Origin of the sequence: Streptomyces sp. NRRL WC-3605 (genome assembly GCF_001509795.1) — a bacterium.
In the GTDB taxonomy this organism is placed as follows: Bacteria; Actinomycetota; Actinomycetes; order Streptomycetales; family Streptomycetaceae; genus Streptomyces; species Streptomyces viridochromogenes.
The window spans coordinates 1-57,671 of sequence record NZ_LLZN01000045.1; the positions used below are offsets into that span (position 1 = coordinate 1).

Sequence of the window (57,671 nt, forward strand, 5' to 3'; positions counted from 1 at the left end):
CAGCATCCCCATGATGTGGCCGATGTCGTACTTCTCGAAGTAGTAGCTCGCGAGATTGATGTCCACCCCGGCCTCGCCCCGGTCGATCACGTCGGCCGGGGTCTCCGTCGTGCGCAGATGCAGGGTGATACGGCAGGGGCGCCCGCCGACGTACTCCCGGATCGTGTCGTGCCTGCGCAGCAGGTCGATGATGCGCACGGCCTTGTCGCGGTACGTCTCGTCGGTGTGCTTCAGGTTGGTGAACTCGTAGGTGCCCGAACGGAAGGGGGTGATGGCCGCGTCCTGCGGCATGCGCGCCGGGACCTCCGCCGATCCGGTCCGGGGCAGGGAGACGGGGTCGACCCAGACCGACCGCCGTGTGACGGGCGTGGCGGCCGTACGGGCCGCGTCCCATGTCCCGCTGTCCCGTTGCGGCTCGGGCGTCACCTCGCCGATCAGGGCGCTCAGCAGCGCCAGGTGCCGGTCGCGCAGGCCGGCGGCGGTGAGCGAGGCGTCCTCGGGCGGTTCGTCCAGGGCCCCGAGGAGGCTGCCCGGGACGTGGGGGCGGTGGGGGGAGTCGGCGTCCCGGTACTCGTCGCGCAGGCCGAGCTGATGGGTGAGCTCGTGGACGAGGTGGGCCGGCGACGCGTCCGCCCACCAGGTCGTCTGGTCCATCGCCCGGTCCCGGCCCGCGAGATCCACGGTGAGGTGGGGCGAGTCGGCGGGGTCCACGTGCTCGACGGTCACATGCAGCCGGTCGCCGCCGGCCAGCCGGTGGGCCGGGTCGTTGAGCAACTGCCGTACGCCTTCGTCCAGTCGGCGGCGCACGTGCTCGGCCTGGTCCCCGGGGCCCCGGATCGCCAGGCGCACCGTGAGGTCGGTGACCGGCTCGCCGCCGTACGAGAAGCGGCGTGCGTCGAAGCCGGAACGCACCACGAAGCGAGGGCGGTGATCGCGCGGACCGCGTGGAACCGGCGGGGTGGCGGTCGGCTCCGCCGGATGCGACGACCCGGTCCGCGGCAACCGCGGGGAGGTGCCCTGCGCCGCCGGGGAGCCGGGCAGGTCGTCGGTGTCCATGGCCTCGTCACCGGACTCGTACTCGGACGAGGATCCGGCGGGGTACTGCTCGTGCGTCCCCTCGGTCCGCTCGCCCTGGAGAACGCCGCCCTGGTCGAGGTAGGCGCCGATGTCCTCGGCGTTGCCCCTGATGTGCTGCACCAGGCGCGGCCGTTCCCGCATCCACTGGGGCATGCGCCAGCCGGGGAAGAACATGCCGTGGGTCCCGGACGCCCGGACGCGGTGGCCGAGCGGGCGCCCGATGTGCTCGTTGACCGCCTGGTAGGCCAGGTCGCAGGAGGCGCAGGCCATCTTGAACCCGCCCAGCGGCAGCGTCCGAGGCGCGTCCGGGTCGCCGGGGTTGCTCTCCCAGTGGGCGACCCAGTGTCCGAGGAGGGTCAGTTCACCGTGCTCCGAGCCGTGTTCCCCGGGTGCGGGGGTGCCGTCCCGGCCCGCCACGTTGAGGATGCGTGGGTTCGCCAACGCCCGCTTGACGAGGTCCAGTTCGGGAGATCCGGGGTGGTAGAGGCGGTACCAGCCGGTGGCCAGCGCCCGGAGCTTCGTGCGGTCCCGGGCGTCTCGCGCGACGGCGGGCCGCCTGCGGGCCAGCCACCGCTCGTCGCGCCTCCACTGCTGCCGCTCCCCCGTCAGACGCAGCCCCTCCTGCTCGGCGGCCGTCTCGTCCGCGAGGAGCGTGTTCCACTGCTGCTCCAGGGTGTCGTCCCACTCCCCCGCGTCGTACTGCTCCTCCAGCCGCGTCCGCAGGTGCGCCTGTCCGGCGGTCCGGTCGGCGAGGTCGCGCTCCTCCTGGTCGAGCCGGGCCGCCCACCGCCGGTGGGACTCCTCGTCCCTCGACCATTGTTCGAGCTCGCGCACCCGCTGGGTGCCGCCCGGCTCCTGACCGGTGACGAACCAGCGCAGTTCCTGCTCGACCAGGGCGGCCTCGTCGGCGGTGAGCGCCTTCGCTCCGGTGTTGCCGGCGATGCCGAGCGAACCGTCCGGCAGGACGGTCACGGCGATGTGCGGGGTGACCTGGGCGTCGGCCTGGCGGTCCGGCTTGCGCAGCACGTCCTTCACCAGACGGGCGATCCGGTCCAGCATCCGCAGCGTCACCTCGCGGTCCCGCTCGGACGTGCCGGGCGGCCGCGTCTGGGTGAAGGGGACCCCGGTGCCGAGGCCGAGCGCCTCCCGCAGCTCCTCGTACTCCTCGGACGACAGCCTGCCGGCCTGCTCCACCTGGTCCAGGGCTTCGGGCACCCCGATCCCCGTGTGCTCGGTGAACGCGCTGTCGAACGCCACGTCCGGGAGGCCGCCGAGTCGTGCGTTGCGCCGCCGGACCACGTCCAGCAGCGCGTCGGCCCTGAGCTCGGGCTCCTCCAGCAGGGTGGCGAACTCGACCGCGAACGGGTGCTCCGGGCTCGTCTCGACGGCCTCCCGCTCGCTCTCGGAGCCGGAGTCGAGGTCCATCTCGACGTCCGAGTCCGCGTCCGTCGTCCCGCCCGCCCCGGACAGCGTGTGGAGGTCGTACGCCTCCTCCTCGCCGGGCCGGTCCGCGTCCGGAGCCGGCACCGCCGGGCTCGGCGCGGGGGCCGGGGAGAGTGGGAGCAGCGGGACGAAGTCGCCGCCGCGGCGCCGGAGCCGAAGGTGCGGGCCTGCCTCGCCGGACGGGCCGGGGTAGGTGTGGGCGAGGCCGTTCTCCTCGACGAGCGTGACGGTGGTGCCCGTCGCGGCGGCGGCCCATGCGGCCACGGCACGGTCGGCGCCGGGGCCCCACGGGGCCTCGGCGAGATGGCGGCGCAGGTGGCCGTCGCGGGCGTCCTGGCTCGGCGCGGGCGCGCCGGGGCGGACGACGAGGGGCGGCGGCGTGAAGAGCGTGTCGCGCTCGGCGCGGGCGCCGGGCAGGCCGTTCAGGCGCATCAGCCGGGCGGGCGGCATGTCGGCGCGCCGGCGCAGTCGCCCGGCTTCGTGGCGGTCCAGGCCGGGCTGCCGCGACGCGTGGTGCAGTGCGGTGGACAGCGCGGCGAAGAAGCCGTTGCCGCGGCCGGTGGGCGGGCCCTGGGTGTAGGTGGCGCCGTCGGGTGCGGTGAGGACGCCGTCGCGGTCGAGACGGTAGCGCGGGCCGGTGCTGTCGGCGGGCGGGTGCCAGGGCGGGGTGGCGTGGCTGCGGTGTGCCGGGGCGGGGCCCGCGATCCCGTCGTCCGGGGCGGGGCCCGCGGTGGTCGCCGTCGCCGGGAGCGGGGTGGCGACCGGGGCCGGGCGGCCGGGCGGGAGGGCGGCGTGGAAGTAGCCGTCGGCGGCGAGGAGGACGGGGTCGGTGGCCGGGTCGACGGCGGCCGGGTCGGTGCCGTGCGGGAGGAAGCGCTGTTCGCGGCCTTCGCCGGTCACGACGGTCACCGGGGTGCCGAGGAGCCGGGCGGCGAGGGCGGGCAGCAGGTCGGCGCCGCCGTGGTCGCCGGCGCGGCGTTCCGCCGGGGCGGGGTGTGCGGTGTCCGCCGTCGCGGTGCCCGTCCGCGGCGGCTCGCTGGTGAAGGGCCGGAGCAGGGCGGCGGTGGCCAGGGCCACCCGTTGCGCCGGGGTCGGCCAGAGGGTCAGCGGGAGGCGGCCGAACGCGTCGAACTCGGCCTGCTGGGCGGGGGTCAGCCGCACGCCCGCGAAGTCGAGCTCCTCCTGGGTGAAGGTGTCCGCGACGTCGAGGGCGAGGGTGTCGAGCAGGTCCGCGTTGCGGGTCTCGCCCAGTTCCCAGGCGAGTCGGTTGCGGGCGGCCCGGACGGCCCGTTCGGTGATCGCCGGATCGCCGGGAGCGGCGGTGAACCGGGCCGCGAGGCCGGTGCCCAGGAGGTGGGGCAGTCGGCCGCGGTCCTGGGCGACGGCGATCAGCGCGTGGAAGAACGACGCGCCGTCGTGCGGCATGTCGTGCACCTCGCGCACCAGCGTGCCGTCCGGCGAGGTGAGGGTTCGCGGGGCGGAGTCGGTGGCGCCGGTGATGCGGTACGGCGCGGGCGCTTCGGAGCGCCACGCCGGCTCGGTGTGCTCCTGCGCCCGGTCCGGCACCGGGACGGACACGCGGCCCTGGTGGTGGGCGGTGAGGCGGGAGGCCGCGAGGTGCAGGCGGTGGTGGTCAGCGGCGGCGGAGTCGGTGTGCGCCTGCCAGCGGCGGACCTCGTCGCGGGCGGCCTGCCAGGCGGCGACGGCCGGCGACTGGGCCATGGCCTGCGGCAGGGCGGTCGGCCGGTCGGGGTCGTCGTCGCCGAGCGCGGCCTGCTCCTGCGGGGTCAGGCCGAGCCAGGTCTCACGGGCCCGGGCCCGGGCGTCGTAGTAGCCCTTCTCCGCCGCCGCGAGGTCGCCGGCCGCCTTGGCCATGGCGTCCCAGGCCGCAGCGACCTCGTCCGGGAACGTGGTGTCGTCCAGCAGGCCGTAGTCGCGGGCGATGTCCTCGCGGAGCCAGACCAGGGCGGTGGTCTCGGCCTCGGCGGCGCGTGGGCCCCGCTTGGCCTTGCCGAGCGCCTGCAGCGGGCGGCTGTCGGTGAAGTGGTGGTCCACCTCGGCCACGGTCAGCCAGCTCACCGGGATCGCGAAGAGCATGCTGCGGTCGGTGACGACCTTCAGATGGGTGCCGAGGGTGGTGTCGACGGTGCCCTTGAGGGCGGTGCCGTCGTCGGCGCCGCCGATCGGGACCGAGGCGCCCGGGTTGGTGACGCCCGCGTTGCTGTTGCCCGCGAGCGGCGAGGTGCCGGCCATGCCCTCGACGTTGTCGGTGATGCCGGCCTCCAGCGCGTCGGAGGTCTTCGACCGCTGCATGGCCTCCATGCGCGGCTTGTTCTCGACGGCGAGGAGCCGGGCGCCGCCGCGGTGCATCCTCGCGTAGATACGGGAGTCCGCGGTGTGGGACTGGCCGAAGAGGCGGGCGGACGCCTGGGCGGGGAGCTGTGAGCCGTTCACTCCGAGGGCCTCCCGGAAGCCGGCGGTGAGGCCGACCTGGGTGGTGGCCTCGTGCTGGGCCTGCGCGGGGGCGGTGCCGGGACCGGTGAGCGGGGTGAGGCGCGCCATGCGGACGCGTTCGGTGAGGACGTGGCCGGTGTGGCGGCGCCCGAGGTCGCCGTCGCCGAGGCCGTCGGCGCGGGCGGTGGCGAGGGTCAGGGCGTCCTGCACGTTGGCGGCGCCCCGGACGTCCACGGCGAGGATGCCGGAGCCGATGCGGTCGTCGACGGGCAGCACGTCCGGGTCGGTCCGGCCGGTGCCGTCGTCGCCGGTGCGCCAGGCGGCGATGCCCTGCGGGCGGGCCTGTTCGGCGGTCAGCATCCGTACGGCGCGCTCGGGTTCGGGCACGTCCTCCTCGGTGAGCATGCCGTCGGTGCCGTCGTCGGTGGGGGTGAGCAGGCCGGCCGGGACGATCTCGTTGAGGGTGCCGACCGACGCCACGGCGCGCGGGGACAGCAGATCGCCGGCCGCGTCGGTCATGGTGACGGTCAGGACGTAGCTGGTGACGATCTCGGCGTGGGCCTGGGTGGTGGCGATGTTCGGCATCGAGGTGTTGCCGGTGGTCTCCGTCCGGGTGGCGGCACGCCGCTTGGCGGCGGTGCCCTGGACGGAGGGGTTGGCGAGGAGGATGCCGCTCTCGGCTGCGCGCTGGCCCGCGGAGAGGGTGACGTCGGCGCCCTGGTCCTGTGAGGTGCTGGCCGAGTCGTCGCGGGCGGTGGTGCGGTAGTCCTCCAGCTCGAAGCCGGTGCGCAGCCGTTCGACGGTGGTGGTGACCGGGGTCAGTCTGAACCGGACCAGTGCGGGGCTCCCGCCGACCGGCAGGCGGCTGGGGTGGCGCCAGGTGCGGTGGCGCACCGGCAGGGTCATACCGTCGGTCGTCAGCTCGTGCAGATGGGCGCGCAGGAAGTCCGGGGAGAGCCGCTGGAGGACCTGTTCCCGGTCGTGCGAGGGGACGCCGATTTTCGTCATCCGTCCCATGAGCTGCTGGGCGGCGTGACTGGCGTCGAGCTGGCCGCTGGGGTGGCCGGGGAAGCGGCGGCCGCGCAGGAAGGGGGGCACGCGATAGCCGCGGCCGAGGTTGCGCGGGGTGGTGGTGCCCAGGCCGTCCGGGGCGAGCCCGGCCTCGATGACGTCCTGCATCGGCAGGTGGAACATCACCGCGTCGCGCACCCGCTGCAGTGCGGCGGCTGCGCCGCGCGGGGCGAGTGCGCGTCCGAGGCGCCCGGACAGGCGTCCGGCGGCGGAGCTGACGGCGGTCCCGGCGCGGGTGCCCACGGTGCCCATCGCCGCCGTCCAGCGGTCGCGTACGGCGATGGTCTCGGTGGCGTCGGCGACGACCAGGTACATCCGGCCCGCGTAGGTGAGGGTCGTGTTCCGCCCCCGGGTGAGGGTCTGCGCGACACTGCGGCCCTTGCCCCAGGCGTACTGGAGGGCGGTCGAGTAGGAGCCGACGACGGCCGGTCCGCCGGGTGCCTGCTGGAGCGGCATGTCGGCGCCTTGGACGCCGAGGGTGGTACGCGACACGGTGCTCGCGCTGCCGGCCACGCGGTGCTCGTTGCCGATGGTCGCTTCGAGGCTGGCCGCCTTGGGGTCGCTCTTGACCCGCACGTTGTCCAGTTCGCCGCGGACGGCGGCCTTCAGGTAGTGCGTCTGGAGCGGCCCGGCGCCGTTGAGCCCGGTGATCCGTGACCCGAACGGGCCCAGGTACTGGCCGAGTTGACCGGCCACGTGGAGGCCGGCCATGGCGCGCCGCAGTGCGCTGCGCACCGGCGCGCCGGGCGCGCTGACGTGCCAGGAGGTGCCGGAGGCGCGGTCGGCGGTGTCCTGCATCAGCCGCTGGCGCCGTGCGCCGCCCTCGGTGCTGAGCACCACGTGCGGGGCACGCAGCAGCCTGCGGACGAGCTGTTGCGCCGCCGAGTCCGTTCTCGGCAACGGGCGCGTGCCGTCAAGGAGTTGGTCGGCCTCGACGGCGGAGAGCCGTACGGGTGCCGGCACCGGCGCCGGTCCGGTGGGCGGCGGGTCGGCGGGTGCGTGGCGGTCGGAACCGTGCGCGGCGGGCACGGCGAGCTCCACGCGCCCCACGGTCTCGCTGCCCCGGTGGAACAGCGGCCGCTCCTCGACCTTGCTGACGAAGACGCCGGCGCCGAGGAGGCCGAGCGAGACGAGTCGGGCCCAGCCGCGCGGGCGCCGGTGGCCTTCGAAGGAGGCGCCCAGTTCCACCTGGTAGCTGTAGAGGTCGGCGCCGTTCTGGAACGTCAGGTGGTCGTGGGTGACCGCGGCCGTGCTGCGGGTGCCCTTCTGCTCGGTCCTGGCGTACCGGGCCCCCACGGACACGTTGCCGGTCTGGCGTGGCAGCCCCGCCTCGGGCACCTTGTCGTGGTCGCGCGGGGACACGCCCACCTCGAGGCCGGCGGACAGCGTGGTGGACGCCTGCTGGCCCTGACCGGACACCTCGGTGCCGATCACCGCGTTGCGCAGCGAGCGTTCGCTCATGGTGGTCTCGAAGCGGCGGTCGGTGAGTCTCGCCCGCAGGATCAGCGTGTGGTGGCCGCGGCGCACCTTGCCGTCCTCGGTGAGGGTGACGGGCACGCCGGTGGTGGTCAGCTCGTCCAGGCTCTGCGCCAGGGTGGGCCGGTTGAGGGCTTCGCGGACCTGCCGGTCGTTGTGCATCGCGGTCCGCATCCTGCCGTCGCCGTACCAGAAGCGGGCCAGCCGCGGGTGCCGCAGCATCGACGGCGGGACGAAGAGGGACGGGTAGGACCGGTGCAGCGTGTCGAGGACGGTGTCCGCGAAGACGCGCAGCGGGTCCTGCGCGACGGGAGGCCCGGCGTGGTTCTGGGCCTGGTTCGGCGGCTGGGGCTGTCCGACGGTGGCCACGGCGTTCCCGGGGCGGTCGGGGCGGAAGCCCTCGGCGCGGACCTGACCGCCGAGGTGCACCGGGTCTTGGCGGGTGAGGTACCAGGGCACGGGTGGCTCGGCGTCCGGGTGGGGGCCGGTCCGTCCGGGCGTCCGGCTGTCCCAGCCGGCGAGCCGGCGTGCGTCCTGGGTGGAGATCCAGTCCAGGCTGACCACGCGCACCGGCCGGGTCGCGGACGCCGGCTCGCCCGCCTTGCGCACCATGAGGGTGCGCTCCACCCGGTAGAGCGCGACCGGGTGGTTGCGCAGCCGTCCGGTGGTCTTGCGGGCCGCGTCGGTGCCGAGCTGGTGGCCGCGCCCGGAGCTGAGGTCCGCTCGGACCAGGGGCCCGCCCTGGAGACGTACGTCCGTCTCCGGGCCTACCAGGGTGTAGTTGGGGCCTGCGGTGACCTGGATGCCGAAGCGGGTGTCGCGGACGTGGCCGCGCTCGTTCTGGTACGTGGTCTGTGTGAGGTCGCGCAGTTCCGCCTTGACCGACTCGGCGACCAGGGTGGCGCGGTGCGGGATCGACCGCTCGACGACGAGGTGCCCCAGCGGACGCAGCGCGCTCCCCCGAGTCAGCTCGGGTCCGCTGACCGGCCCGGCGAACCGGCCGAACAGGGCGAGCAGGCGTCCCGGACGGACGTACGAGACGAGGGTGCGGTGCGCCGAACTGCCGGGCCGGGCACCGGACAGGGCGAGCGCGACGTCCTCCGGAGGGTCCACCGGGTGCAGTCCGGTGATGTCCGTCATCCGCGGCTCGTTCCCGTCCGGGAAGGTGAGCGTCCGCGGGGCCCGGCGCGGCCCGCTGAACGGCACGGTGAGGTCGTCGGGCAGGCGCCAACTGAGGCCGTCCCGCATGGCGAAGTGCGCGGTGTGCACCTGGCTGCGCCGCCAGTTCGGCCCGGTCGCGGGCGCGGTGGCCGGGCCCGCCGTCTTCGGGGCCTCGGTGACGCGCTCCACCCGGACCCGGTAGTGGACGTCGTCCAGATGCAGGTGCGAACCCTCGTGGGCGCGGTGCTCGGTCTGGTCGTACGCCTGGGTGCCCAGGGAGTAGTCGGTGCGGCGGGTCCAGCCCAGCGAGACGCCGATCTTCAGCAGCCAGTTGAGCGGCGGGCCCATGCTCAGTGCGGCGGCGATCCGGCGTCCGTGGCCGACGCTGCGCCCGCCACCGGTGGTGGCCTGGCCGCGCCGCATGGTGTCCAGACGGGTGGTGCCGCCGTGCACGTCGGAGAAGCGTTCCCAGCGGTGGTACGGGATGGCCTCGACGATCATCTCGTGGCCGACGGCGGACTTCTCCCGGCCCACGAGGCGTGCGCCGCGCGGGGCGGTGAAGGCGCCGGGCTGGTCGGTCAGCAGGCGCAGCAGCTCGGCCTCGTCGAACTGGTCGCGCAGCTTCTTCGGCAACTGCCCGAGGATCTCCTCGGCGACCTGCTCGGGCGAGCGCAGGGTGAGCACGCCGGGACCCGGGAAGAGGCCGGTGGGCCGGTTTCGGCGGGTGGCGTCCTCGCGGGGCGCGGCGGCGCCGTCGTCCGGGGCGGGGTCGGCGCCCGGGTCGATGAGGACGGTCGGAAGCCGGCTGCCGTCCTCGAAGGTGACGGTGCGGGGTGGCGGGCCCGGCGGGCGGGCGTCCGGTCCCGTGAGCAGGCGGGCCGGGCGGTGCCGTTCGAGCTGTGTCTCCAGCGGCACGGGGTCGCCCCGGTCGGGGGCTTCGGTGGCGGGGCCGTCGAGGTCGGAGACCCCGGCCATGCCGCGCAGCCACTCGGCGAAGGGTTCGTCGCGCTCCGGCTCGTCGGAAGCCGGGTCCGCGGGCGTGGTGACGGTGTCGGGCGCGGGAGCGAGCGGGGCGCCGGCCGGGATCAGGGCGTCGTAGTGGTCGGTGCCGTTGTAGGCCAGGTGCAGGGTGCCGCCGCGGCCGCCCGGATGGAGGGGCGTGACGAGGGGGGTGGCCGGTGCGTGCGGGTCGGCCTGGACGAGGCGCAGGTCGAGGTCGAGGGTGTGGGCCAGCGCCTGCGGGAGCACGTCGGCGAAGGGAGAGGCCCACAGCCCGGCGTGTTCGGCCGCGGCGGCGACGAGTCCGTCGGTCCCGAGCCGTCGTGCCTCGTCCGGGGTGGGCGCGATCTCGGCGAGTTGCGGGTAGTCGCTGTTCCTGAGGATGCGCCGCCATCGCCGGGCGTCGCCGCCCTCGACGACGGCCTCAGCGATGCCGTTCCAGCGCTGGGTGATCCTGCGCTGCGCGTCGGCGTCGCGCACCCCGGCGAGCGCGGTCATGCGCAGGTCGTCCACCACGGCGAGCACCGGGTCCGGGGTGGCCTCGGCGGCCGCGGCGGCCAGTTCGGAGCCGGCGATCCGGTCGCGCAGCAGGCCGCGCAGTCCGGCGACGTCGCGCGCGGCCCAATGGGGCGGGACCTCCTGGGCGCGGGCGCTGTCGAGCAGTGCCCGGAACAGGCAGTTCCCGCCGCCCGGCGTGTCCAGCCGCCGGAAGGTCCGGCCGTCCACCCGTACGCCGTCGCCGCTCGTGGTGTCCTTGCTGAGCAGCGTCAGGTCTTCGGCGAGGCTCTCCGGCCGGCTCGGCGCCGGGGCGAGGTCGGGTCTGCGCCGGGCGAGTTCGGCGGTGTCCTCGGCGCTCAGGGCCAGTTCGGACAGCGGCAGCGGAGTACTGGAGAGCGACCAGGTGATCTGCGCGGACGGCGCATACGTCAGTCCGCGCACGTCGTCCGGGGAGACCAAGGTGTCCGGTGGGAGCGCGGGAGGCGGCGGGGGAAGCAGGGCGTCCAGGGTCGTGTCGGGCCCGGCGGTGTCCCGCAGCCGGGCCGCGGCCCGCAGGAAGTCGGTGTACTGCTCCGTCGTGGGTCCCGTCGCCGGGTCGACCGCGACCCCGGGCCGGTCGCCGACCATGCGGCGCAGCAGGTCCGGTGTCATCCGGCCGTCGCCGTAGCGGGCCGCCGTGTCGGGGCTCAGCCAACGCAGACCGTCCACGTACGCCAGCGCGGCGAGCAACTCCCGGCTCTCCGGCCGCTGTTCGGCGTCCGGACCGAGGGCGTCGCGCAGGGTGCGGATCTGCTGGAGGGTACGGGCCCGGGCGAAGGCGTCGGCGGGGCCGGGGCCCGCGTGCAGACCGGCATCGCGGGCGAGGGCGTCCAGGTCGGCACCGCCGGGCTCCGGGGTGAACAGCCGCCAGCGGCCCGGCCCTTCCGTGCCCTCGGTGAGCACCGCACGGACGTCGCCGTTCCCGTCCCGGGCCGTGCCGACCTCGGTGGTCGGCGCGTACACGGGCCGTCCGGTGCGGTTCGCCACGTGCTGGGCCACCGGCAGTCCCGCCACGTGCGGCTGGCGCCCGGTCTCGCAGGAGAACAGCACGAGGGGCCGCGACCTGTCGCCGTCCCGCGCCCAGGACCTGAGCACCTCCCCGAGCTGCACGCCGCTGACCTTGACGGAGGGGCGCGCGGCGTCGTCGGTGCCGAGGGTGACGGTGCGCGGGGTTCCGTGCCCCACGAAGTAGTCGGCGCCCTCGTCGGTGTCCGCGCCGGGCAGCGCGGTCGGCGGGCCGGTGAACACCGTGCGGACCGGGCCGGACGGGGCCGGCCCCGATGTGGTCCGCACCCCACGGAAGGTGTCCTGGTCGAGCAGTGCCCTGCGGCCCGTGTCGCGTGCCGTTCCGTCGTCGGCGGGGTCCTGCGAGACGGTCAGCGTCCGCACGGCCCGTCCCGGCCGCGGTTTCACGGCCGACTCGGGCACCCAGCGGCGCAGCTGGGTGAGCGGGACCGTGTGGCCGTCCAGGGTGGTGACCACGGCTCCCCGGTCCGGGGTGCCGCCGCCGTCGTTGGTTCCCTCCTGCTCGGGGCCCTCCATGGGCCGCACGATGACGCGTCCTCGCGGCGGCCGGGCCGCCGATGTGTCCGGCGGCGCGGGTGGAGGCGGGGTGCCGCCGGCGCCGGGGCCGGGTCCGCCGGCGGTCCCCGGTGCGTTGCCGCCGGTCGTGCCGGTCTGCCCCGACTCCAGGTGCAGGTCGGTGGCCGTGTCCGTCCAAGGGCGGGACAGGGTGGCGAGCTTGGCCGCGGCGGGGAGGCCGGAGACATCGGGGGCGAGGGCGCCTCCCTTGTCGCGCTGTGGCGTCGCGGACTGCGTGGCCACCTTCTCGGGTGGCGGGGCGGTGGTGGTGCCCACCGGCCCGCCGTCGTCGGTCGCGGCCGTCGTGCCGGTGCTCTCGGTCGCGGGGCGGGGTGCGGGGCCGAGCGCGTCGGCGAGCGGCACGAGGATGTCCGCGCCGGGGAAGGCCGTGTCCGCGGTGGCCGTGTTCGCGGTGGGGCCGTCCGGCGTCGGCAGGGAGCCCCCGAGCGGACGGACACGGACCGGGGCGCCGGGCCCCTCCCGCGTCAGCTCGACGGCGGGGCGGGTCGGCCGCCCCGCACCGTCGGGCGTGACCGGCGGCCCGAGCACCACGGCGCGGTCGGCCCCGGCGCGGTTCAGCAGGCGGGCCGCTTCCGGCGAACCCGCCCCGGGCGGCGGCACTTCCGAGACGACGATCGCCAGCGGCGGGGCCTGGGACACGTCGCCGGTGCCGGCGTAGGACCCGGTGGTGCCGACCTTCGGCGGAGCGCCACCGAAGTCGGCTTCCGGCAAGGGCGACGTGGTCTCCGCGGAGGTGGGGGTTTCCGAGGAAGTCACGTAGGGGTGTGCGGAGCCGTCCTGAGCGACCTGCGGCCCGTCCGCTGCCGCCGAGCCCTCCTGAGCGACCTGCGGCCCATCCGCTGCCGCCGAGCCGTCCTGAGCGGCACGTTGATCGTCGGACACCGTCGTGGTGTCCGAGGTGCGCGCGCCCTGGTGCTGCGAGCCGGAGGGGGTGTGGGCGCCGGAAGCACTCTGCGAGCCTGACGCATTCTGGCTGCCCCCCGGCGCGGGCGCGCCACCGGGCCGGGCGCCGCCGCTACCTGAGGCGGGAGTCTGCTGGGGGCCGTTGGACGCGAGAGGGCTGCCGTCGGTCTGGCCCGGGGCCTCCTGCCCAGCCCAGCCATCCGTTTCGTTCTGGACGATCCCGGCCGAACCGTCGGTCTCGCTCTGGACGATCCCATTCGAGCCGCGGTCGAGACCGCTGCCCGGTGCCCCCGCCCCACCGGCCGCGTCCTCCACTGTCGTCGCCGTGCCGAAGCCGTCCAGGGCACGCCGGACCTCGTCGGCGGCGACCTGGACCGCGGGCCCCTCCCCGAGGGGCACCACCCGGACCTCGGGCATCCGCGAGAGGGCGCCGTGGAGGGTGTCGCGGACGTCGATCTCCGCGCTGCCGGGCGGCTGGGCGCCGCGCAGGGCGGCGATGTCGTGCAGGGCCTGCTCGCGGATGTCGGCGGGGCCGTTGTGGACCTGCTGCCACAGGGCGTTCTCGGCGGCCGTCGCGGGCAGCGGGCCCGGGGAGTACGCCGGAGGGTCCTGGGAGGTGTAGGGCGGAGGGTCCACGCTGGTGTACGGCGGCGGGCTGTCCGCGGTACGGACCGGCGGGGGCGTACGCGTGGAGCCGGTGTCGCCGGGGTCCGTGTCCGGGGTACCTCCGGTGCCGCCCGGCCCGTGGCCGTCCCGGGTGCCCGAGGAGTCGGCGGTGTCGCGGGTGTCGGTGTCCCGGGTGCCGCCGGTGGAGACGGTGGGCGGCTGGTGGCGCAACTTGTCGATGACGTGGCGCAGTTCGGCACCGCTGTTCAGGGCGCTGTCGGTGAGCGTGGCCTCGACCTGGCTGCTGATGCCCGCGCCGACGAAGGTGGACCAACTGGTGGACCAGTCGCCGTCGAAGGCGCCCTTGATCAGGATCTCCGCGAGCGCCTCACCGGCGCCGGCCGCCAGGAAGTCCGACGTGCCCTTGATGCCGTAGTGCCCGGCCAGTGCCCCGGGACGGTCGGCGTTGTTGCGCAGGATCTGGCTGTTGCGCCACAGGTTCGGGTTGTTCCGGAAGGAGAGCGGGTTGTCGTTCCGGAAGGTCCGCGGCGGGGTGTGCGGGGCGCCGCCCGGGCCGTTCGCGTTCGGGCCGGGGTCCGGCCGGTCCTTCGGGGCGGGCCCGGGGCCGGGGTCCGGCTTGGGGCCGGGGCCGTGGTTGCCGAACCCGGGGTCCGGGGTGTTCTTGAGGTTGGGGTTGGGCTTGAAGTCGAGGTCGGACCCGTGCTTGAGGAAGTTGGTGTCATAGCTCTTGACGATCTTCTTCGCGATGTCGTCGAAGATGCTGGTGAGGAAGCCCGCGGCGGCGCCGAACGCGGCGGACTTCAGGATGTCGCCCCAGTCGAAGCCGTCGGGGCGACGGCCGTTCGGCGCGAAGTTCATCATCGCCAGCCGCACCGCGAACGTGGTGAACGCCTCGGCGAACGCCTCCGTCAGCGAGGGCGCCAGATGCAGGCGCTGGAGCAGATGGCTGAGCGTGGTGAGGATGAGGAAGCGGCTGCGCAGCTTGGCCATCATGATCTGGCTGGCCGAGGCACCGCCGGTGAAGAAGGACATCGCCAGGTAGATGGCGATCTCGATGAGCAGCCGGATGACCTCGGCGATGACCTGCCACTTGGACTCCATGATGTCCATGGAGGTCTTGCGCCGACCCTCGGCGATCTTGTCGAGTTGTTCGGCGAACTCGCGCAGGTAGTTCTTGCCGCCGTCGTCGATGAGCATCCCCATCGCCTTGGCGTACGACTTCGACAGGTCGTCCGGCATCACCTCGGCGATGTCGTGGATGGACTTGTCGATCAGCGAGGACAGCCGGTCCACCTTGCGGCCCAGGCCGGAGTAGGGCCGCCGGCTCTCGTAGGCGAGGTCCTCGTCGGCGTCGATGAGCTTCTCCCCGGTGAGGATGAAGATCATCGCGTTGACCTCGGGCGATGCCTTGATGCTCACCGGCTGCCGTCCCTGGGGCAGGACGGAACGGCCGCTCCCGGCGTGGTGCGGGAGCGGCCGGCGGTGCGCGGATCAGCGACGGCCATGCCCACCCGGGCCGTCACCGTTCAGGCCGTCGGTCTCGATGCGCTTGTCGACGCGCTCGATGTCCTCGATGTGGCGGTCGCGGGTGTCCTTCATCATCCGGACCTGGCTGACCGTGGCGTCGGTGATGCCCACGACCGCGTCGCGGATGGACATCATCGTCTCCTTGGTGGTCTGGCGCTCCTTCTGCTCCTGCGGCTTGGCCTTCTCCGCGAACTCGCCCTCCGTGCCGGGCCAGGTGACCGTGGGCGCGAGGTCGTCGAGGAACTCCTCGGTGATGTTCTTGGCCAGGGTTCCGATCTCCTCAAGCTGCCTGGCCAGGGCCTCGATGCGGTTCGGGTCTGCGTAGTACCGCTGTCCCATCAGTCCTCCCCGTCCTCGCCGAGCGCGTCCCGCCAGGCGGGGGTGGTCCCGCTGTCGCGGCTCGTGTCCTCGTCGTCGTCGCGGAGCACCTCGGGTCCGAAGATCCGCTCCCAGTCCAGCTCGAAGCCCTTCAGCTCCGGGATGCCGCTGCTGGGCTCGGTGAAGGGAGCCATCGCCTTCATCACATGGCGGTTCATCTTCAGGCGCGCCGCGTTCGCCGCCTCCAGAACGCTGGCCGCCAGCTCCTGGGGCGACATGTCGCGGTACTTGTTCTCCAGGAACTCGATTCCGGACAGCTCGCCCTGCGGGCCCACCGTGGCGCGGACCGCGCGGTCGGAGGAGAGCACCGCGAACGACGCCTGCCGCAGCTCGCGTTCGGTGCGTGCCACCGCCTCCTGGGCGGCCTGGAGCTCGGCCATCGCCTTCTCGAGGCGCTTCTCCAGCGGTTCCGTCACGCCCGCTCCTTCCTTCCCCGTCGGTCGCCGTGTTTGAGCCCGGTCGTGCTCCGCGTCCGTCGACTGCCCTGCGGCCCGTCAACCGCCCTGCTGATCTTGCCCCGTGAGTCCCCCGCCGCGGAAGCGGGGGCAGGGTGTGATGCGTCTCGGTGTGGTGCCTCGCCCGCATCTCGTACGGGGCTCACCGTCCGATGACGGCGGGGGTGCCGCCCTCTTCGGTGCCCCACACGTCGGCGTCCTCCTCCAGGTAGTCGGAGCTGGTGACCCTGCCGCGGCCAGACTGCGTCTCCTCCTCGGGGGAGTCGCCGCCGGTGGTCGCCACTCGGGAGGCGGGGGCGAGGAAGGTGTCGTCGTCCTCCTGACGGTTCCACGGGCTGCGCCGGCGGCGGTTGCGGCGTTCGCTCTCCTCGGCGGCGTCGACCAGTACGGCGCGCACCCGCTCGCCGTTGCCCTTGTCGCCGCCCGCTCCCATGCCCCCGGCGCCCATGCCGCCCATCGGCATACCGGGGCTGCCGGGCATGCCGGGTGCTCCCGGGGCTCCCGCGGCCGGGGCGAGCGGTGTGCCCGCGCTGTCGGCGGCGCCGTCCGAGAGGGGTTCCGCTCCGGAGCCGCCGAAGCCGTCCGCGGTGACGTGACTCTCCCCGATACCGCCGCCGGACGCCCCGTCGCCCGCTCCGCCGCCGACACCCAGATCGGAGAGCGACAGATCCTGGACGGAGGTACCGCCCCCGGTGTCGCCGAGGCCGCCGCTCTCCAGATCGCCGAGACCGCCGAGGCCGTCGAGGCCGTCGAGGCCGTCGAGGAGGTCCGAGGTGTCCCGCCCTCCGGACGTGTTGAGGTCGTGCAGGTCGATCCGCTCGGTGTTGCCCTGCGGGTCGGTGACCGTCGCGATACCGGTGTCCGGGTCGACGACCTGCTTGCTGCCGTCGGGGAACTCCGTGGTCAGCATGCCGTTGTCGAGACTGGTCCGCGAGCCGTCCGGGTTGTTCACCGTCGCACCGTGGGTGAGATCGGTGGTGGTCGTGGTGCCGTCCGCGTCCGTGCTGGTGAGCAGACCGCTGTCCGGGTCGAAGCTGATCCTGCTGCCGTCGCGGAAGTCCGTGGTGATGTCGTCGCCGCTGAGCTGGGTGCTGCCGCCGGTCGGGGTCTCCAGGCCGCTGCGGTCCGCGTTGAGGTTCCCCAGGTCGCCCAGGTCGGTCTCCGACTGGGTGGGCAGGTCGGAGTCGATGTCCCCCAGGTCCGCGTTGGCGTCGGCGTTGAGATCACCCAGGTCGCCGAGGTTCTGCGTGGTCGTGGTGCCGTCGGGGTCGGTGGTGCTGACCTGGCCCGTCGAGGGGTCGACGGTCTGGACGCTGCCGTCGGGGAAGGTGGTGGTCAGCCTGCCGTCGTCGCCGAGGGAGGTGACGGAGCCGTCCGGGTTGGTCACCCTTCTGCCGTCGCCGAGGTCCTGCGTGGTGACGCTGCCGTCCGGGTGGGTGGTGGTGAGCACCCCGTCGTCCGGGTCGAAAGTGGTGCTGCTGCCGTCGGGGAAGTCGGTGGTGAGCTTGCCGTCGTCGAGCTGGGTCGTGCCGCCGCCGGGCGTCTTGACCGGACCGCCGGCCGCGTTCAGGCCGCCGAGGTTCCCCAGGTTCTCGGTGACCACGTCGTCGAGCGAACTGTTCGCGTTGTTGCCGCTGTTCGAGCCGCTCTGCCCCCCGTTCACCGCGCCGAGGTTGCCCAGGCTGGTGATGCCCGGGGGCGGGGTGGACGTGAAGGCGTCCTGGTCGCCGCCCTGGCCGTTCACGTCACCCAGGTCGCCGAGGCTCTCGGTGACCGGGTTGTTCTGGTTCAGCAGGTCGTCGAGGCCGTCGAGGTTCTGCTGAGTGACGCCGTTGGGGTCGTTGATGCCGCCGAGGCTCTCCTCCATCGCCTTGGCCTGCTCCTCGGCCAGGCGCTTGGCCTCCTCCTGCTCGCGCCGCTGCTCCTCGCGCAGTTCGTCCTGGTACTTCTTGTCCTCTTCGCGCTGACGGTTCTGTTCCTCGCGCAGCTCGTCCTGGAGCCGCTTGTCCTCTTCGCGCTGGCGGTTCTGCTCCTCGCGGAGCTCGTCCTGGTACTTCTTGTCCTCCTCCCGCTGGCGGTTCTGCTCCGCACGGAGCTCGTCCTGGTACTTGCGGTCCTCCTCGCGCTGCCGCTCCTGCTCGGCGCGCAGCTCGTCCTGGTACCGGCGGTTCTCCTCGTTCTGCCGGTTGATCTCCTCCTGCTCCTCCTTGGCCTTCTTCTCCTCGTACTCCTCCGAGGCGGTGCTCGTGGACTTCGGCTTGGGGACGTTGCCGGAGAAGTCGGCGCCCAGGTCGAGGAAGTGGTTGTTCAGGTTCGACTGCACCTCGGCGGCCGGCTTGCCCAGGTACTCGTTGACGCCCTGGCTCCAGATCTTGACGGCGGCGTCACCGACCTTCGCCCAGTTCGCGATGTCGGTGAGGTCGCCGTACTCGGGGTGCACCTGGGTGAAGCCGGCCTGCGGGCTGTGGCTGACGGTCGTGGTGTAGCGGGAGGTGTAGGACTTGATGTCCGTCTTGGCCACGTTGTTCGCGTCCACCCACTGGGCGAGGTCGTCCAGGACGTAGCGCAGGACCTGGTGGGGGTCGTAGTACGGCGACTTGGCCCAGGCGAGCCATGCGTCCAGCAGCTTGTTCGCGGCGTCCTCGAGGTACTTGCGGCCCAGTGACAGGGCGCGGGAGTACACCGTGCCGCCGGTGCCGGTGCCGTCGCCGGCCGCGGGGCTCTCGTCGAAGGTCTCGACGTAACTGTCGTAGTTCTCGCGGATCTTCTTCAGCAGGCTGCGGAAGACCTCCGCGGCCTCGCCCTTCCAGCTGGCGTCGTCCCGGCCGAAGCGGTCCTCCCAGTCCTTCAGCACGACGGCGTGGTCCCGGAAGAACTTGGCGGCGAAGTCGAAGGACTCCCCGGTGGTGTTGAAGGAGTTCAGGTCCACGACGTCGGCCCCGGGCACGCCCAGGTTGCTGAACCGGGCGTCCGCGGTGTTGCCGCCCAGGAGGGCGAGGAGCGCCGCCCGCGGCCCGTTCATGTACCGGGCGAGCGGGATCGTGCTCATCTTGTCCTTGTTGTAGTCCGTGAACTCGTTGCCCTCACGGACCTGCGCGTCGTGGACGTTGTCCGATCCGGGACCGGCGAAGATGATCTCCTCGCCCGCCTTCACCCGGCCCTCGAAGACGATCCGGGCCTGCATGATGGAGCGCTTCTTGCCGCTGTCGAAGAACCAGATGTCGTAGTCCTCGCCCTTGTTCGTCAGGAACCCGGAGTCCTTGACGAGCAGGCTGAGGCTGCGCTCCTTGATGTCCATCCGGAACAGCTTGCCGCCGTGCTCGGAGCGGAGGGAGTCGAAGATCGTGTTGCGGTCGGGCACCGGATAGCCGGTGATGTGGGTGACCAGAGTGGCCCAGGTGTCGGTCGACGGGTCGCCGGCGTTGTCGAACTTGTCGAGATTCGCGACGGAGTTGGGATCGTACCGATCTGCCACCGGTGGTGCCCTTTCTGGTCGGTGGGGTCAGGACTCTTCGTCCGAAGCGCCGGTGCCGCCGGCGGTGAGGGTGTCGACCTCGTCGAAGGTCTGGAGCAGCGTCTGGGCGTCGATCGCGTCGAGGTTCTTGTCCTTGGTCTTGTTGGCCTCTTCGATCGTCTCGGTGAGGGCCTCCTTCAACTCCTTGAAGAGGTCCATCTGGTCGCCGAGCAGTTTGTCGATGGCCTCGGCCGCGGTGCGGATGTCCTCGATCAGCTTCGGCCCCGAGACCAGTGGTTCGGTCACCATCCTGCCGATACGCAGGAGTTGCTTGTCCTGGGCGAGGTTGTCCGGTGTGGTGTGGCCGTCGATCAGGTGCCCGAGCGGACGGATGTGGGACCCGTCGCCCTGCTCCTTGTGCTTCTTCGCGGCAGTGTGGACCGGCTGTACCTCGTTGTCCCGGAAGTTCTCCATCTGCTTGAGGTCGAAATGCTTGACGTCGGCCTTCTCACCGGCCATGGGACGCACTCCTGACGCTTGGTGCCGGACGGGGACACGGGGGCCCGGCAGGGGCCCCCTTCACGGACGACGGCCGGGCCGCGCCACCGAACCCTCGACGGGGAGGAAGCGGCGATGCCCTAACGGGCCCGCACGTTGCCCCAGTTGTCGGCGCTCCTGCGCTCGTCACGGGAGTGGTTGTCGTGGATGGTCTGGATCAGCTCGCCGTTGTCGCCGAGGAGCTGGGCCATGTTCTTGGTGGCCTGGTCCCACTCCGCCTGGACCTGCCGGTAGGTCTCCTGGTCGGAGCCCTCCCAGGAGGTGACGAGCGGCTTGAGCTCGTCCTCCAGGTTGTTGAGGGTGGTGATGATCTGCTGGGTCTGCGCCATCAATTCCTCGATGGCGTTGCGGACCACGGGGTACTGCACGTCGATGATGCCGTCGGCCATGACGTCTCCTCTCGTACGGCCGGGCGCCGGCCCGGGAAGCTCAAGGGGGTCCGGCCTCGCCAGGGCGGGGCCGGTGCTGCGGTCGGGTCAGCGCAGCGCTTCGAAGACGCCCTGGCTGGTCTTGCTGTTGAGGACCTCGGTCAGGTCCTGGTTCTCCTGCGCCAGACGGTTGGCGGAGGTCACGTTCTCCTGGAGCGCGTCGACCATCTTGCTGATCTGGATGACGACCTTCTGCGCCTCGGCGTTCCAGCTGCGGAAGAGCTTCAGCAGGGCCTGGCCCTCGTCGCCGCCGACGCCCGAACGCGCCGCGATCTCGGCGACGTTGTTCTGGATCTTCTCGACCTGGTTCCGGGCCGACTCCAGCGAGGAGACACCCCCCAAGCCCTTGGCATAGTCCGCTTTCCTCGCGGCGCTGTCCGCCATGTCGCGCTCCCTTCGTACAGCCCTGTCTCGTCACGCGGTTGCCCGCTGAGGCTAAAGAGAAGCCGGTGTTCCGCGCAACGCGCACAGGGAAGATTTGAGCTTCGGTCGGTCTGTCTCGGAATTCTTGCGTGGCAAGGGAGTTGAGGTCAGGTTTCAGCGATATGAACAAGCCTCTCGGGCCGATCGGACACCCGACGCGCGACCCCTGTGCGGAAGACGCGAGCCGGGCGAGAAGCGGGCACCGGAGGGAGCCGAACGGGCATCGCGAAGAGCCGTATCCGGCATTGCAGGCGCTTCCCCGGGATTCCGGCGGGCACGACCGGCCGTGAATATCTGAGCTTTCTTTGAGGTTTCCACCGTGGGCCGTTCCCCGACGGCTCGGACGTACTTCACACCGTCCGGCGACGACTTTGGCTCAATACTTCTGTCGCCCCCACCCTTTTCCTTTCATCGGCGCCGAATGCACTTCTTGCCGCGATCAGCGCGAGGTGTCCGCCTTGTCCCCGGCGGCGCTCGCCCCGCCCGGTTTCCGCTCCGGGGACGGAGAGCACCGCGGAGCCGTCACCGTGGGCTCGACGACGCCCGACGCGGCGGCCGCGTCGAGGTCCGCGCCGGTCGGGAGAGCCGCGAGCAGCGGCGCCGGGACGGAGGCGATGTCCGCGGCCTCGTAACCGAGCGCGGCCAGCGCCTTCTTCGACGGGACGCGGTATTTGACGCCGTTCTCCGCCACCAGGTAGCTCGTCCCGGCGTGGGCGGCGCCGCTGGCGTTCAGGGCGCGGACCAGGGCGCCCCGGCCGGGCCGGACCACCGTGGCGTCGGTCGGGACGCAGGCCGGCTTCAGCGGCTGGGCGGTGCCCTCCGACACCGCGACCGGGGCCAGACGGGTCAGCTGCACGAGTACCGACCTGATCCGGACGCCGCCGTCGTCGCCGTCGACCTGTGCGCACAGCGCGGTGCCGCGCGGCGCGGACTGCGGGACGGGCGGTGCGTCGGGCAGGTCCGGGGAGGCGGCGGCCTCCGCTGTGGCCCGGTGCTCACGCAGCGCGTCGGCGCCCACCGTGCGCACCTCGGGCGAGCGCCCCTCGTAGGCGTCCTTCTGGGTGGCCGGGTCGCCCAGGACCAGGGCGGCGCCGAGCCGGGTCAGCGGCACCAGGCCGTCCTTGCGCAGCAGGTGGTAGGTGCTGTCGCCGCCGGGGACGCTGACTTTGAACAGCTGGCCGATCCGGGTGGCCTCCCCGCCGAGTTCGGGGCCGGCCGCACCGCGCCCCTCGACGGCGGGCGGCTTCAGGACGGGACCTGGGGCCAGCGCGTCGAGGAAGGCTGCCGAGACCGGCATCGGCCGCACGGATCCGTAGCCGAGGGCGTTGCGGGCGTCCGACGCGCGGTCCAACGGCAGCCGGCTGCCCCTCCAGACCAGGTACTCGGTGTCGTCGGGCCCCTTGACCAGCACTCCGCGACCGCCGCCGACACCCGTGGAATCCAGCGGCGCCCCGGCCACCAGGGTGGTCGCGCCCGGCTTCTCCACGCCGGTGCTCGCGACGGCGCCGGAGGTGTCCGGCAGCGCGCCGCCCGGGCCCGTGACGCACATGTGCCAGGCACCGTCGTCGAGCCGGCCGGGATCGGGCACGGTGTCGGGGGCGCCGGGGATGCCTGCCGGGGCGCCCACCGGGACGTCGCCCAGGGACGCCGAGGAGACGTCCACGGACTCCAGGTCGGAGCCGCCGATGAGGCGAGCGGAGGCGTAGTTGCGGACCGGGTGCAGCACGCCGTCGGTGGTGGTCCACAGGTAGCGCGCGCCGGTGTCGCGGTTGACCACGAGGTGCGCCTCGTCGCGCCAGGCGTCGTTGCCGCCGGGGCGCAGCAGGCCGTAGACGGTGGCGCCGGCGCCGATCAGGACGGTGACGAGCACGCCGAAGACCACGCCGCGTGTGGTGCGTCCCAGCGGGCTCTCCGGAGCGTCCGGGTCGGCCATCAGCAGGCCCGAACTGAGCCTGCCCATCATGAAGGTGTGGGCGTGTACCTGGTCCCGTTTGGACTGCACGGCCTCTCCTAGTCGTTCTCGTGCCGGAGTGCGGTGGGGCTCAGCCGAACAGGCCGCGCAGCCAGCCGAAGAGGCCCGCCACCCACAGGCTGAGCGGCAGCAGCGCCACCGCGATCCCGGTGTGCGCCACCTCCGCGGCCCGGCCCCAGTACGGCAGCATCCGGCGGCCGGGCACCGTCCAGGCGGCGATCACCAGCGCGGCGGCCACGCCGAGCAGGACCGCGAAGACCACCAGGCGCCCGTCGCCCTCGCTGTCCACCGCCCAGCTGCGGGCGAGCAGCAGCAGCCCCCAGATTCCCGGCACCGCGAGGGTCAGCCGCTGACCGATGTGCACCAGACCCCGGGAGTGCAGGAGCAGCAGCAGGCTCAGTGCGAGCGCCGTCAGCACCTCCGGCAGGTTCGGGTGCTCGGCGAGGACGACCAGGGCTCCCGCCACGATGACGCCGGTGACGGCGAAGAGCGCGGTGACCCAGCGTCCGGCCAGTTCGGTGCGTTCGGCGACGTCGCCGCCCGCGTAGGGCTCGATGCCTTCCTGGAGCTGGCTGGCGGAGGAGGGCAGGGCGGGCATCCGCATCCCGGCCAGCTTGAAGGCGAACGGTGCCACCGCCCCGGCCGCGAGCACGAACACCGTGGCGACCAGGGCCGCCGCGGCCGGCACGTGCAGGTCCGTGTAGCCGATGAGGGCACCGGCGATCGCGAGGGCCACCGACACGACCGCGGTGCCCAGCAGGGCCGGGGCGCCGACCGCGGTGGCGGCCAGCGCGAGGACGGCGCCGCCCGCTCCGGCCGCGCCCGCCGCGAGCAGCCGCGCGCCCGCGACCTGCGCCGCGTCCGGGCCGGTCAGGTCGCCGCCGGGCAGCACCCAGCCGGCCAGCGCCAGGCAGGGCGCGACCAGCAGGCCGAGCGCGGTCGCGGACAGCCGGTCGCCGACCGCGCGGCTGGCGGTGCCCGCGCCGGCGAGCAGCAGGAGCCCCACCACGGCGGCGCAGGCGGCCCTGATCGAACCGGAGCCGGCCACTCCCGGCCAGAACACCAGCACCAGCGCCGCCGTGACCGTCGCCACCGTGGCGCCCACGAGCAGTCCGCGGGCCGCCTCCGGATGCCAGGTGTGCAGCCTGCGGCCCGCGGTGTCGGCTATGCCGTCCACCAGGTCGTCGAGCCGGGCCTCGGGCAGGGTCTCGGTGTGGGGGCGCAGGTAGAGCACGTCCCCGTCGGCGAGGCCGGCCCGCGCGAGGGTCGTCTCCTCGTCGAGGGGCGCGTCGCCCAGCCTCTGGAGCGCCCAGCCCGCGTGGTCGAGTCCGGCCTCCTCGGCCTCCTCGCCGACATAACGCAGCAGCGTGGGCAGCAGATCGGCGACGGGCACGTCGGCGGGCACGGCCAGATCGACGGAGACGCTCGGCGCACGTACGGTGAGGCGGCACAGTTCGGCCACCGCGCTGTCGGTCATCAGCTGAACTCTCGTCTTCCGTGGGGGTTTTGACAGGAGGACTTCCCCGCGAACGGGACAGTGCGAAGAGTACGGAAGGTCCGTACGGGCCCGAACAGGGGGGTCGGACACGGCAATTGCGTCCGCGGGACCGGCAACCACCGGCCCCGCGTGGACAGGTCGCGTTTCGTGAATGCACACTACTGCCTACGCTCGCCGGAACGGGCTGGAGACCGGGCTGCCTGTCCGGTATGCAGTCGAATGGTGGGAGAGCGGACCGTTTCCTGCTTTCCGCTCACATCGTTCATCCGGCGTTCACCGCGTACCCGGGTCCCCGGAAATGAGCGGTGCGGTCTTTCCGGCTACCGGTGGTCCCGGTATTCGGCGCGGGCCGGAAAGCCAGTGAAACCGGAGGTTCTGTTCCTTGAGTGTGGTGCTGTTTCGCCGGCCGGCGCGCAGGCGCGGTCCCGAGATGCCCGAAGGGCAATTGACCCTCCAGGAGCCGCCGGTCCTCGCCGAGACGGTGCCCGACACCTCGGCGATATGGACCTATCTGCCGATGGCGCTGATGTCGGTGTCGATGATGCTGATGTTCCTGCGCCCGGGAGGCGGCAACGGCGTCTTCATCTACCTCGCGATGGGCGTCATGGCGCTGTCCGCGGGCGCGATGCTCCTTGGCCAGCTGATGCGCCGCTCCAGCGAGCGCAAGCACCGTCTGAAGGGCGAACGCCGCGACTACCTCCGCTATCTGGCGCAGATCCGCAAGCGGGTCCGGTCGACCATCGTGGAACAGCAGCGGGCGCTCGCCTGGCGCCACCCGGAGCCGTCCTCCCTGCGTTCGCTGGCGCGTACGTCACGGCTGTGGGAGCGCCGCCCGGCCGACGAGGACTTCGGCGAGGTCCGTCTCGCGGTCGGTGAGCAGCAGCTCGCCCTCACGCTCAACCCGGTGTCCACCCGCCCCGTGGAGGACCTCGAACCGCTCTGCGCGCACGCCCTGCGCCGCTTCGTCCGCGCCTACTCGACGATTCCCGAGCAGCCCCTCGGTCTCTACCTGCGGTCCTCGGCGCGCGTGCTGCTGCGCCCCGAGACGGCACCGGGCGAGGAGTCCGCGGCCTCGTCGTCGGCGTCCGAGGGCGCCGGCGACGAAGCCGTACGCGCTCTGCTGCGGGCCGCTCTCGGCCAGCTCGCCGTGTTCCACGCGCCTGAGGAGCTGTGGATCGGGCTCTGCGTGAGCGACGAGCGGCGGGCCGACTGGGAGTGGGTGAAGTGGCTGCCGCACGCCCTGCATCCGCACGAGGAGGACGGCGCCGGGCAGGTCCGCCGGATCACGTCCGACCTCACCGAGCTGGACGACCTGCTCGGCGCCGAGTTCGCCGAGCGCCCCGGCTTCGACCCGGACGCCCGGCCGGGCCGTGACGAGCCGTACACCGTGGTCGTGCTCGACGGCGTCACCGTCCCCGAGGGGCACCGCTGGGAGGGCCACGGCTACCGCAACGCGGTCGTGCTGGACGTCTCCGGCGCGTTGCGCTGGCGGCCCGGCCGCAACACGCTGCGGCTGACCGTCGGGCCGGACCAGGTGAACCTGGTCCGCACCGACCGCAGCCGCAAGGAGCGCTCGGTGCCGCTCGGCCGGCCGGACCGGCTCGGCCCGCTCGGCGCGGAGTCGCTGGCGCGGCTGCTCGCCTCGCGCCGCATGAGTCTGGGCACCGACATCGCGCAGCCGCTGGACAGCGACGTGGAGCTGACCACGCTGCTCGGCATCCCCGATCTGCACCGGCACGACACCAAGGCCCTGTTCGCCCGGCACACGGGCTCCGCACGGCTGCGGGTGCCGATAGCGGTCGGCGTCGACGGCCGCCCGGTGGAACTGGACATCAAGGAGTCGGCGCAGGGCGGCATGGGCCCGCACGGCATGCTCATCGGCGCCACCGGATCCGGCAAGAGCGAGCTTCTGCGCACGCTCGTCCTGGGCCTCGCCCTGACGAACTCCTCGGAGACCCTGAACTTCGTCCTGGTCGACTTCAAGGGCGGCGCCACCTTCCTCGGCCTGGAGGAGCTGCCGCACACGTCCGCCGTCATCACCAACCTCGCCGACGAGGTCGCGCTGGTGGAGCGTATGCAGGACGCGCTGCACGGCGAGCTCATCCGCCGTCAGGAACTCCTGCGGGCCGCCGGCAACTACACCTCCGCCCTGGAGTACGAACGCGCCCGGGCGGGCGGCGCCGGCCTCACCCCGCTGCCCAGCCTGTTCGTGGTGGTCGACGAGTTCAGCGAACTCCTGTCGGCGCACCGCGAGTTCATGGACCTGTTCGTGATGATCGGCCGCCTCGGCCGCTCCCTCGGTGTGCATCTGCTGCTGGCCTCGCAGCGTCTGGACGAGGGCCGGATGCACCAGCTGGAGAGCCACCTGTCGTACCGGATCGGCCTGCGCACGTTCTCCGCCATGGAGAGCCGGGGTGTGCTCGGTGTGCCGGACGCCTACGAGCTGCCCGCCCAGCCGGGCAGCGGCTACCTCAAGTCGGGTGTGGAGGCGCTGACGCGCTTCCGTGCCGCCTACTCCTCCGGCACCTACCGCCGTCGCACCGGCGCCGTCGTGCAGGCCCGGGTGGCCAGCCAGGTGGTGCCGTGGACCAGCGGCTGGGTGGTGCCCCGCACGCTCGACCCCGCGCCCGTAACGGAGCCGGAGGCCGAGGAGGGCGGCGACGAGGAGACCCTGCTGGACGTCGCCCTGGACCGGCTGCGCGACTCGGGTCCCGCCGCCCACCAGGTGTGGCTGCCGCCGCTGGACGAGCCGTCTCCGCTCGACGCCCTGCTGCCCGGCATCGCCCCCGACCCCGAGCGCGGCCTCAGCGCCGCGGGCTGGTCCGGCACGGGCCGGCTGCGGGTCCCGGTCGGCCTGGTCGACAAGCCCTTCGAGCAGCGTCGCGACCCCCTGGTCGTGGACCTGTCGGGGGCCGGCGGCCACGTCGCCATCGCGGGCGGGTCGCAGAGCGGCAAGTCCACCCTGGCCCGCACCCTGATCGCGGCGCTCGCCCTCACCCACACCCCGGCCGAGATCCAGTTCTACTGCCTGGACTTCGGTGGCGGCGGCCTCTCCCAGTTCGCCGCGCTCCCCCACGTCGGCGGCGTCGCCGCGCGGCTCAACCCGGAACGGGTGCACCGGGCGGTCGCCGAGGTCATGACGCTGCTCGCCCGCCGCGAGCAGTTCTTCGTCGACCACACCATCGACTCCATGCAGTCCTACCGACGGCGCCGCGCCGCGGGTGAGTTCCCCGACGAGCCGTTCGGCGACGTGTTCATGGTGGTCGACGGCTGGTCCACGGTCCGCCAGGACTACGACGACCTGGTGCCGAAGTTCAACGAACTGGCCGCGCGGGGCCTGAACTACGGCATCCATCTGCTGATCACCACCACCCGCTGGGTCGAACTCTCCGCGCAGGTCCGCGACCAGGCGGCGACCCGCCTGGAGCTGCGCATGGGTGATCCGATGGACTCGGAGATCGACACCCGCAAGGCGCGCTCGGTGCCCCGCAGCGGGGGCCGGGGCATCACCGCCGACAGCAAGATGCACTTCCTCGCCGGCCTGCCCCGGCTGGACGGCAGCGGCTCCCTCGACGACCTCGGAGACGGAGTCGCCCACCTGGTCGGCGAGGTGGCCAGGCACTGGCCGGGCCCGGCCGCCCCGCAGGTCCGGATGCTGCCGCACCGGCTGCCGCTCGCCGAACTCCCGGCGCCCGAGCCGACCGAGGGCGGCGGTATGCGGCTCCCCCTCGGCATCGACCAGGACGCCCTGGAACCGGTGTGGCACGACTTCAGCCGTACTCCGCACCTGATCGTCGTCGGGGACACGGAGAGCGGCAAGACCAATCTGCTGCGCCGGATCACCGCGGGCATCACCGCCCGCTACGCCCCGCACGAGGCGAAGATCATCGCGGTGGACTACCGGCGCACCCTGGTGGACGGCATCCCGGAGGAGTACCGCATCGGGCACGTCATCTCCCTGGACAACCTCAAGGAGACCGTCGACGGTGCCGCCCGCGCGATGAAGACCCGCGTCCCCGGAGCGGACATCGCCCCCGCCCGGATGCGTGCCTGCGACTGGTGGTCGGGTCCGCGGCTGTTCATCCTGGTCGACGACTACGACATGGTCTCGGGCAACTCGTTCCAGAGCCCCTTCGAGCCGCTCTTCGAGCATCTGACGCTCGGTTTCGAGATGGGTCTGCACCTCGTCGTCGCCCGGAGTGCCATGGGCGCGGGCCGGGGTCTGAGCGACGCCCTCATCCGCCGGATGGACGAGGCGAACAACCCCGCGATCCTGCTCTCCTGCCCGCCCACGGAGGGCCGTCTCTTCGGCAACGCCAAGCCCGTGAACCTGCCGCCGGGCCGGGCCCTCCACATCGCCCGCCGCAAGGCGCGGTTGATGCAGACCGCGTTGGTCGAGCCGGCAGCCGGACAGGAGGGCTGAGGCACGACGGCGGGGGCCACTCGGTGGCCCCCGCCGTCGCCGTACCGCGTCCGGACCGTCAGTCCCGGGTCGCTCCCCCGTCGCCGGCCCGTGCCGGGCGCCAGCCGCGGGCGCGAGCCCGGGGCAGGGCGAAAGCGGCCCACAGGACGGCCAGGACGGCGCCGGAGCCGAGCAGGACCAAGAGCGTGGCCCGGTCGGTGGCGGAGTCGGCATCCGATGTGTCACGGACGACGACACGTTCCGCGGCGTGGTCGCCGGCGGCGGGTGCCTCCGCATCGCCGAGGACCGTGGTCACGGCGGCGTACGCGTCCAGCTGCGGGATGCCTGCGGGGTACGCGGTCGCGGTCAGCCGGTGGTTGACGGCCTCGGGCGAGTCGTCCGGGTGGGCGGCGCGCACCACCGCGGCGGCCCCGGCGGCAAAGGCGGCGGCGACCGAGGCGCCGGCTCCCAGGTAGTGGCCGTCACCGCGCGGGCCACCGGAGACCACCCCGGCCCCGGGGGCGGCCAGGTCGATGCCCGTGGTGGGCAGGGCCCGCTCCGGGCGGAGGCCGCCGGGGAGCATGTCGGCGACGGAGAGGACCCCGGGTTCCCCGGCCGGCCAGTACACCCGGGGCGGGATCGCGTCGACGTCGCCCCGCGTCGGCGGGTCGGGGGTCGCCGCGGCGACGACGACGGCGCCCGCGCGGCGGGCGTCCGCGACGGCACGGCTCAGGTCCTTGTCCCGGCGCGGCAGGGCCACCGTGACGGCGATGACGTCGGCCCCGGCCTCGGTCGCCGCACGTACCGCCGCCGCGACGAGCGCCGCATCCGCCCGGCCGCGCGTGTCCGTGCCCCGCAGGGCGAGGATGCGCGCGCCTGGGGCGACTCCGATGAGACGGGCGTCCCTACCGGCGATCAGCCCGGCCAGGAACGTGCCGTGCCCCACGCAGTCCTCGGCGGCAGCGCCCTTGGCGGTGACACGGCCGTCCAGGCCGTCGGCGTCGGGGGCCACGCCGGTGTCGATCAGGGCGACGGTCGCCCCCGCGCCGATGCCGTGCCCGTGCGTCCGGTCCAGGTCGAGGCGCTGACGGGACCAGTCCTGCCTCCTCGCCCTCTCCCGCGAGGGGGCGGTGCATGCGGCGTCCGCGTCGAGCGCGGACGGCATCGCCGGCAGTTCCTGGCCCTTCGTCCCGTCGGCCACAGGGGGCCCCGAGCGGGGCGCCGGGTGCGCGGTGACGGCCGTGGGCAGCAGCAGTGCGGCGGCGAGGCCGGCGCCGGACAGCAGACGGGCGGCGGGCCTCACAGTCCGGCCGCCTTCGGGGCGGCTGCCACGTCCTCAGGAAGGAGGATGCGCAGGTCGTCCAGGGTCGGCGCGGCCAGTGAACTGAGCCGCCCCGCCTGACGGGTGACCATCGACTCGAGCACCTGCCGGGCCAGCCGGGCATTGCCGAACGAGCGGTCCCGGGGCAGCGCGTCGAAGTACGACTTGAGCACCGGGCCGGTGCCCGGTCCGCACTCGTAGCCCATGCTCGCGGCCTGGGCGCGCACGATGGTGACCAGCTCCTCGGAGGAGTAGTCGGCGAAGGTGATCCGGCGCGGGAAGCGGGAGGACAGACCCGGGTTGGAGGCCAGGAAGCGTTCCATCTCGTCGGTGTAGCCGGCGACGATGACGACCACCTCGTCGCGGTGGTCCTCCATCAGCTTCAGCAGGGTGTCCACGGCCTCCTGGCCGAAGTCGGCGCCGCCGCCCTGCGGGGTGAGGGTGTACGCCTCGTCGATGAACAGCACACCACCGCGGGCCCGTTCGAAGACCTCGCGCGTGAGCTGCGCGGTGTGCCCGATGTAGCGCCCGACGAGGTCGGCGCGGGCCGCCTCCACCAGCTGGCCCCGCTGCAGGATGCCGAGCTGGGTCAGGATCTCGCCGTAGAGGCGGGCCACGGTGGTCTTGCCCGTGCCGGGCGGACCCGTGAAGACCAGATGGTGGCTCAGGGAGGGGACCGGCAGCCCGGCGGCGGCGCGGTGGCGGGCCGTGGTGATGAGGTTGACCAGATCCGCGACGTCGCGCTTGACCTCGGCCAGACCGATCATGTCGCCGAGGCGGGTCAGCGGGTCGTCCTGCGGGGTGCCGGTCTCGGCGGCCTTCGCGGCGGCGGCGGCCGACACGTCCTCCGGCAGCAGCAGTCTCAGGTCGTGCTCGCCGACCTGGGCCTGCGCGGCGAGCCGGACCGCCTGCCGGTCCACCATCTCCTCGAACACCCCGCGCGCCGCACGGCCGTTGCCGAACCCGGCGTCCCTGGGCATCGCCTCGAAGTGCGCCGCGAGCGCCTGCGCGGTGCCCTCGCCCAGCTCGTACTGGTGCTGGGCGCACATGTTCTCCATGATGGCGACCAGTTCGGGCACGGAGTAGTTCTCGAACTCGACGGTCCGGGAGAAGCGTGAGGCCAGACCGGGGTTGGAACCGAGGAAGGACTCCATCTCGCGGGAGTACCCGGCCGCGACCACGACCACGTCGTCGCGGTGGTCCTCCATCAGCTTCAGCAGCGTGTCGACCGCCTCCCGGCCGAAGTCCGCGCCGCCGTTGCCGCTGTCCGCGGTGAGGGTGTAGGCCTCGTCGATGAACAGGACGCCACCGAGGGCCCGTTGGAAGGTCTCGGTGGTCTTGATCGCGGTGCCGCCGACGACCTGCGCCACCAGGTCGGCGCGGGAGACCTCCACGAGGTGGCCGCTGCGCAGGGAGCCCAGTTCCGCCAGGATCGCCCCGTAGAGGCGGGCGACGGTGGTCTTGCCGGTGCCCGGCGGACCGGCGAAGATCAGATGTCTGCTCATCGGCGGCGCGGACATGCCGAGCTGCTCGCGGCGCTGAGCGAGCTGGGTCAGGTTGACCAGGGTGCCGACCTGCTGTTTGACGTTCTCCAGGCCGATCAGCGCGTTGAGAGCGCCGAGCGGGCCGTCCACGCGGTCCGGCGCGGGCCCGTCCGCGGCGCCGGATCCGGCCGGGTCGGTGTTCTCGGCGCTGCCGCTGCCCCAGGCGTCCCGCTTGCCGTTCCCGGTGCTCTTCAGGCCGTCCACGGCGAGCCGTTCGCCCGGGGTCGTCTGGACGAGCCCGCCGCCCTCGTTCTCCCGGGCGAGGCAGTTCACGAGGGAGACCGGCGCGGTGGACTCCACCCGGAAGCCGTCCTGGGCCCCGCCGGAGACCTCGCAGCCGCTGAGCGAGGCGAGCGCCCCTTCCCGGAGCAGGAATCCGTGCCCCTGCGGCGCGTGGACCGTGGTGCGGTTGGCGGTCAGCTCGCCGCCCGCGGCGACCACCACACCGTCCTCACCGGACACCTCGACGCGGAAGTCCCGGACGGTGACGTTGCCACCGTCCTCCACGATCAGGCCGCTGGTGGCCGTGTCGGAGACGCCGCCGCCGGCCAGGTAGAGGGTGCTGCCGGCGGCCACGCGGACGCCCGCGCCCTTCGGCCGGACGATCTCGCAGTCCTCGGCCCTGCCGCGGGCGTCCTTGCCCGCCGCGATGCCGTCTCCGGAGGGCTCCACGAGACGGGCCCGGCGCAGCAGCGGGTTGGCCCCGCCGCGCACCGATATCGCGGGCGAGCCGCCGATCACCTCCAGGCGGTCCAGCTCCGGCGCCGAGTCCTCCTCCAGCAGCAGTCCCGTCTGCTCGCAGTCACGGACCGTGAGACCGGTCAGCGCCGGGGACGCGGCGCCCGCCACCCGGAGCGCCGTGCCCTGAGCGCCGTCGACCCAGCAGTCCTCGAAGGTGCCGCGGGCCCGGTCGGTGATGACGACGCCCTGGCCCCGGGTCCGCGAGACACGGCAGCGGCGCAGCACCGGATCGGTGCCCCCGGCCAGCGCGATCCCGTTCCCGGAGGCCCCGGTGACCCGGACGTCCTCCAGCGTCGTACGGCCCGCGCTGCTCAGGTGCACTCCGGTGCTGGTGTCGTGCACGACGGTCCGCACCACCGTGAGGGAGCAGTTCTGCTCCAGGGCGATGGACGGCTTGTCCGTGGAGGAGATGTCGCAGTCCTCGACGCTGCCGGTGGAGTCGCCGTTGGCGAGCAGGCCGTTGCCGCGTGCGGCCCGTACCGTGCAGCCGCGCAGCCGCGCCTCCCCCTGTTCGGCGAGGACGACTCCGCTGGTGCCCAGGTGCTCGAACGTGCAGGACTCCACGGTGGTCGGAGTCGTCGAGGTGACGACGACGCCCGCGCCCTGGGGGTTGCTCACCCGGCAGTCCCGCAGCGCCAGGGAGCCGGTGCCCCCGGCCAGGACCGCGGTCCACGCGGCGCCGACGATCTCGCAGCCGTCGAGCGCGGCCTGCCCGCGCCGTACGTCCACGGCGGGCAGCTCGGCGTCACCGCCGCGCAGGGACAGTTCGGAGAGCATGACGGCGTCGGCGCGCAGGGCGAGGACGCTGCCCGAACGTGGCCGGATCTCCACCGTGCCCCGGCCTTCGGCGGCGGTGAGGGTGACCCGGGTGTGGATCACCAGGTTCTCCGCGTACGTCCCGGGCCGGACGCTGATCAGCGCGCCGGTACGGGCAGCCGCGAGTGCCTCACCGATCGTCCGGTAGCGGTCCCGCTCCCCGGGACCGACCGTCAGTACCTGGCGCGACACGCACCAACCTCCTTGTGGGACAACGTTCTCAGCGGGTGTCCCCGGTCGTCGGGGACGGTGTCGGCGAGCCGACGGTGCCATCATGCCCCGCCGCCGGGGCGGCCGGGGGGCCGGGAGCGACGCTCTCGGCCGGAAGGCCTCGGGAGCGCGGTCAGACGCTCCACTTCTGGTTGTCGGTGCCGGCGCACGTCCACAGTTGCAGCCAGGCGCCGTTGCCCCGGTTGTTGTCCTTGATGTCGACGCACTTGCCGACGACGGTGTTGACCAGGTCGTGGCGCTCGTTCAGGACGAACTTCTGGGCCGCGTTGCCACTGCACCGGGCGATCTGGATCGGGGTGCCGTCGTTGTAGTTCGCGTTGGCCACGTCCAGGCACAGGCCCTGGATGCGCAGGGTGCCGTCGGAGGCGAACTGCCACTTCTGGGCGACGCCGTTGTTGCAGTCCCACACGAACAGCTTCTTGCCGTCGCCGAAGTCGGCGTTCGGTACGTCGAGGCAGCGTCCGGAGAGGTGGCTGCGTATCGAGACGGGGGCGCTGAAGGTGACGCCCGAGCCGGTGTTCCTGGGCTGGTCGGCCCGGTCACCTCCGGATGTCTTCCCGCCGCCACTCGACTTGGCGGGTTCGTCCTTCTTGCCCGTGCCGTCGTCGGGCCGTTCCTTCGTGCCGCCGTCCTGCTTCGGCGTCTCCTTGCCCGAGTCCTGCGCCGCGGACCCGCCGGGGGTCTGCTTCACGGGCTTGTCGGGCTTGCCGGAGCTCTTCCCGCCGTGGTCGGGGGCGGCGGTGTCGGGCTTGGTCACCACGAAGTCGCCCGGCGCCTCCTGCGCGCCGCCACCGAGGACGGTCCCTCCCCCCTGTGCGGCCTTGGCGTCCTTGTCGTCGCCTCCGGTGAGCACGAGGAAGGGCACGGACACGAGCAGTGCCCCGGCGACCGCGGCCCCGGCCAGCGCCGCCTTGCCCGGCCGCCCCACGGTGGCGACCTGCTGCTGCGGCCGGTCGATGGCGGTCGCGGTCATCGTCCGTACCAGCGCGGGGAGCCGGCTCTTGGCCTCGGCGGCGGCGCCGGATTCGGAGTCCGACTCGGAGTCCGGCTCGGCCTCGGTCCCAGGCCGGCCGGGAGCGGATCCCGCCGCGGGAACGCCGGTCGTGGCACCGGCCTCGGCCGCCGTCTCCTCGGTCGCGGAACTGGCCGTCGACGCCTCAGACGTCGCCGTGCCGCCCTCGCCCGGGACGTGGGCGGTCTCCGCCTCGGGCCGGGGGTCCGGCTGTGCGGCGGTGGCCGCCGGGGCCGTCTCCTCGGCGGCGGAGCCGGACGTCACCTGCGCGGAGGCGGCGGTGGGCTGGACGGGACGCGTCACGGGGTCCTCCCTGTGGTGTGGGGCCAGGGTTCAGAGGAACGGTGGGGCTCGGCCCCGTGGGGAGCCGGGCGCGCCCGCTCGGCGTCCGGTTCGGGTCCGGGTAAGGCGTCCAGGAGCCTGTCCAGCGGGACGAGTAGGGGTGCCGCGGCGCCGGCGTTGACCATCAGCTGCGCGCCGGAGCCGTGCAGTGACCGGGCGAGTTCTTCCGCCGGGACCCTGTCATGGCGAAGTGCCGCGGACATGAACGCGTGTTCCGCCGAGGTGAACGAGAGGATCACCGGCACCCCGTCCAGACCGGCCGCCGTCAGCGGCCCGCCGTCCGGTCCGCGCACCACCGTGATCTCCGCTCGGGCGAGCGCCGCGATCGCCTCGTCCACCGAGCCGTATCCGGTGGCGGCCCGCTGTGCGGCCGCGTCCACCGGGTCGGTGGGCTCCGGCCAGCCGAGCACCCTCGCGGAGGGCCGGTAGTCCGGGTTCGGGCGGTAGTCCCCGACGTCCCCGCTCTCGTCGGACTGCCACTCTCCCATCACCGCCCATGCGGGGGGCGTGCGGTCCTGGGTCCAGTCGGGGTCCACCATCCCGATCCAGTGGCCGGGCGCCCGGCGGGCCGCGTCCCGCACCGCCTCGGGTATCTCGGGGCTGTCGGTGGCCCCTGCCGCGTCGGAGCCTGACGACTGCGCGGGCCCCGGCCCGGAGCCGGCGGGCACGTCGGGCCCACCCTCCAGCCGTTGTCCGGGCCGCATCTCCACCTGAACTCTTCGGTCGGTACGAACACTTGGATGCCGTCGTCGGCCCGCTCGCGCGCCGACGATGATCAGATCAGGAGCCCCAGGATGCCACACGAGAATCGCCCGTTGTGGGGCGGGCACGGTCCGAATCGCCTGCCCACGTGCCCGTTTGAAGCCCGGGTCGGGAACTTTCCGGGAGCACCGAGGCGTGAGCGGACAAAGTGACGGGGGAGTTGGGAGGGGTGGTCGGCCGATCACCGTGCATTCGGGCTAAGTTGGGCCGCACGGGAAGACCTCTTGGCTCGGGAGGGCGCCGGATCGGCCTGCGGCCGCCACCGCGGCGGGCCGGTGCCCCTCGATGACCGGGACCGGGCTTCACACCGGTCCGCCCCGGCGCGGCGCGCGCGACCGACGTCCGCCGGGCTTCCCGGAGTTCGTCCAGCCGACCACTGCACGGGCCCCGGCCACAACCGACAGCTCCGCCACCGAGGAGGAGTACCGCATGTCCCCCCAACACCCCACCCCCGACGCGAACGCGGAGGCGGCCGCCACCCGCGCAGGGGGCACGGGTTCACCGTCCACGCCCTCCGCGCCGGAACAGCCGGCACCGAGTCAAGGCTCCGCCATGGAGCCCGAGCCCGGGAACACCGGGCAGGAATCCGGGACCGAAGGGGCGAAGTCGCCGACCGGGACCGGGCCGGACGAGCGGCAGGCCCGAGGCGCGGGCGGGGAGGCCGGCGCCGAGACGGCGCAGTCCCAGAGCGCCGCGGGCGGAACGGCAAAGACGAAGAGCACCACCTCCGGGACGGCGGAGACCGCAAGCACCACCGCCCCGGCATCACCGTCGGCGACGAGCACGTCCACCGCGTCACCCGAGACACGCGCCGCCGTGGCCGCGGCCGCGGCCGTGGGAACCATGCCGCCGAACGCCAGGACGAGTACCGGTGTGGGAAGCGGACGCCCCCGCAAGCCGATCCTCGCGGGAGCGGCGGTGGCCGGGGCCGCCCTGATCGCCATACCGCTGCTGCTCACCGGCAGCGCGAAGGACGACGGGCCTCCCGACTCCGCAAAAGGGCTGGCCGCGGGAGGTTCCGACACCGTCCTGAACCCGACGTCCGCCCCCGCCGCCCTCGACGACTACGTGGCCGAGAAGCCCAGTCCGTCCCCGAAGAAGACGAAGGCGACGAAGAGCGCGCCGGCGAAGCTCGCCCCACCGCCCGCCGCGCCCACGACGAAGTCCAGCCCCAGCGGCGAACAGGACTCCAAGCCCAAGGCGAAGCCGAAGCCGAAGGCGACGCCGAAGCCGAACTGGAGCACCGAGACCGTCCACGCGCCCAGCGTCCTGGAGGTCAACCAGGCATGGACCACCAACCGCATCCGGATGGTCATGCAGACCGACGGCAACCTGGTCGTCTACAACGAGCAGCGCAAGCCCATCTGGGCGTCCATGACCTTCGGCGCGAACCACCGGGCGATCTTCCAGCCGGACGGCAACCTGGTCATCCACAATGGCGAGGACCGCCCCATCTGGGCCTCTCAGACCTGGGGCCACGAAGGTGCCCAGCTGGTCCTGCGCGCCGACGCCAAGGTGGTCATCGTGCAGCACGGCGGAGTGCTCTGGTCGACGTGACCCCTGCACGTCGGCGGAGCGCCCGGCGACGGGGTCCGCGCTGCGCCGCGGGGCACTTTCACATAGGTCGGGCCATCCGGGGCATCCGGGGCCTACCAGCGAAAGGAGCTCCACCATGATGGTTGTCGGCGTGATCGCCGTATGTGTCGTCCTGGCCGTCCTCGCGTTCTTCGTCCCCCGCCTGTCCCGGCACCCCGAGCGCGGCACGCAGCGGACGCTCGGCGCCGGAGCGCGGGCCGGCGGGAAGGCGCCCGGCCCGCTCGGCCGGCTCTTCAGCAAGCCGTTCCACAGCAGCTCGCGCGCGGTGGGCCGCAGCGGTTCGGCCGGTCGCCGGTTCCGCGGCCGCATGCCCTTCTGACCGGATGCGTGAACGAGCGGAGCAGCGCACGAGCGGGGAGCCGGATGACCGACCCTGAGGACGAGGCCAGGCTGCTGGCCGGCCTGACCGTGGACGCCAGTCGGCGGGAGCAGCCGATCGTGCTGGACGCGGACGGGCGCCCCCTCCGCACCTGGAGGGAGAACTATCCGTACGACCGCAAGGTGAGCCGCAAGGACTACGAGCGGACCAAGCGCATTCTGCAGATCGAGATGCTCAAGCTCCAGCGGTGGGTCAAGGAGACCGGCGCACGACTGGTCGTCGTGTGCGAGGGGCGCGACGCGGCCGGCAAGGGTGGCACGATCCAGCGGCTCACCGAGCGGCTCAATCCACGCGGCGCGCGCGTGGTCGCCCTGGACAAGCCCACCGAGCACGAAGCGGGACAGTGGTACTTCCAGCGGTACGTCGCACAACTGCCGACCGCCGGGGAGATCGTCTTCTTCGACCGCTCCTGGTACAACCGGGCCGGCGTCGAGCGGGTGATGGGGTTCTGCTCCAAGGACGAGTACGAGCTGTTCCTCGACCAGTGCCCGACCTTCGAGCGGATGCTGGTCGCCGACGGCGTCCTGCTCGTCAAGTTCTGGTTCTCCGTCTCCCGCTCCGAGCAGCGCACCCGCTTCGCGATCCGGCAGATCGACCCGGTGCGCCAGTGGAAGCTCTCCCCCACCGACCTGGCGTCGCTGGACCTCTGGGACGACTACACGGAGGCGAAGATCGACATGTTCCGCGCGACGGACACGGAACACGCCCCCTGGACGGTCGTCAAGAGCAACGACAAGCGGCGCGCACGGCTGGAGACCATGCGCAGTCTGCTGGCCCGCATCGACTACGCCCGCAAGGACGTCGACGCGGTCGGCACACCCGACCCCCTCATCGTCGGCGCCGCGGACACCCTGCTGGAGGCCGGAGAGGAGGCCAGCACCCTGTCACCCACACCCCTGTTCCCCGGCGCCGAGGGGCCGGGGAAGCATCCCGAGGGGCGGCATGACTCACGGTAGTCGGCCTCATGTCGACGCGGGCTTGACCACCGGACGGCCCACCGGGGGGTCGTCACCTACGGCGGTGCGTCACCTCAGGCCGGAAGGCACGACGGGACGTCGGCGGTGGACGAGACGACCTCGGCCTGGAGCCAGCCGCTCGTGGGGTAGCCGTTCACGGTCGTGACGACGAGGTAGAAGATCCCGTCGCCGACCGGGCTCTGCACGGTGCACGCGGCGGAGACGTCGGTGCCGCCGGTCAGGGGCGCGATGACCTCGGCGTTGTTCTGGGGGGCGGCGAGGAGGTTCGACGTCTCGACCCCGACCTGCGGGAGCGTGTCCGCCCCGCCCAGGCCCCCGCGCCCCACGGTGTGATTCGTACCGGTGACGTGCCCGGTGCCGGTCAGGATCTGCCCGCACGACTGGTTGTTGTTGCTGTTGTTGTTCCCCAGGATGGCGATGGCGCAGGGACCGTGGTCCTCCAGCATTGCGTCGCCATCATGGCCGCTGACTGGTGACGGGGCGTGACGGGAAGCTCGCCCGGATGGCTCAGACGGCCTTCCCTGGCGGCCAGTTGGGCGAGCTTCCCTGTTCCGGGTCAGGGTCTCCGGCGGCCGGTCGCCGTGTCCGGGGGCCAGGGTCGGCGTCCGGCTCCGCTCCGCCGACGAGACCCGCTGACCCTCACGCGACGAGTGGGTGTCACCCCACTGAGGGCGCCGTCGTGGCCCGGTGGGCCAGCACCGCGGGGAGCATTGTCGTCTCGGGGACGTCGTCGCGCCCGGCGAGCTTGGCCATCAGAAGGTCCACCGCGCGGGTGCCGATCTCGGCCGAGGGGATCGAGACGGACGAGATCGGCACCGGCGCCTGCTCCGCGGTCTCGTCGGGGCAGATCGCGACGACCGACAGGTCCTGTGGGACGCGTAGGCCCATCGTCTGGAACGCCGCGATCAGGGGCTGGGTGACCGGCTCGTTGTGGATGACCACGCCGGACAGTTCCGGCTGCTCGTGCAGCAGTTGCTCGGCCATGGCCTGGGCGGCCGCCGGGGTCTCCGGGCAGGGGTGGACGGAGGAGCACAGGCCGAGACGGTCGGCGGCGGCCGTGAATCCGGAGGCGACGCGGCGGGCGAAGCCGGTGCCCCGGACGTACACCTCCGGGGGCGAGCCGACCAGGGCGACGGTCCGGTGGCCGAGCGATGCGAGGTGTTCCACGCACGCTTCGCCGGCCGCCGCGAAGTCCAGGTCTATACAGGTCAGTCCGGCGGGGTCGGAGGGGAAGCCGATCAGGACGGACGGCTGCTCCAGGCCGCGCAGCAGGGGCAGCCGACGGTCGTCCATCTCGACGTCCATGATGATGAACGCGTCCGCCATGCGGCTCCGGGCGACCCGGTCGATGCCCTCCTCCCCCTCGTTGTGCGTGAGGAGGAGGACGTCGTGGTCGTGCTCCCGGGCGGCGGTGGCCACGGAGGTGGCGAACTGCATCACCACGGGCATGTGCATGCCCTTGCGGAGGGGCAGGACGAGGCCGATCACCTGTGACCTGCTGCTGGCCAGGGACCGGGCCCCGGCGTGTGCCCGGTAGCCCAGTTCCCGGATGCTGTCCTCTATGCGGCGGCGCGTCTCCTCGGAGATCGGTCTCTTGCCGCTGAGGGCGTAACTGACGGTGCTGGGCGACACGTTGGCGTGCCGCGCCACGTCAGTGATCTTGACCATGCGTGTACCTTCTCGAGTCCCGGTGTGCCTCATCATCCTCGGGCATCGGAGAGCGGCAGGGCGAGGACGGCCGTACCGGCCGCGGCGCGGGCCGAGGGGCCACCGGCCACCTCGACGCCCCAGGGCAGGGAGGCGTCGGAGATCTCTGCCCGCAGCGTGTCGCCTTCGCGCACGACGGTGATCTCGGTGGCGGCCATGCCGTCCTCGCGGGGGATGCGCACCGTGGTGCGGGAGCCGTCGGCGGGCTCGAAGACCCGGACGGTCACGTCGTCCGCCCACGGGTAGTCGGGGCGGTCATCGACCGAGCCGACGGGGATCGCTGAACCGGGGCGGGCCAGCAGCGGGAGGCTGAGGTAGTCGTGGGTCTCACGCACCCAGCGCGGGCCGGTGACCTGCTCGCCGGTCGTGAAGTGGGTCCAGGTGCCCTCGGGCACGTAGTACGACACCTCGCCGTCCTCCGAGAACACCGGTGCGACGAGCAGGTCCCCGCCGAGCATGTACTGGCGCTCCAGCGAGGCGCAGGCCGGGTCGTCCGGGAACTCCAGCAGCATGGCCCGCATCATGGGGACGCCCTCGGTGTGGGCCTGGTGGGCGGCGCCGTAGAGGTAGGGCATGAGGCTGAGCTTGAGCTTGGTGAAGTGGCGCAGGACGTCCACGGCCTCCTCGTCGAACAGCCACGGCACGCGGTAGGAGGAGGAGCCGTGCAGGCGGCTGTGCGAGGAGAGCATGCCGAAGGCGGTCCAGCGCTTGAAGAGGCCGGCGTCGGGCAGGCCCTCGAACCCGCCGATGTCGTGGCTCCAGTAGCCGAAGCCGGACAGGCCGAGCGAGAGACCGCCGCGCAGGGACTCCGCCATCGACTCATAGGTCGACTCGCAGTCGCCGCCCCAGTGCACGGGGAACTGCTGGCCGCCGGCCGTGGCGGAGCGGGCGAAGACGACCGCCTCGCCCTCGCCGCGGTGCTTGCGCAGCACGTCGAAGACGGTCCTGTTGAAGAGCTGGGTGTAGTAGTTGTGCATCCGCTCCGGGTCGGAGCCGTCGAAGTACGCGACGTCGGTGGGCACGCGCTCGCCGAAGTCGGTCTTGAAGCAGTCGACGCCCATGTCGAGGAGCGCTTCGAGCTTGGCGGCGTACCAGGCGCAGGCGTCGGGGTTGGTGAAGTCGACCAGGGCCATGCCGGGCTGCCACAGGTCCCACTGCCAGACTCCGCCGTCGGGGCGCTTGAGGAGGTAGCCGGCCGCCTTGCCCTCGGCGAAGAGCGGGGAGCGCTGGGCGATGTAGGGGTTGATCCACACGCAGATGTGCAGGTCCCGTTCCTTGAGTCGGCGCAGCATTCCCTCGGGGTCGGGGAAGACGCGCGGGTCCCACTCGAAGTCGCACCAGTTGAGCTCGCGCATCCAGAAGCAGTCGAAGTGGAAGGCGGACAGCGGGAGATCGCGTTCGGCCATGCCCTCGACGAAGCCGGTGACGGTCTGTTCGTCGTAGGAGGTGGTGAAGGAGGTGGTCAGCCACAGCCCGAACGACCAGGCGGGCGGGAGCGCGGGCCGGCCGGTCAGGGCCGTGTACTTGCGCAGGATCTCCTTCGGCGTGGGGCCGTGGATGACGTAGTACTGCAACTGCTGGCGCTCCGCGCTGAACTGCACGCGCGACACCTGCTCGGAGGCGACCTCGAAGGAGACCTTGCCGGGGTCGTCGACGAAGACGCCGTATCCGGCGTCGGTCAGGTAGAACGGGATATTCTTGTAGGACTGTTCGCTGCTGGTGCCGCCGTCGGCGTTCCAGATGTCGACGCTCTGTCCGTTCCTGACGAGCGGGCCGAAGCGCTCGCCGAGTCCGTAGACGGACGTGCCGACGGCCAGCCGGAGCTGCTCGCGGATGTGGTGCTCGCCGTCGGCGGTCTCCATCAGAGCCATGGCCTTGACGTCGCTGCTGGTCAGCGTGCGTCCGTCCGCCTGGAACTCCATGCGCCAGCCGCCGTCGAGGCGGAAGCGGACGCTCAGGTCGCCGGAGGTGAGGACGGCCTGCTCCTCGTCGACGGCCACGACCGGGTCGTGCGGCTCGTGGTGCAGTTCGAAGTGGGGGCCGGTGTCGAGGCCGCCCTCGAAGTGCGTGATGCGCACGCCGATGACGCCGGGCATGGGCGCGGTGCAGTCGACGGTGATGAGCGGTCCTTTGAGCAGGTCGCCGCGGTGCCGGATGTGCTGGGTGGGGGCGTGGACCCGGAGCGTTCCGGGCCCCGGGACGGCATCGAGGACCTCGGCCGGATACGCCGCCGTGATGCCTTCGCGCAGCAGCCAGTACCCGTTGGTGAACTTCATCGTCGATGCCTTTCCCGGTGGGCGGCCACCGGCGTTCTCGGTACGTGCGGGAGGGGAGGGGTCACTTCACGGCGCCGACGGCGATGCCTCGCGTCAGGGTCCGCTGGAAGAGCAGGAAGAAGACGATCGCGGGCAGGGCGCCGAGCAGGCCGGCGGCGTTGGTCATCGTCGCGTCCATCAGACGCTGGCCCTGGAGGACGCCGAGCGCCACCGAGACGGTCTGGTTGTCGTTCGACGGCAGCATGACCAGGGGCAGCAGGAATTCGTTCCAGGTCCAGATGAAGAAGAACACCAGCAGGACGCCGAGGGTGGGCCGGCTGACCGGGACCACCATGCGCCACAGGATCTGCCAGCTGTTGGCGCCGTCGATCCTCGCCGCCTCGATGATCTCCCTCGGGAAGGCCCCGAGCACGGAGGACAGCAGGTAGGTGCCGAAGGCCGCCTGTACGACGCTGAAGACGATGATCAGGCTCAGCCTCGTGTCGTACAGGCCCACTTCCTTGGACAGGTAGTACAGCGGGTAGACGAGGGCTTCCTGCGGCAGCACGTTGGCCAGGACGAAGAAGGCCAGGAAGTACGCCTTGCCCTTGATGCGGCCGATGCCGATCGCGTACGCGTTGAGGACGGAGAGGATGACGCCGAAGACGGCGACCGATCCTGAGATCACGACCGAGTTCAGCAGGGTGTTTCCGAAGTCGACCCGGGTCCAGAAGTCCTTGAGGCCGTCCAGGTAGAGGCCGTGGGGCAGGGACAGCGGGCCGTTCGCGGAGTACTCGGCGGGTGACTTCAGCGCGTTGACGAGGACGATGAGGAGCGGCAGCACCATGAAGACCGCGCCGAGGGACATCGCCGCCAGCACCGGGTAGCGCTTGAGCGCGTTCACTGTGCGTCCTCCGATCGGCTCTGGAAGCGCAGTCCGATCGTCGTCAGCGCCAGGATGATGAGGGTGAGGACCGTCGCGATCGCCGAGCCGTAGCCGACGTCCGTCTTCTCGAAGAAGGTCGAGAAGGAGAAGTAGGACGGCACGATCGTCGCGTCGGCGGGTCCGCCCTTGGTGAGGACGTAGACCGCGCCGAAGACCTTCAGGGCGGCGATGGTGCACCACAGCATCACCACGTAGATCTCGGGGCGGATCTGGGGCAGCGTCACGTGCCAGAAACGCTGCCACCAGTTCGTCCCGTCCAGCTCGGCCGCCTCGTGGAGCGAGGGATCGACCCGCTGGAGTCCCGCCATGAAGATCACGACGGGGAAGCCCAGCTGCACCCAGACCATCACGGCCATCACGCTGTAGAGCGCGACGTTCGGATCACCCAGCCAGTCCTGCTGGAGCGAGCCCAGGCCGACCGCCTTCAGCAGCTCGTTGAGGGAGCCGTTCTCGGGGGCCAGGATCCAGCTCCAGACGATGCCCGCGACGGTGATGGGCAGGACCTGGGGCAGGTAGAAGCAGGCGCGCAGCACGCTGGCCAGCTTCGAGCCGAAGTGCTTGCCGATGTAGTCGAACAGCGCCGCGGCCACCACGAGGCCGACGGCGGTGGGGATCACCGCCATGGCCAGGACCATGGCGACGCTGTGCCGGAAGGACTCCCAGAACCGGGAGTCCTTCATCAGCTCCTGGTAGTTCTCCAGCCCGGCCCAGGTGGGCGAGCCGACGCCCTGCCAGTGGGTGAGGCTGAAGTAGATGTTCATCGCGAACGGCACGATGACGACGGCCAGGAAGGCGATGACACCGGGGATCAGGTACAGCGCGTAGGGGTTGCGCAGCCGGAGGGGTCGGGCACTCATGACGTGGGCGCACCCGCGTCATAGGCCTTCTGCAGCTCGTCGAGGACCGCGTCGGGGCTCGCGCTTCCGGTGATCAGCTTCTGGGTGGCCGACACGAGGACGTCGTAGAAGCCGGGCACCGGCCAGTCCGGGTAGAAGGCGAGGCCGTCCTCGGACGAGACCTTGTTGAAGTTCTCGATCAGCTCCTTGGAGCTGGGGTCGGTGATCGCCGACGGCTCGGCCGCGACGGGCACGCCGCCGTTGTTGCCGAGGGTGTTCTGGATCCCCTTCTTCATCGTGATGTCGATGAAGTCGTAGGCCAGCTGCTTGTTCTTGGCGTTCTTGGGGACGACCCACAGGTTGCCGCCGGAGCCGAGGGTGAGCTTGGAGCCCGGGAAGAGGAACGAGCCCCACTTGAACTTGTTCTCGTCACGGAACCGGCCGTACCACCAGCTGCCCGAGAAGAAGATCGGGGACTTGCCGCCGATGAAGGACACGCCGGCGTCCTCGGCCTTCGCGCCGCTGCTCGTCTTGGCGATGTAGCCCTTCTTCACCCAGTCCGCGAGGGTGTTGGCGGCGTACGTCCAGGCTGCGTCGTGGAAGTCGGCCTTGCCCTTGTAGAGCTCGAAGGAGTCGACCCAGGCGCGGTCGGCCTTCGTGAGGGCGAGCTGGTACAGGTACTGGTGGGCCGGGTACTCGGCGCCGCCGTTGGCGAGCGGGGTGATGCCCTTGGCCTTGAAGGCGGCGAGGGCCTGCTCGAACTCGTCGAACGTGGTCGGGACCTTCACGCCGTGCTGCGCGAAGAGGTCCTTGTTGTAGTACACCATCGTGTACTCGCCGAAGTTCGGGACGCCGTACCAGTTGCCGGAGCCCATGACGCCCTTGGCGTCGTAGCGGCTGGTGGTCGTGACGCTCGGGCTGAGCAGCTTGTCCCAGCCGTGCTTGGTGACCTCCGGGGTGAGGTCGGTGAGCAGCCCCTGCTTGGCCAGCAGGCCGGCGGTGGCGTTCCCCTTGTTGTACTCCATGACGTCGGGGGCGTTGCTGGAGTTGAGCACCATCGAGGCGGTCTTCTGGATCTGCTCGAAGCCCTTGGCCTCGAACTCGACCTTGACGCCCGGGTGGGACTTCTTGAACTCGTCTATCGCCTGGTTCCAGGCGACGCCCATGGCGCTGTTGGGGGCTTCGTAGTGCCAGAGCTTCAGCGTCTTGCCGTCGCCCTCCGCACCACCGTCGGAGCTCCCGCACGACGTCATCAGCATGACGCCCGCCAGGGCGGCTGCTGTGAGAGCCAGCGGTCTGCGCACCTTCACCATTGAAGTGACTCCTACCTGGGCCGAACGGATGAGGCGCCCCGTCGAATCGTTTCGACGAGGCGCGTCGAAGCGCTTCGACGGAGGACCGTATGTACGGCGACCTCATACGTCAATAGCGTTTACAAATCCCTCTCGGGTCTTTGCCGTGCCGTTGCGGCTCAGTACAGACGCACAGCGGCCTGCCGCGTGCGGGCGGCAGGCCGCTGCAAGGTCGTCTGCCTCAGTGGGGCCCCTCGGGCCTCATCCGGGACTCATCGAAACCCTCGCTACCTGACAATGAAAATGATTACCGATATCGTGTCGGCGCGGCCCTGATCTCGAGGCCGCGTCCTTCGCGACGACATGACAAGGGGAGCCGTGGCCCATCTGCTGGTGGTCGAGAGCTGGGTCGGATCGATGAGCAGGCTGTTGCCACGGGCGATCCGGGAAGGGGGCCACGAGTTCACCTTCCTCACCCGCGACCTGCACCACTACCTGCGTGCCGCACCCGAGGGCACCGCGCACCCGTTGCTCGGGGCGCGCAACCTGATCACCGCCGACACCAATGACGCGGGAACCCTTTTACCCGAAGTGGAGCGAGTGCACGGCGCGTTGGGATTCGATGGCGTTCTCACGTCGTGCGACTACTACCTGCCGGTGGTGGCGCGTGCGGCCGCCCGGCTCGGGCTGCCCGGACCGGCTCCCGAGGCCGTCGAGGACGCCTGCCGCAAGGACGCCACCCGCCGCGTGCTGGCGGAGGCGGGGGTGCCCGGGCCGCGGTTCGCCGTGCATGAGGAATGGGCCGAACTCGCCCGTTCCGCAGAAGACATCGGCTACCCGCTGGTGGTCAAGCCCGTGGACCTGTGCGCCGGCATGCTGGTGCGGCGGGTGGACGACGAGGAGCAACTCGCCGCAGCCGTCGAGGCGCTGGCCGGCTTCCCGGTCAACGCGCGCGGACAACGGCGGTCGCCCGCCGTGCTGCTCGAAGAGCTGCTGGACGGCCCGGAGGTGAGCGTCGAGTCGGTCTCGCACGCGGGCGCGGTGCACGTCGTCGGTGTGACGGACAAGAGCGTCGGCGGGGAGCCGGCGTTCATCGAGACCGGCCACATGTTCCCCGCCGCCCTGTCCGCCGCGGACATCGAGGCCGTCGAGCGGACCGCGCTCGGGGCGATCGTGGCACTCGGGCTCACGGAAGGCGTGGTGGCGCACACCGAGATCAAGCTGACGTCGGCCGGACCACGTGTGGTCGAGGTCAATCCGCGGCCCGCCGGGAACCGCATCACCGAGTTGGTGCGGCACGTCACCGGCATCGACCTCGCCGCCGCCTTGGTGGACGTCAGCCTGGGCCACTCCCCCGACCTGCGGCGTACGGACACCGGACTGCGCAGCGCCGCCATCGGGTTTCTCGTACCGGAGGTCACGGGCACCCTCGAGGCGTTGGACGGCGGTCGAGTGCGGACTGCGCGGGACGTGCTCGAGGTGGAACTCGCCGAGCCGGGACGGCAGGTGAAGGCGGCGGGCAGCAACAACGAGTACCTGGGGCATGTCATGGCGGGCGACCCCTCGGGCGCCGGCGCCCGCGACCGGGTCGAGTCGCTGCTCGGCGAGGTGCGCTCAGGGATGGTGATCCGATGAGGACCGTCGGCCCTCCCCCGGTCGGTGCGCCGCAGGCCCCTGCCCGCCCGGTCTCCGCCGGCAGTGCGACGACGTTCGAGGAGCTGCTTTCCCTCGCCCGGGCCGGAGAGCTCGGTCCCGATCCGGCCGGGCTGCGGATCTCCGTGGCCTTCACCACCCGGCAGGCCGTACGGCACGAGGGGCGCGGTACCGGGTACCGCAACGAGGTGCTCAGCCTGCGGCTGGCCGAAGCCGTCGGCAGTTGCGCGGTCGAGCCCGGTGCGCTGCCCGACGGCGCCGTGGAGGACTGTGCCGGCGCCGAGGTGGCCCGGCTGCTCGGGCACCCGATGCTGCCAGTGCGGGTCGCCGCGCTCGACGCCTACCTGATGCACGTCTTCCCGCACACCCGGGAGAACGGAGCGAGGCCCCTCGCCCTGCCGGCCGGGACCTCGCTCGAGAAGTCCCGGGTCCGGGCCGACGCGGTCGCCGGGCTGCTGGTCCTGCCGCCCGGATCGATCGTGCTCGTGGTCGGCGTGGTCAACTCCCTCCTGGAGGCACTGCGTTCACGAGGACTGCGCTACATCCCCTGCGACCTCAAGGGGGGCGTCACCGAATGGGGCGAGCCGATCGCCACCGACGCGCTCGCCTCGGCCGGGCGCTGTGACGCCCTGCTCGTGTCCGGGATGACCCTGGGCAACGGGACCTTCGAGGCACTGCGGCTGCACGCGCTGCGGCACGACAAGCAGTTGGTGACGTTCGCCCAGACCGGCAGTGCCGTACTCCCCCACCTGCTGGGGCACGGGGTGAGCGCGGTGTGTGCGGAGCCGTACCCCTTCTTCTGGCTGGACGGCGGCCCGAGCACCCTCCACCGCTACCGCGCCGGATGCCCAGGAGGCACCCCGTGACCACCGCCCTGCGGACCGCCGCCCGCCCCGAACTGCTCACCCTGCTCGGTCGCACCCCGGTCCTCCGCGTCACCGTCGACCTGCCCGGTCCCCACCCCGGTTTCTGGGCCAAGCTCGAAGGGCTCGCGGCGGGCGGTATGAAGGCGCGGGCCGCCGTGTCGATGCTGATGGGAGCCCGGGAGCGCGGTGAACTGCGCCCCGGTGCCCCCGTCGTGGAGTCCACGTCCGGCACCCTCGGCATCGGGCTCGCCTTCGCCGGACAGGCCCTCGGGCATCCCGTCGTCCTGGTCGGTGACAGCGAACTGGAACCGTCCATGCGGCAGTTGCTGCGCTCGTACGGGGTGCGGCTGGAGATCGTGGACCGGCCCGCGGCCCGGGGCGGCTGGCAGGCCGCACGCATCGACCGGTTGCGCGCGCTGCTCGCCGTGCTGCCCGACGCCTACTGGCCCGACCAGTACAACAACCCCGACAACACGGCCGGTTACGCCTCGCTGGCCGCCGAACTCGCCACCCAGCTCGACCACGTGGACGTGCTGGTGTGCAGTGTGGGCACCGGCGGGCACAGTGCCGGATTGATCGGCCCCCTGCGGCGGCACTGGCCGGCACTGCGGCTGATCGGTGTCGACTCCACCGGCTCCACCATCTTCGGCCAGCCTGCCCGGCCCCGCCTGATGCGCGGCCTGGGCAGCAGCATCCATCCGCGCAACGTCGCCTACGACGCCTTCGACGAGGTGCACTGGGTCGGACCGGCCGAGGCCGTGGACAGTTGTCGGCGGCTCGCACGAGGCAGTTTCGTCAGCGGCGGCTGGAGCACCGGTGCCGTAGCCCGCGTCGCCGCCTGGGCGGCCCGGGCCGACCCGGGCGCGGTCGTCGCCACCGTCTTCCCCGACGGACCGCACCGCTATCTCTCCACGGTCTACGACGACGACTTCACCATCGCCCACGGCGTCGATCCCGCAGCCGCGGCCACCTGTCCCGTGGAGATCCCGCATCCGTATGCGGCCGAGGCGACCGGCTGGGCGCGGTGTACCCGCGTCACCGATCCGCTCGCGCCTCGCGCGGAGGAGCGATGAGGACCAGCCTGCACACCGTGCACCTGGAGCTCGCCGAGCCGTTGCGCATCTCCCGCTCCACTATGTCCGCCCGTGACGCCGTCCGGCTGACCGTCGAGCATGAGGGCGCGACCGGCCATGGCGAAGCCGTCAGCAGCGTCTACTACCGGCTCGACGCCATGGGGCTCGCGCGGCACTTCACCGCCGTCGGAGCGGACCTGGACCGCTCTTCCGACCCGGAGACCGCGCTGGAAGCCCTGCGTACGGGTGTGTTGGCCGCCGACGGCACTCCCCCGGCCGTGACCGCCGCCGCCGAGGCTGCCCTTCTGGATCTGGTCGGCAAGCGCGCGGGCAGACCTGTCCACCGGCTTCTGGGCACCGATGACGCCCCGGTCGCGGCCACCGCCCGCACCATCGGCATCACGTCCGCTTCGCGTGCGGCGGCGCAGGCCCGCGCCCTGGCGGCGAACGGGTTCCACGTGCTCAAGGTGAAGGCGGGGGCGACCGATCCGGAGGAGGATGTCGAGCGCGTGCGGGCGGTCCGGGACTCCGCGCCCGGTGTGCGGCTGCTCCTCGACCCCAACGGGGCCTGGTCCGCCAGGCGGGCGGCGGCCTTGCTGCCCCGTTTCGCAGCGCTCGGCGTCGAGGCCGTCGAGCAGCCGCTCGCCCCCGGCGACCCGGAAGGGCTGGCCACGCTGGCCGAGCGGTCACCGCTGCCCGTCATCGCCGACGAGGACGCCGTCGATCTGGAGGACGTGCGCCGCCTGGCCGGGCGCGTCCACGGTGTCAACGTCAAGCTAGCCAAGTGCGGCGGGGTCTACGCGGCGCTGCGCATCGCAGAGTTGCTCGACGGCAGCGGTACGCAGCTGATGCTGGGCTGTCTGGCCGCAAGCACGCTGGGGATCGCACCCGCCGTGCACCTCGCCGACCGGGCTCGTTGGACCGACCTGGACGGGCACCTGCTGCTCGCGCACGACCCGTGGACCGGCATCGGCGGTGAGGACGGCTGGGTTCGGGTGAGCGGATCGCCGGGGCTGGGCGTCGCACCGCGGGACGGGTCGTCGTGACGACCTGCCACTGGGGGCGCTGATCGGGCCGCCGCCGGGCAGCACGATGCGGCTGGTCGGCTTCCGCACCTGGACCACTTCGTGCGATCCTCCGGCGGCCCGTCGCGAGGGAGGATGCCCCTGCGGCTCACGTATGAAGGCTGGGGAGCTCCCCCGGGCGGACCTTGACCACCTTCACGTGCGTACAGCCTGAGGCCTTGAGTGCCCGTCGGCGTTGGATGGCGGCAGCCCTCTCGAACACTTTCGCTGAGGCCTGCGGCGCGCCGTCGGGGTCGGTCCAGATCAGACCGTAACTCTGCACCGCGCTCGTCATGCTCCCGTTTCCTCTCCGCCCGGCCTCCGGGCAACCGACGCCGTACAAACCACGACTGTCCCACCGAATCGGCAGCCTGGCACGAAAACGGCGGGGACGTCGAGACCGCACCCGCCGGTTCCCGGGTCAGAGGGTGATGGTGCCGCGAACACAGACGACGGTGGCTCCGCTCAGATGCGAAGCCGGTTTCGGGAGCGTCAGAGGAGGAGAGTGCATACGGCGGTTCGGTGGAGGAATTCCTCGGCCCGGTCCCACGTCCAGCCGGTCTCCACCACCAGTGCGTGCCAGCCAACGGGCCCGAACCAGTACCAGAGGAGGTCGGCCGTCTCGCGCTCCGGGCAGGAGGGCGCCGGTTTCAGCGTGTGGAGGTGACGTGCGACGGCGCGCAGGGCGTCACGGTACGCGGCGGTGGCGCGATCCCACAGGGCTTCGCCGTCCTCGTGGACGGGGAGTGCTTTGCGGATGGCCTCGTGTACGGGGTACTGGCTCTCGTTGCCTGCCCGCGTCCCCCGCGCCAGCGCCGCGAGGACCGCTTCCGGCGTGCGCAGCGCGAGTATCTCCTCCATGGCCTCGCGGTAGCCCGACGCCGTCACTCCCTGGTCGACGATGAGGTACAGGATGTCGCTCTTGCTCCCGACGCTGGCGAACACCGTCTTCGGGGCGACCCCGGCGGCCGACGCGATGTCGGCGACCGCGACCCGCCCGTAGCCGCGCTCGGCGAACAGCGCCGTCGCCCGGCTGAGGATCAGTTCACGGGTGCGGGCCGCGGCCTCCGCGCGCAGCGGGGACACGTAGGGGCGTTTGGGCGACATGTTCCGATGCTAGCACCATGAATTCATTAGGTATGCTGTTACTTCAACTTGAGCGAAGGGCTTGATCATGGGAATGGACGCTTCGGAGCTGGGCCGCGGCCTCTTCCGCATCCTCGAGACAGGCGACCGGGCCTTGGCCGCGGACGTGGTGCACGCGGAGTTCCGCAACCGCGAGGCCGCGGTGTCACCCGAGGCCTGCTCCATCCCCGGACCCGCCGGGGTGCTGGCCTCGGGGGCGTGGATGCGTTCCGCCTTCAGTGATCTGCGCTTCGCCATCGAGGACATCGCCCACCAGGACGATCAGGTCTGGGTGCGGCTGCGCATGCAGGGCCGCCACACCGGCCCGTTCGTCAAGTTCCGGGACGGCGGCCTCGATCAGGCCGTGCCGCCCACCGGACGTGCGATCGACTTCGAGCAGATCCACGTGCTCGGCCTGCGCGACGGCCAGGTGGTCTCGCACGAGGCGGTCCGCGACGACGTCACGATGCTCGGGCAGCTCGGCGTGTTCCCGCCGGAGCCGGCAGGCATGCTGCGCATGGTCGGGTGGCGGCTGACCGGGCGCGCCAAGCGTGCCGCGCAGGCCGTCACGACACAGGCCGCCGAGGCTGCCGCCAGGGCATAGCCACGCGAGGCACGCGCGCAGGACGGCCGAGAGGAGCGCACCAGGCGCGGGGCGAAGCTGCTCGCCTGCGCGCCGGCCGGACAGCCCCCGTAGCCGGCGGTCGCGAGGTGTGCTCCGGCTCCCGCCGGCAGTCGGCCCTGGGCGTGGATCGGCGGGAGAATCGGGATGAGGGCGGCCGGCGCCGACGTTCCTGACGGTCGGCTGGCCGGCAGAGAAGCCGTCAGGCGTTCTGGCTGCGCCGCCGGGCCCGGTAAGCGGCGGCCTTGACCCGGTTGCCGCAGGTCTCCATGGCGCACCATTCCCGTCGGCGGCCGCGCGAGCGGTCGAGGTACGTCTGGGTGCACTCGGGGCGGGAGCACTCACGCAGAAGGTCGGCCTCCGCCCCTCCGACGATCTCCACCGCCTCACGGGCGAGGGTCGCGAGCCCCTGCGAGACCGAACCGGTCCTGGTCGTGCCCTCGTCGCTGAGCTGCACCTGCACGGGCAACCCGGTCGCCTGCCGGTTCACCTCGGCTAGCGCGTCGGCGGGCAGCGGCTCCTTGGCGAGGGCGGCTGCCGTCACCGAGTACAGGGCCTCCCGCAGGCTGACGGCCGTGGCGAGTTCGGCGTGATCGGCTCCGGGAGCCACGTCCATCAATCCCGACTCGACGAACCAGTCGTCGAGCGCTTGCGGGGAGGCCAGCATCTCCGTCGGTTCCGCGTTGCGGCGCGCGCGCAGCGTGCCGACGAAGTCGAGGAAGGGCGTCCCACAAGGAAAGGCATGCACGTCACTACTCTAACCGGTGAGTTTTGATCGCGCAAATGTCCTGCCTCACCTCGGCCCCGGCCAGACCCGCTTCGAAGGCGTGTCCGAAGACCCGTCCGCCGACGCGGAACTCCAGCCTCACGACGTTGATCGCCGCCGCCATCGGCTCGGCGCTCGTGATGATCGGTGCCGTTCAGTTGCACCGCCCTCTCAGTGCAGGAAGCCTTCGTAGCGGTGCTGCTCGACCTGGCTGCTGATCTGCTTCACGGTCTCCAGCCCGACGCTCACGATGATCAGGATGCTGGTGCCCGTGAGCTGGTTGGAGCTGCCGAAGTTGCCCAGGGCCACGGTGGGAACCAGCGCGATCAGTCCCAGGTAGATCGATCCGGGCCACGTGAGCCGGTTGAGGACGTACCCGAGGTACTGCGCGGTGGCCTTGCCCGCCCGAATGCCCGGCACGAATCCTCCGGCCTGCTTGATGTTGCCCGCGATCTCCTCCGGATTGAACGTGATCGCGACGTAGAAGAAGGCGAAGAAGACGACCAGGAGGAAATAGGCCACCACATAGTAGGGGTGATTCCCCTTGGTGAAATTGTTCGTGACCCACGTCGACCAGCCCGAGCCCGAACCGGCGAACTGTGCGACGAGAGCGGGAATGTAGAGAAGCGACGAGGCGAAGATCACCGGGACCACACCGGCCTGATTGACCTTCAGGGGAATGTAGGTGGCGGTACCCCCGTACGACTTACGGCCGATCATGCGTTTGGCGTACTGAACGGGGATGCGGCGCTGCGCCTGCTCGACGAACACGACCAAGCCCACCATGGCGAACCCGACCAGCAGGACGATGCCGAAGGCCAGCCATCCGTCAGCGATGGTGCTTTCCTGTTTCACCGCCCAGATGGCTCCTGGAAGCGTGGACGCGATGGAGATGAAGATGAGCAAGGACATTCCGTTGCCGACGCCGCGCTCGGTGATCATCTCCCCGAACCACATGACGCATGCCGTACCCGACGTGATCGTGATGACCATGACCACGGTGACGAAGACCGACTGGTCCGGCACGATGCTCGAGGCCTCCGGGCAGCTCGGGAACAGGGCGCCGTTGCGTGCGGTCGCGATGAGCCCGGTCCCCTGCAGAACGGCGAGGCCCAGCGTGAGATAGCGGCTGTACTGTGTGATCTTCGCTTGTCCGGACGACCCCTCCTTCTTCAGCGCCTCCAACCTCGGGATCACCACGGTGAGCAACTGGAGAATGATGCTGGCCGTGATGTACGGCAGGATGCCCAGCGCGAAAACCGTGATCTGCAGAAGCGCCCCGCCGCTGAACAGGTTGACCAGACCGAGGATGCCTTCGCCTTTCGACACGGAATCCACGCATCGCTGGACGGCCCGGTAATCCACACCGGGAATCGGCACATGGGAGCCGAGCCGATACAGCACGATGATGCTGAGAGTGAACATCAATTTCTTGCGCAGGTCGGGGGTCTTGAACACATGGCTCAGCGCGTTCAGCACGGTGCTTCCTCTACTGCGGTGCGAGGCAGGGCATAGGCCCGAACCGTACGGACCGCCGACCAGCCAGTACGACTACACGCCGGTCAGGTCCCCCGGAACGAGCAAGGGCCGGGGTCTCGCGGGGCCAGGGGCCGGTCACGGCGGGCCCCAGGGCGACCAACGCGTCCACGCCGGTCTTGGCCACCAGGCGGGCGGGCCTCTTCGGCCGTGGTGACGCTCTGCAGGACCCTGGCCCCGAGTCGCCGCAGGGCCCGGACGAGCGTCGCGACGGCTTGATGCAGCCGGCAGCGGCCGGCGTGGTGGAACGGCGGTCCACCGGGCCCGCGGCGTGCCGAGTCCGGTCGGAACGGCGTCGCTGAACCGTTTGATCGAACCCTTCGAACCCTGCACCCTCTTTGCTGGAGACGTCGTGGGAGGCGCTGGAGCGGGCCGGCATCGACCCGGCCACGCTGCGCGGCAGCGCCACCGGCGTCTTCGCGGGCCTGATGTACCACGACTACCCCCGCAGCTCGGCCGCCCTCGCCGACACCGAGGAACTGGTGCACATCCTCACCTACGCCGGTGAAGGAGCAGGGGATTGCCGCCGGTGAGCCGGTGGTAGCCGTGCGCGAGCCGGGCGGCGTCCGGGACGCCCTCCTTGGGGGCGGTGTGGTCCGGCTCGTAGGTGGTGAGGGAGCCGTCCGCCTCGGGAAGCTTGATCATCTCTGCTCGCTGGTACTTCGGCTCCGACCGGCGGCTGCGTACCGCCGGCACCGACGGCGTCCGCGCGATAGGTGTCGAGCAGCCGGCGGGCCCGGGCGTACACGAGGGTGCCCAGGCCGACCATGCCGGACGTGCCGTTGATCAGGGCCAGGCCTTCCTTGAAGCCGAGCGTCATCGGCTCGAGGCCGGTCTTGGCCAGGGCGTCGCCGCCGGGCAGGATCTCCCCGTCCAACCGGGCCTTCCACTGCCCACTCCCACCAGGGCGATGGCAGCGAGCGGGCCGAGGTCGCCGCTGGTGCCGAGCGAGCCCTTCTCCGGCACGCAGGGAGCGATGCCCGAGTTCTAGAGCCGGATCAGCTTCTCCAGGTTCTCCGGCGAGATGGCCGAGTTGCCCCGGGCCAGCGAGACGATCCGGGACAGCATGATGGAGTGGACCGTGCGGTCGTCCAGGTACTGGCCGACGTTCGTGGCCACCGCGTTGATGAGGTTCTCCTGCAGTTCGCGGGCCATGGACACGGGTACGAGCCAGTCGACGAAGCCCCCCGTGCTGGTGTTCACGCCGTAGATGACGCGGTCGTTCTCGACGAACTTCTCGAGGGTCTCGCGCGAGATGCGGACCCGCCGCCACGCCTCCTCGTCCAGCTCGACCGGCACGGGCCCGGCCGCGGCCGCGTCCAACTCGTCGAGGGTGAAACACTGGTTGGCCTTGATAGTGAGCGTCATCGGAGAACCTCTCCTGGGGTCTGGTGATCACGTCCCCGCATCGACAGGGCAGGCGATCCCCAGTCAAGCCAGCCGGGAGAACGAGGTGCACCGCCACCATCCCCCTACGTGCGCCGGAGGACCCCCTAAGAACTCGGCGCGCTCGCGGCGTCGGGCCTGCCGGGGTCCCATGGGCCGCGGCAGGTCGCTATCGAGTGAGGTACCTGTCGAAGATCTGCCCGCTGTCAGGGGTGAACGACCACTCCCCAAGTGCCCGCCTCAGCTCCGACTCGGTCAGCCACCCGTACCAGGCCACTTCGCCCGGATCAGGTAGGACTGCCTCCTCTTCCTCGAGCACGGCGTCGCACACGCCGAGCCAGTGCGGGCTGAGCCCGGCCCGGTTGAGGAACGTGAACCGAGGACGAACCGACACCTGTACACCCAGCTCCTCGCACAGCTCCCGGGCGGCCGCCTGCGCATAGGACTCGCCGACGCCGGCAGCGCCTCCGACGCCGAGTTCGTAGTGCCCCGGGAAGCGAGACAGGTGCTCGGCGCGCCGATGGACAAGAAAGCGACCTTGCCCATCACGGCACACCACCACGCCGACCCGATGCAGCCAGTCGTTCCGGACCGCTTCCGACCGGCTGACCACCCCGAGCACTCGGTCGTGCGCGTCGACACGTTCGACGAGTTCATCCACGGCTCATACGGTCCCAGATGCCACCGACATCAGCCCCGCGTGCTCCGTCCTCACCCCCGGCTCAGCCCGCAGCACGTACCAGCGCCGTCAGTTCCGCCTCGGTCGTACCGGCGCGGACACGCACGTCGAAGGTGTATCCGTCGTCGCAGAACACCAGGTCGAGGTGGAAAGGGGTCATCCTGCGGAAGGCGGCCGCCAGCCAGATCGCGTCGTCCTCGACCACAGCCAGGAACGTCATGGAGCGTCATCACCGGATGCCCCGTCGGACCAAGCCCTGACGGTGATCCGGGCGTGGTCGTATCCCCCGGGCCCAGGTGAGGAGTTGTACGTGACGGCGAACTCGCGCCGCACCTCGCCGAAGCGGTCCGAGTACGTGACCTCCGATTGGCTGACGCGCGTCGGCTTCGCCGCGATGTCGTACGTACGGAGGAAGTCCTTGACGCTGGAGTCCTGGCCGTTGCCCACCCGGTACCGGAGCACCGCCGTGCCGTCGTCCTCCAACTCGGCGTGTGTCGGCACGTAGTAGCGCCCAGCGGCTGTGTGTTGGTCGTGGTGCATCCCCGCCCTGCGTTCCACGGCCTCCTGCGATGTGTCACCGGCCGGCGTGAACAGCAGGTAGCCGGCCCAGGCGATCGCACCGAGCGTCCCCACCGCGCACAAGGCAAGGAGCCACGTCAGCCACCTGCGGCGGCCCGGGCCGGGGCTCGTGACTCCTGGACGCATCCTCACTCACTTCCTGTGCGTACGCCGCTCTCAGCGTGGTCGTTCGACCCTGCCGAATGACCGCGTCCACTCATGACGCTGTCGTCTATTGGCCCTGTTGCGGGGGCTGTTGCGCGTACGGATTGGGCTGCGGTGGTAGCTGGCCTACAGGTGGGCCGTATCCGGGCTGTGGCGTGGTCCCGTGAGGGTAGGGGCGATATCCCGACGGGGGCTGAGGTGGGTAGGGGGTCATGGGGTGCGGGGGCAGGGCGCCGTGCGTGCCGTTTCCTGTGCTGCTGCGGCGGCTGCGAGTGACCAGCCAGGCGATGACGCCCGCGATCAGCAGGATTCCGGCGCCCGCAGCGACCACGATGAGGTTGCGCGAGGACGTCTGCGCCGCGATGCCTGTCTCCTCGGCCGGGGAATGGGACGGCGGGGCGGGTGGGGTCAGGTGGCCGAGGGGGTTGTCCTCGGGGCCGGCCGGGATGTCCATCGTGAGCGCGGAGTAGGGGCGGACGATGCCGTAGCCGTACTCCTCGTCGGGTGCCTTCAGGTCCTTGTGGTGGGCGAACGTGGCCGACTTGATGAGGCGGTTGATCACCTGGCCGGCACTGAGCTCGGGGAACTTGGAGCGGACCAGTGCCGCGGCGGCCGAGACGAAGGCCGTGGAGTCCGATGTACCGCTGGCCCGCCCGTACAACTCCCCCTCGCCGGCGTCCGCGGCGACGATCTCGGCGCCAGGCGCCACCAGGTCCAGGCCCTTGCCGGTGTTGGAGTCCTCCCAGAGGTTGCCCTTCTTGTCGTGCGCGCCGACGGAGATCACGCCGGGAAGGGCGGCCGGGTCGGACACGGCGATGGATCCCTCGTTGCCGGAGCCTGCGACGAGCACGACGTCGTGTTCCTGTGCGTAGGCGATGGCTTCGCGGCCGTCGAGGCTCGTCTTCCCGCTGTCGTTGGCGAACGACATGTTGACGACCTGCGCGCCCTCGTCCACGGCGTAGCGCAGCGCGGCGGC

36 protein-coding genes and 3 pseudogenes (1 of these 39 running past the window's edge) are annotated in these 57,671 nt (G+C 72.0%); 10 read left to right on the forward strand and 29 right to left on the reverse strand.

The window, feature by feature from the left end:
• From ADL34_RS34710 to eccD, 9 genes and pseudogenes are all read right to left on the reverse strand, one after another.
• Positions 1-14,769, reverse strand: a pseudogene (locus ADL34_RS34710) (hypothetical protein); the annotation flags it as partial.
• A 72-nt stretch (positions 14,770-14,841) separates the two neighbouring features.
• A complete protein-coding gene (locus ADL34_RS10145) occupies positions 14,842-15,216 on the reverse strand; it encodes a hypothetical protein (protein ID WP_062672678.1) in 375 nt (124 codons plus the stop codon).
• A complete protein-coding gene (locus ADL34_RS10150; RefSeq protein WP_062672677.1) occupies positions 15,216-15,671 on the reverse strand; it encodes a YbaB/EbfC family nucleoid-associated protein in 456 nt (151 codons plus the stop codon). Before ADL34_RS10150 ends, ADL34_RS10145 begins: the two co-directional genes overlap by 1 nt.
• 181 nt (positions 15,672-15,852) lie before the next feature.
• Entirely contained in the window at positions 15,853-19,185 is a 3,333-nt protein-coding gene (locus ADL34_RS10155; protein WP_062672675.1) for an AAWKG family protein, read from the reverse strand.
• Between the two features lie 27 nt (positions 19,186-19,212).
• On the reverse strand, positions 19,213-19,683 hold the full coding sequence (locus ADL34_RS10160) for a type VII secretion system-associated protein (RefSeq protein WP_055620472.1): 471 nt from the start codon (positions 19,681-19,683) through the stop codon (positions 19,213-19,215).
• Positions 19,684-19,802: 119 nt separating this feature from the next.
• Positions 19,803-20,111, reverse strand: coding sequence for a WXG100 family type VII secretion target (locus ADL34_RS10165; RefSeq protein WP_062672674.1), 309 nt, complete (start codon positions 20,109-20,111; stop codon positions 19,803-19,805).
• Between the two features lie 87 nt (positions 20,112-20,198).
• Positions 20,199-20,534, reverse strand: a complete 336-nt coding sequence (locus ADL34_RS10170) for a hypothetical protein (RefSeq protein ID WP_055620470.1) — start codon at positions 20,532-20,534, stop codon at positions 20,199-20,201.
• 478 nt (positions 20,535-21,012) lie between these two features.
• Positions 21,013-22,575 carry a type VII secretion protein EccB gene (eccB, locus tag ADL34_RS10175; protein WP_062672671.1) on the reverse strand — a complete coding sequence of 521 codons (1,563 nt, stop codon included), beginning with the start codon at positions 22,573-22,575 and terminating at the stop codon, positions 21,013-21,015.
• 40 nt (positions 22,576-22,615) lie between these two features.
• Positions 22,616-24,022, reverse strand: coding sequence for a type VII secretion integral membrane protein EccD (gene eccD / locus ADL34_RS10180; protein ID WP_062672669.1), 1,407 nt, complete (start codon positions 24,020-24,022; stop codon positions 22,616-22,618).
• A 451-nt stretch (positions 24,023-24,473) separates the two neighbouring features.
• Here eccD and eccCa point away from each other — a divergent pair, with 451 nt between their 5' ends.
• Entirely contained in the window at positions 24,474-28,466 is a 3,993-nt protein-coding gene (gene eccCa / locus ADL34_RS10185) for a type VII secretion protein EccCa (protein WP_062672668.1), read from the forward strand.
• A 58-nt stretch (positions 28,467-28,524) separates the two neighbouring features.
• On the opposite strand, the gene ADL34_RS10190 is transcribed toward eccCa, so the two are convergent.
• From ADL34_RS10190 to ADL34_RS37215, 5 genes are all read right to left on the reverse strand, one after another.
• A complete protein-coding gene (locus ADL34_RS10190) occupies positions 28,525-29,748 on the reverse strand; it encodes a S8 family serine peptidase (RefSeq protein WP_062672665.1) in 1,224 nt (407 codons plus the stop codon).
• Positions 29,745-33,059, reverse strand: a complete 3,315-nt coding sequence (locus ADL34_RS10195; RefSeq protein ID WP_062672663.1) for a right-handed parallel beta-helix repeat-containing protein — start codon at positions 33,057-33,059, stop codon at positions 29,745-29,747. The genes ADL34_RS10190 and ADL34_RS10195 overlap by 4 nt, the downstream gene beginning before the upstream one ends.
• Positions 33,060-33,210: 151 nt before the next feature.
• The gene (locus tag ADL34_RS10200; RefSeq protein WP_063892279.1) at positions 33,211-34,413 is read right to left on the reverse strand and encodes a ricin-type beta-trefoil lectin domain protein; all 1,203 of its coding nucleotides are present in this window, start codon (positions 34,411-34,413) and stop codon (positions 33,211-33,213) included.
• Positions 34,410-35,156 carry a type VII secretion system-associated protein gene (locus ADL34_RS10205; RefSeq protein WP_107115733.1) on the reverse strand — a complete coding sequence of 249 codons (747 nt, stop codon included), beginning with the start codon at positions 35,154-35,156 and terminating at the stop codon, positions 34,410-34,412. The genes ADL34_RS10200 and ADL34_RS10205 overlap by 4 nt, the downstream gene beginning before the upstream one ends.
• Before the next feature lie 597 nt (positions 35,157-35,753).
• Positions 35,754-36,059, reverse strand: coding sequence for a hypothetical protein (locus ADL34_RS37215; RefSeq protein WP_420714277.1), 306 nt, complete (start codon positions 36,057-36,059; stop codon positions 35,754-35,756).
• Between the two features lie 28 nt (positions 36,060-36,087).
• Between ADL34_RS37215 and ADL34_RS37220 the strand changes: the two genes are divergently transcribed.
• The 3 genes from ADL34_RS37220 (at position 36,088) to ppk2 (ending at position 38,145) form a co-directional block, all read left to right on the forward strand.
• Positions 36,088-36,771: a hypothetical protein gene (locus tag ADL34_RS37220; protein WP_420714276.1), complete on the forward strand. Its 684-nt coding sequence runs from the start codon at positions 36,088-36,090 to the stop codon at positions 36,769-36,771.
• A gap of 115 nt (positions 36,772-36,886) precedes the next feature.
• Entirely contained in the window at positions 36,887-37,129 is a 243-nt protein-coding gene (locus tag ADL34_RS10215) for a DUF6411 family protein (RefSeq protein WP_062672661.1), read from the forward strand.
• A 44-nt stretch (positions 37,130-37,173) separates the two neighbouring features.
• On the forward strand, positions 37,174-38,145 hold the full coding sequence (gene ppk2, locus ADL34_RS10220; RefSeq protein WP_062672659.1) for a polyphosphate kinase 2: 972 nt from the start codon (positions 37,174-37,176) through the stop codon (positions 38,143-38,145).
• Positions 38,146-38,219: 74 nt separating this feature from the next.
• Here the strand turns inward: ppk2 and ADL34_RS10225 are convergent, their stop codons facing one another.
• The 6 genes from ADL34_RS10225 to ADL34_RS10250 form a co-directional block, all read right to left on the reverse strand.
• Positions 38,220-38,612 carry a hypothetical protein gene (locus tag ADL34_RS10225; RefSeq protein WP_062672657.1) on the reverse strand — a complete coding sequence of 131 codons (393 nt, stop codon included), beginning with the start codon at positions 38,610-38,612 and terminating at the stop codon, positions 38,220-38,222.
• A gap of 211 nt (positions 38,613-38,823) precedes the next feature.
• On the reverse strand, positions 38,824-39,834 hold the full coding sequence (locus ADL34_RS10230; RefSeq protein WP_062672655.1) for a LacI family DNA-binding transcriptional regulator: 1,011 nt from the start codon (positions 39,832-39,834) through the stop codon (positions 38,824-38,826).
• A 32-nt stretch (positions 39,835-39,866) separates the two neighbouring features.
• Positions 39,867-42,149, reverse strand: coding sequence for an alpha-xylosidase (gene yicI / locus ADL34_RS10235; protein ID WP_062672652.1), 2,283 nt, complete (start codon positions 42,147-42,149; stop codon positions 39,867-39,869).
• A gap of 61 nt (positions 42,150-42,210) precedes the next feature.
• Positions 42,211-42,996, reverse strand: a complete 786-nt coding sequence (locus ADL34_RS10240; protein ID WP_062672719.1) for a carbohydrate ABC transporter permease — start codon at positions 42,994-42,996, stop codon at positions 42,211-42,213.
• Between the two features lie 32 nt (positions 42,997-43,028).
• On the reverse strand, positions 43,029-43,931 hold the full coding sequence (locus tag ADL34_RS10245) for a carbohydrate ABC transporter permease (RefSeq protein ID WP_062672650.1): 903 nt from the start codon (positions 43,929-43,931) through the stop codon (positions 43,029-43,031).
• Positions 43,928-45,223: an extracellular solute-binding protein gene (locus ADL34_RS10250; protein ID WP_062672648.1), complete on the reverse strand. Its 1,296-nt coding sequence runs from the start codon at positions 45,221-45,223 to the stop codon at positions 43,928-43,930. Before ADL34_RS10250 ends, ADL34_RS10245 begins: the two co-directional genes overlap by 4 nt.
• Before the next feature lie 357 nt (positions 45,224-45,580).
• Here ADL34_RS10250 and ADL34_RS10255 point away from each other — a divergent pair, with 357 nt between their 5' ends.
• From ADL34_RS10255 to ADL34_RS10270, 4 genes are read left to right on the forward strand one after another with little or no spacing between them, the layout of a single operon-like run.
• Positions 45,581-46,837, forward strand: coding sequence for an ATP-grasp domain-containing protein (locus ADL34_RS10255; protein ID WP_199835550.1), 1,257 nt, complete (start codon positions 45,581-45,583; stop codon positions 46,835-46,837).
• Positions 46,834-47,721: a hypothetical protein gene (locus ADL34_RS10260; protein ID WP_062672646.1), complete on the forward strand. Its 888-nt coding sequence runs from the start codon at positions 46,834-46,836 to the stop codon at positions 47,719-47,721. Before ADL34_RS10255 ends, ADL34_RS10260 begins: the two co-directional genes overlap by 4 nt.
• The gene (locus ADL34_RS10265) at positions 47,700-48,794 is read left to right on the forward strand and encodes a PLP-dependent cysteine synthase family protein (RefSeq protein ID WP_062672644.1); all 1,095 of its coding nucleotides are present in this window, start codon (positions 47,700-47,702) and stop codon (positions 48,792-48,794) included. Before ADL34_RS10260 ends, ADL34_RS10265 begins: the two co-directional genes overlap by 22 nt.
• On the forward strand, positions 48,791-49,840 hold the full coding sequence (locus tag ADL34_RS10270) for a dipeptide epimerase (RefSeq protein WP_062672641.1): 1,050 nt from the start codon (positions 48,791-48,793) through the stop codon (positions 49,838-49,840). The genes ADL34_RS10265 and ADL34_RS10270 overlap by 4 nt, the downstream gene beginning before the upstream one ends.
• 510 nt (positions 49,841-50,350) lie before the next feature.
• Here ADL34_RS10270 and ADL34_RS10280 read toward each other — a convergent pair.
• Positions 50,351-50,965, reverse strand: coding sequence for a TetR/AcrR family transcriptional regulator (locus ADL34_RS10280; protein ID WP_062672631.1), 615 nt, complete (start codon positions 50,963-50,965; stop codon positions 50,351-50,353).
• 67 nt (positions 50,966-51,032) lie between these two features.
• Here ADL34_RS10280 and ADL34_RS10285 point away from each other — a divergent pair, with 67 nt between their 5' ends.
• Positions 51,033-51,587 carry an ester cyclase gene (locus ADL34_RS10285; RefSeq protein ID WP_062672629.1) on the forward strand — a complete coding sequence of 185 codons (555 nt, stop codon included), beginning with the start codon at positions 51,033-51,035 and terminating at the stop codon, positions 51,585-51,587.
• Between the two features lie 220 nt (positions 51,588-51,807).
• Here ADL34_RS10285 and ADL34_RS10290 read toward each other — a convergent pair whose 3' ends face one another.
• Positions 51,808-52,353 (reverse strand): CGNR zinc finger domain-containing protein, encoded by a 546-nt coding sequence (locus ADL34_RS10290; protein WP_062672627.1) that lies wholly within the window; start codon positions 52,351-52,353, stop codon positions 51,808-51,810.
• A gap of 189 nt (positions 52,354-52,542) precedes the next feature.
• Positions 52,543-53,796, reverse strand: a complete 1,254-nt coding sequence (gene secY / locus ADL34_RS10295; RefSeq protein ID WP_370686515.1) for a preprotein translocase subunit SecY — start codon at positions 53,794-53,796, stop codon at positions 52,543-52,545.
• A 449-nt stretch (positions 53,797-54,245) separates the two neighbouring features.
• Between secY and ADL34_RS36615 the strand changes: the two are divergent.
• Positions 54,246-54,383, forward strand: a pseudogene (locus tag ADL34_RS36615) (beta-ketoacyl synthase N-terminal-like domain-containing protein); the annotation flags it as partial.
• A gap of 16 nt (positions 54,384-54,399) precedes the next feature.
• On the opposite strand, the gene ADL34_RS36620 reads toward ADL34_RS36615, so the two are convergent.
• The 6 genes and pseudogenes from ADL34_RS36620 to mycP form a co-directional block, all read right to left on the reverse strand.
• The gene (locus tag ADL34_RS36620) at positions 54,400-54,552 is read right to left on the reverse strand and encodes a hypothetical protein (RefSeq protein ID WP_234374995.1); all 153 of its coding nucleotides are present in this window, start codon (positions 54,550-54,552) and stop codon (positions 54,400-54,402) included.
• Positions 54,553-54,679: 127 nt separating this feature from the next.
• A pseudogene (locus ADL34_RS37225) lies at positions 54,680-55,275 on the reverse strand (aromatic amino acid lyase); the annotation flags it as partial.
• 187 nt (positions 55,276-55,462) lie between these two features.
• Positions 55,463-55,954, reverse strand: a complete 492-nt coding sequence (locus tag ADL34_RS10315) for an NUDIX domain-containing protein (protein WP_062672617.1) — start codon at positions 55,952-55,954, stop codon at positions 55,463-55,465.
• 61 nt (positions 55,955-56,015) lie between these two features.
• The gene (locus tag ADL34_RS36055) at positions 56,016-56,192 is read right to left on the reverse strand and encodes a hypothetical protein (RefSeq protein WP_159038908.1); all 177 of its coding nucleotides are present in this window, start codon (positions 56,190-56,192) and stop codon (positions 56,016-56,018) included.
• Complete coding sequence (locus tag ADL34_RS10320) at positions 56,189-56,605, reverse strand: hypothetical protein (protein ID WP_159038909.1); 417 nt, start codon at positions 56,603-56,605, stop codon at positions 56,189-56,191. The genes ADL34_RS36055 and ADL34_RS10320 overlap by 4 nt, the downstream gene beginning before the upstream one ends.
• Before the next feature lie 157 nt (positions 56,606-56,762).
• Positions 56,763-57,671: the 3' portion of a type VII secretion-associated serine protease mycosin gene (mycP, locus tag ADL34_RS10325; RefSeq protein WP_107115727.1), read on the reverse strand. It continues 426 nt past the right edge of the window; 909 of the gene's 1,335 nt are visible here — the last part of the coding sequence; its start codon lies off the right edge, out of view; its stop codon occupies positions 56,763-56,765.

What these genes read in the sequence shown, in the direction of transcription:
- yicI (WP_062672652.1), bottom strand. Translation starts at nt 42,149, where the DNA reads ATGAAGTTCACCAACGGGTACTGGCTGCTGCGCGAAGGCATCACGGCG.
- ADL34_RS37215 (WP_420714277.1), bottom strand. Translation starts at nt 36,059, where the DNA reads ATGGTTCCCACGGCCGCGGCCGCGGCCACGGCGGCGCGTGTCTCGGGT.
- ADL34_RS10240 (WP_062672719.1), bottom strand. Translation starts at nt 42,996, where the DNA reads ATGTCCCTCGGCGCGGTCTTCATGGTGCTGCCGCTCCTCATCGTCCTC.
- secY (WP_370686515.1), bottom strand. Translation starts at nt 53,796, where the DNA reads ATGTTCACTCTCAGCATCATCGTGCTGTATCGGCTCGGCTCCCATGTG.
- ADL34_RS10225 (WP_062672657.1), bottom strand. Translation starts at nt 38,612, where the DNA reads ATGCTGGAGGACCACGGTCCCTGCGCCATCGCCATCCTGGGGAACAAC.
- ADL34_RS10170 (WP_055620470.1), bottom strand. Translation starts at nt 20,534, where the DNA reads ATGGCGGACAGCGCCGCGAGGAAAGCGGACTATGCCAAGGGCTTGGGG.
- ADL34_RS10230 (WP_062672655.1), bottom strand. Translation starts at nt 39,834, where the DNA reads ATGGTCAAGATCACTGACGTGGCGCGGCACGCCAACGTGTCGCCCAGC.
- ADL34_RS10145 (WP_062672678.1), bottom strand. Translation starts at nt 15,216, where the DNA reads ATGGGACAGCGGTACTACGCAGACCCGAACCGCATCGAGGCCCTGGCC.
- ADL34_RS10165 (WP_062672674.1), bottom strand. Translation starts at nt 20,111, where the DNA reads ATGGCCGACGGCATCATCGACGTGCAGTACCCCGTGGTCCGCAACGCC.
- ADL34_RS10285 (WP_062672629.1), top strand. Translation starts at nt 51,033, where the DNA reads ATGGGAATGGACGCTTCGGAGCTGGGCCGCGGCCTCTTCCGCATCCTC.
- ADL34_RS10250 (WP_062672648.1), bottom strand. Translation starts at nt 45,223, where the DNA reads ATGGTGAAGGTGCGCAGACCGCTGGCTCTCACAGCAGCCGCCCTGGCG.
- ADL34_RS10205 (WP_107115733.1), bottom strand. Translation starts at nt 35,156, where the DNA reads ATGCGGCCCGGACAACGGCTGGAGGGTGGGCCCGACGTGCCCGCCGGC.
- ppk2 (WP_062672659.1), top strand. Translation starts at nt 37,174, where the DNA reads ATGACCGACCCTGAGGACGAGGCCAGGCTGCTGGCCGGCCTGACCGTG.
- eccCa (WP_062672668.1), top strand. Translation starts at nt 24,474, where the DNA reads ATGCCCGAAGGGCAATTGACCCTCCAGGAGCCGCCGGTCCTCGCCGAG.
- ADL34_RS10260 (WP_062672646.1), top strand. Translation starts at nt 46,834, where the DNA reads ATGAGGACCGTCGGCCCTCCCCCGGTCGGTGCGCCGCAGGCCCCTGCC.
- ADL34_RS36055 (WP_159038908.1), bottom strand. Translation starts at nt 56,192, where the DNA reads ATGACGTTCCTGGCTGTGGTCGAGGACGACGCGATCTGGCTGGCGGCC.
- ADL34_RS10215 (WP_062672661.1), top strand. Translation starts at nt 36,887, where the DNA reads ATGATGGTTGTCGGCGTGATCGCCGTATGTGTCGTCCTGGCCGTCCTC.
- ADL34_RS10280 (WP_062672631.1), bottom strand. Translation starts at nt 50,965, where the DNA reads ATGTCGCCCAAACGCCCCTACGTGTCCCCGCTGCGCGCGGAGGCCGCG.
- ADL34_RS10160 (WP_055620472.1), bottom strand. Translation starts at nt 19,683, where the DNA reads ATGGCCGGTGAGAAGGCCGACGTCAAGCATTTCGACCTCAAGCAGATG.
- ADL34_RS36620 (WP_234374995.1), bottom strand. Translation starts at nt 54,552, where the DNA reads ATGATCAAGCTTCCCGAGGCGGACGGCTCCCTCACCACCTACGAGCCG.
- eccD (WP_062672669.1), bottom strand. Translation starts at nt 24,022, where the DNA reads ATGACCGACAGCGCGGTGGCCGAACTGTGCCGCCTCACCGTACGTGCG.
- ADL34_RS10245 (WP_062672650.1), bottom strand. Translation starts at nt 43,931, where the DNA reads ATGAGTGCCCGACCCCTCCGGCTGCGCAACCCCTACGCGCTGTACCTG.
- ADL34_RS10265 (WP_062672644.1), top strand. Translation starts at nt 47,700, where the DNA reads ATGCCCAGGAGGCACCCCGTGACCACCGCCCTGCGGACCGCCGCCCGC.
- ADL34_RS10270 (WP_062672641.1), top strand. Translation starts at nt 48,791, where the DNA reads ATGAGGACCAGCCTGCACACCGTGCACCTGGAGCTCGCCGAGCCGTTG.